This is a genomic window from Neptuniibacter sp. (assembly GCF_024231755.1).
GTDB lineage: Bacteria > Pseudomonadota > Gammaproteobacteria > Pseudomonadales > Balneatricaceae > Neptuniibacter.
Genome location: NZ_JAAEQH010000120.1, coordinates 1 through 40945, shown reverse-complemented (window position 1 = coordinate 40945; position 40945 = coordinate 1). Strand labels below are relative to the sequence as shown.

Below are 40945 nucleotides of genomic sequence, written 5' to 3'. Positions count from 1 at the left end.
GAGGTAAATGCTCGTACGATCGGCAGAAATGAACATGTTGCCAGTGATGGAGCTTCGTCAGTAAGAGTCCAGTAAATCGTTTGATTAGTTGTAGTCATTGTATTCCCCAAAAGTTTTATGGCAGTGCAGCCAAGGGTTTGCTTAAAGGTGACTTGTGGTCGCCTTTCTCCACTATGACAAACCCGGTGGTTGTAATTTCGCGACAGATTATACTGAATCCAGGGCTTTAATCCTACGTCTGACCTATGTACTTATGGCTAATGCTGTTGTGTTTTTACAACTGTTTTTATGATTTTTATTGCTGCATTGCAGCATTTTGATCATTAAAGTTACAAGTTTGTTGCTGTTTAGATATAAAACTACAAAAAAGGTGATTTTTGTTTGACTCATGGCATGTAGGTTGTCGAAGAAAGCAAAGTTAGAATAAGCTTATTAAGAGGTAAACTTATGACTGCTGCTAAAGAAAAACCTACTCCACCAGCTGACTTTGAATGTTGCGAGAACCAATGTTCACCTTGTGTCTGGGATACATATTTTGAGGAGCTTCGGATTTGGAAGGAAGCTCAGGAGAAACTAACAGCAGAGAAAGAGGGAAGTTCTGATGACGAATAAAGTCGTTGATATCGCCAGTAAACGTGATGAAGCCAACCATAAGCGTAAAGAGGAAAAGTTTGCCTCGTTACAGAAGCGGTTTGAAAAAGCGCTTCCTACAGAAGAAACGGATCCGAAAAAGAAACTCTTGAATATATTTAAAAAGAAAAACAAAAAAGGAAAGGATTAATGTAAGCACTGTAGTGATCTAAGTAAGCTTTTTCTCTGTCTAATACTCTGGCAGAGGCTTCGATTCTGGTGGCTATTGTGCTGCTAAGAACTTAACCGTCACTTCTGCTCAATTGTTTTCCACCTTATCAATTCAAAAGAATGTAGTTCTTTCTGGTAATTATTCCTTGCATCACCCGCTATCGAGTGAGCCTCATTAATAAACAGGCATTTCGGCCTGCTTCTTGCTCCATCTCCAGTTACAGAAATTTAACTTGTTCAACACTCTGAGTCGCGATGCTGCTGAAATGAACAGCGTGCAGTTGCTCGCCTGAGCCTGTCATCTGGGCTATCAGCCAGTAACCACCAGTGTTTGAGCTTTTTTCATAGGCAGGAGGTGCCATCATCAGAATGTTATTTATTAAGTAACACCCATCATTAAATTTTGAGTTAAGGAAAATTATTCTGACCTTTATCGGTTGGGATACAGACCTCTATTGCCGCTTAACTGCTTAATTAGGCAAGAGTTTTCCGCTCATACAGTAAGCCCTTCTTTGTTTTTGCTCACTCAGCAGAGGCAGGGGTTCTTTTGGCTTGTAGAAATTATTTGACTGTTTTCTCAGGAAAATGGTGCGGGTTTTTATGGCCTGAAAAAGGAGAAGAATATGATTGTTCAAAGTAGCAATATTTATATGAGCTCAGAGCATGAAAAGACTGAGTCTGTTCAAGTGACACGTTCCATGGATATGGAAAGCCTCAAGAGTTTCAGTATGCAATTTGAGGAAGTGAGGAGCCAGGCGTTACAGATCAGTAGTGCTATGTTTGCTGGCGCCAATGGCGGTATGTTTTCCACTTCTGAGGAGGGAGAGGTCACACCCTCTGTATTGGTGATGACCGATGAAGGTATGCAATTTCGTGCTGCAGAGGAAGCGGAGAAAAGCATAGCTGAACAACGTGAGATAACGCGTTCACGTTTGCTTCAGAGCCTGCTGGAAGCACTTCATCCATCAAATCGCAGTCATATGCGTAGTCCTGAGATTCAGTTCCCTCAAGAGACTGCGCAAACGGTTCCTGAGGATTATCAGCCAAATCAGCCGATTCAACTGAAACCACTCGCTTTGCAGGTGAACTTCAAAGTCACTGAGAGCATTGAGGAGTATGAGTGTACCAATTTCCATAGCTGCGGCCTGGTTAAAACGGCCGATCGTCGTGAGATTGAGTTTGATATGGCGCTGAAGATGGAGCGCAGCTACTCAGCTACTCGAGAATATGAGCTGACTGAGGAGGTGATCTTTACTGATCCATTGATTGTTAATTTCGAAGGCAATTCAGCCGATCTGAGTGATGAGAAGTTTGAGTTCGATCTGGATGCGGATGGTGACAATGAACTCATCAGTTATCTCTTGGGTGAAAGTGGTATGTTAGCACTGGACAGAAACGAGGATGGCTTGATTAATGATGGAACGGAACTATTCGGAGCCCTAAGCGGCAATGGCTTTGCTGACCTTGCTCAGTACGATGAGGACGGTAATAACTACATTGATGAAGCCGATTCTATCTTCACCGAGCTGGGTATCTGGAGCAAAACTCCTGATGCTGAGTCTTTGGTCTCTCTGGCGGATAAAGGGATCGGAGCTATCTACCTTGGCTCAACCGATTCGCCATTTGAGATAAAAGGGGAGAATAACCAGACTAATGGTCGGGTACGTTCAAGTGGGATCTATCTGACTGAAGCGGGAGGAGTGGGAACCGTTCAGCAGATTGACATGGCGGTCTGATTACTTCGCATGATCATACTGGGGTATCAGAGAGTTCTGGTACTCCAGTTACCCACTCGGTTAAAATCGGCACCAGTTTCTTATTCGAGAATATCTGTGTCTGATACTCCCACCGGTTTTAACCAACAGCAATCACTGATCCTCAGAGCGGGTTTGTTCCTTGCTGCTCTATTACTGATAGTCGGCCTTTTTAGCCCGATGATGACTATGAGTAAATTCTATTTCTTTGAGAGCTCTTTCTCTGTGTTGGGTGGGATCAATCAACTGTTTCTGGAAGGCCATGTTCTACTAGCAATATTAGTCGCTATATTCAGCGTCCTGATACCTATAGGAAAACTAATTTTTCTTTTTTTGCTAAGCGGTGTGCAAAAAGAAGAAATTCAATTTAGCTCACAACGCAAAAAATATTTGAAATTGATGCATGACTACGGGCGTTGGGCGATGTTGGATGTACTGGTTGTTGCTGTGCTAATCGTAACTGTAAAACTCGGGGCTGTAGCCAGTGTCGAAGTGCATTGGGGCTTATATGTTTTTGCTGCTGCGGTGTTTCTTATTATGTACCTGACCCACAGGATTTCGAAGCAGTTCCATGAATGATCTAGAGCCTTTCTTCGAGCGTCTACAGAAGCGTAAAAATACCCTGACGGTATTCAACCCATACCGTGAAGAGTTCAAGCTGGATAACCTTAAGCGTTATCTTGAGTTGGTATTTCAACAGCAGGGGCGCCGAGTATTACTGGTAGGTGAAGCCCCAGGTTTTAAAGGTTGTCGTCTGACGGGTATTCCATTCTCCAGCGGGCGTTTATTCGATGAAGTTGAACATCCCTTTCTGCTTCAATTGAAACCTGATCTTCATTTAGAACAACTTGAAGTAGAAAATACAGCCTCAATAGTCTGGCGTTACCTTTGTGATCAACCGGTTGTGCCGTTGTTCTGGAACTCTTTCCCGTTTCATCCTCACCCGTCTCGGGTTCAAAAGAAAAACAGAGCTCCGAAGAAAGCAGAAATTGATGAGGGAGTAGAGTATCTGCAGATGCTAGTGGATTACTATCAACCCGATGTCATCGCTGGGTTGGGCAGGAAAGGGGCTGAGTCAGTGCAGCGGGTATTCCCGGATAAAGAGGTAGCTTACATCCGTCATCCTTCCTACGGTGGTAAGAAAGATTTTGTAGCTGGTATGAACCAGATACTCAATGATTATTAAGGCTCTATTTAACTCGTATTGAGATAATACAGCGACTCATTAGATATTGCAGGACGCATCAATCAGGCATTGGAAGCCATTTAAGGAACTCCAATGCGATTCTCTACTGTTTTACTATTAAGTTTGCTCATTCCCGCGTATGCGTCCGCAGAACATCCTAAATCTTTCTCCAGTGCTAAGCGGATACTGAAAGATATATATACTGATAATCCCACTTCTTTCTATTGTGGTTGTGATTACACCGCTCAGGGTAAAAAACTGGTTCCTCAATTCGAGAACTGTGGTTTCCAACCACGAAAAAATGCAAAGCGTGCAAAACGTATTGAGTGGGAACATGTAATGCCCGCCTGGGCGTTTGGTCATCAGCTACAGTGCTGGCAAGAGGGAGGCCGTAAAGCTTGTAAAAAGAACCCAAACTTTAAACGAATGGAGTCTGATCTGCATAACCTTGTCCCTGCCATAGGAGAAGTGAATGGAGACAGATCTAATTTCAGCTTTGCTCAGATGGAAGGTGAACCTCGAGTTTATGGTTCCTGTGATATGGAAGTTAATTTTAAGGCTCGCAAAGTAGAGCCGGCTCCTCACGTGCGTGGTGATATCGCGCGTACTTATTTCTATATGCGTGACCAGTATGGCGTGAGAATCAGTAGGAAACAGGAACAACTATTTAATGCTTGGGCAAAACTAGATCCTGTTTCCAGTTGGGAACTGGAAAGGAATAGAGTGATAGAAAAAATTCAGGGTAACGCTAATCCCTATGTTTTTATTGAAACAGCCGTGACTGAAACAGCCGTGACTGAAACTGTTGCGACTAATGCGACTGTGATTGAAACGGCAGATCCTACAAGCAGTAAACTGGTAGTCGCAGAATCTCAATCCACAACTGCATCAGGTCTTATTGGCAAGATTAAGTCGGTGTTGAAGCTGGACTAAGGGGTAATAAGTAAGGGGTGAAATTGCGCTCCTAAGATTACGGTTTATTACCTACAAACATGGGTAACTCAGTGCTTTCAAAGTATTGATTGATCATTTCCAGCAATGTATCAGCCGCCGGGCTTAGTGCCCGGCCTTTTCGGCTGATAATACATATCTGTCGATGCAGTGCAGGCTTAGCCAACGGGACAAAGCGTAGTTGATCAAAGGCGATGGTACTGGCTGCTAGTGCGGGAAGAAGGGCTATACCTAATTCTGCTTTTACCATTTCTGCCAAACCCGCAGGGGTTGATATTTCAATCAACGCTCCTTGTAACTGTAGGTCCAGGTTGTTTTCTTTCTCTAGCTTAAGTAACTGTGAGCGTGTGCCGGTATCTTCAGTCAGGTGGACCTGGGGAAGTTTACTGATCTCCTGCCAACTGAGTTCTTCTTTATCGGCCAGTGGATGATCAATGGGCAGGACCACTCCATATCGGTCACTTAAAACAGGTTGATAGTTTAGCTCTGGTTGGTGTGAGTGGTTACCGCCTATGCCAAAATCCACCTCATTCTCAAGTACCCGTTGCTCTATGCCTCCAGCATTATCATCGCGTAGGTAGATTCCAATTTTTTGGAACTGCTGATGGTAGTTTTTAACAATCTCCGGCAGCACTCGGCCAATCATAGAGGGAGAGGCAGCGATACCGACCTGGCCCTGTTGTTGAGTTGCAGTTGCTTGCAGGTCATTAAATGCGGTATCGAAATCTGATATCAATTTTTCTGCAACGGGAAGAAAGCTTTCACCTTGGCTGGTGAGCAACACGCGTCGGGTTGTGCGGTCTAGAAGTTTAAGCCCAGCCTGCTCCTCTAACTGTTTAATAGTTGCTGTCAGAGTGGATTGAGTCAGATGCAGATTATCTGCTGCGCGGGTAAAACTACCGGTTCCAGCAATTTCAATAAATGCACGTAGATGGCGGATTGATATATTGTTCGTCATTATCAATTAATTCATTGAATTTTATCGTTTGATTGATAAATAACAATTCTGCATCATAGCAACCATTCCATCAAATAGATGATTAAAATTTATACGATTAGCTGTTGGCGGCTCTGAGCAGGCTGCTGAAACATTATTGGTAGACAGCTAATCAATAGAGGTGAGCCTTATGATTCCTCGTCTTTCACAAGTCGAAACGACCGAAGTTATCTATCTGCAGTTTATTGAAGCGCTGAAGCAGGGCGGTTTTTCTGGTGATTTGAACCCAGATTATGCCAACCGAATTGTCCTATCTACGGACAACAGTATCTACCAGATGCTACCGCAGGGCGTGTTATACCCAAGAAGCACCGAAGATTTGGTGCTGATCGCTAAACTGGCGGATGAAGAGCGTTTTGCAGATGTGAAAATGAGTGCCCGTGGCGGTGGTACCGGTACTAACGGTCAGTCATTGACTGATGGTTTGATTGTTGATGTGTCCAAACACATGAACCAGGTTCTGGAGATCAACGCTGAAGAGCGTTGGGTTCGTGTTCAAGCGGGTGTGGTTAAAGATCAGTTGAACCGTGCTCTGAAACCTTATGGCTTCTTCTTTGCTCCAGAACTATCTACCAGTAACCGCGCTACTGTAGGCGGTATGATCAATACCGATGCCAGCGGTCAGGGCTCTGTGATGTACGGCAAAACCCGTGATCATGTGTTGGAGCTGGATTCAGTACTGCTGGGTGGTCAACTGTGGAGCTCTAAACCGATCTCTGATGAAGAGCTTGCACAGATCAAAAAGCGTGATGACCGTGTTGGTGAAGTTCACCGCTTGGTAGATCAGGTTTTCAGTGAGAAGAAAGATCTCATTGATGCAAAGTTTCCAAAACTTAATCGCTGCCTGACAGGTTACGATCTGGCCCATATCCGCGATGAAGAGGGACGTTTTAACCTGAACTCAGTACTTTGTGGTGGTGAAGGTTCTCTTGGTTTTATTGCCGAAGCCAAATTAAACGTCCTGCCAATCCCTAAGTTTGCTGCTCTGGTAAACATTAAATACGACAGCTTCGAAGCTTCATTGCGTGATGCTACTGATCTAATGGAGTGGAACCCGACCTCCATCGAAACCATTGATTCAAAAGTGTTGAATTTGGCGATGGGTGACATTATCTGGGACACGGTAAGCCAGTACTTTCCGCAGGAAGAGAGTGAGCCTGAGATCAGTGGTATCAACCTGGTTGAATACACCTCTGATGATGAAGAAGCACTGCGTGCTGATGTAGCCAGACTGGAAGAACATCTTAAAACCGTAGCAGGGCAGCAGGACAAGAGCTTTGGTTACTCTGTGGTATATGGTGCCGCTGAGATTGGTAAAGTCTGGGCGATGCGTAAAAAGGCGGTTGGCTTGCTGGGTAATGCAAAAGGGCAGGAACGTCCGATCCCATTTGTAGAAGATACTGCCGTACCACCTGAGAATCTGGCTGACTTTATCATGGAGTTCCGTAAGGTTCTTGATGATCGTAATCTGGCTTATGGCATGTTTGGCCACGTTGATGCTGGTGTACTGCATGTTCGCCCAGCAATCGATATGAAAGATCAGGTGCAGGAATCCCTGATCCGTGAAGTGACTGATGCTGTGGTTGCCCTGACCGTTAAATACAAAGGTCTGCTCTGGGGTGAGCATGGCAAAGGTGTTCGTTCTGAATATGCACCTGAGTTCTTTGGTGAGCTCTATCCAGAGCTACAACGAATTAAGGCAGGTTTTGACCCACGTAATCAGATGAACCCGGGTAAGATCGCAACGCCAGCGATCGATTGTGCAGAGCTTCTGAAAATTGATGAAGTGCCTACAAGAGGTCAGTTTGATCGTCAGATCAGCGCACCTGTACGTGAAGAGTACGATGCTGCGATGTTCTGTAACGGTAATGGTGCATGTTTTAACTACGATCCGAATGATGCGATGTGCCCATCATGGAAAGGTACACGCCAGCGTATTAACTCGCCCAAAGGCCGCTCCTCTCTGATCCGTGAATGGCTTCGTCTGATGGAGAAAACCGGAACCGATCTGGTAGAGGAATCTAACAAAGCCAAACGAACTTCCTTCCTTGCCTCTCTGCCTAAGCGGATCAAAAACAGCATGGCGAAGAATAAAGAAGAGGAGTATGACTTCTCTCATGAAGTTCATGAATCAATGATGGCATGTCTGGCTTGTAAATCCTGTGTGGGTCAATGCCCGATTAAAGTGAATGTTCCGGATTTCCGTGCACGCTTCCTGGAAGTTTATTACGGGCGCTACCTGCGTCCTGCCAAAGATTACATGGTGGGTTCACTGGAATATATGATCCCGTGGCTGTCAAAATTCCCAGCTCCATACAACTGGGCTATGAAAAACCAAGCCCTTAAAGGGATTTTCCGCAAACATGCTGGAATGGTGGATAGCCCAACGATCTGTACTAACAGCCTGATCAAGGGCATGAAGGCACGTGGTATTGATTTCGCAACGCCTAAGCTGATCAAGAAAGGTTTGACGCAGGAAGAGCGCGAAAACGCAGTTATTATCGTTCAGGATGCTTTCACCAGTTACTTTGAGACTCAGCTGGTACTGGATCTGGTTGATCTGCTTACAGGGCTGGGTTTCTATGTGTTGATGGCGCCATTCAAACCAAACGGCAAACCGCTACATGTGCATGGTTTTATGAAGGCATTTGAGAAAGCGGCTGAGTCTAACTCCGCAATGCTGAAAGCGCTGGATGAAACAGGCGTGCCGCTGATCGGTATCGACCCATCAATGACGCTGACTTACCGTCAGGAGTACGGTTATGTGGTACCAGAAAAGGATCTGCCGAATGTTCAGCTGATTCAGGAGTGGTTATCTACCCAGACTGAAAAGCTGACTGTATTCCGCAAGGATGATCTACCTGCTGCTGAGTTTAAACTTCTGGCGCACTGTACTGAGAAAACTAACGCTGCGCCAAGCATCCGTATGTGGCAGCAGATCTATGAAGCGATGGGTCAGAAACTGGAGATTCAGCCGGTAGGGTGCTGTGGTATGTCTGGTACTTATGGCCATGAGACTCAGAATGTAGAAACGTCGCGTAATATCTACCAGTTGAGTTGGTCTGAGGTGGTCAATGCACCAGAAAACCAGGGTAAGCTGGTGGTTACCGGTTATTCTTGTCGTAGTCAGGTTAAGCGGATAGATGAGAAACAGATCCCACATCCTATACAGATGCTGCTGACATTGCTGAGGGAGTCTTAAGCAATTCAAAAGTGGGGGACAGGTTGAAACCTGTCCCCCTGTATTATCTATCTAACAACAGCTACCGACTTAATCTGTGCCCAGATCTCTTTCCCTGTTGTCAGATTAAGGTGATGGACTGATCTGCGGGTCAATCTAGCAATTAGATACTCCGAACCCGCCTGTAGCCTTACCAGAGACATGGCCTCATCCTGATCATCAACGATTTCAGTTACTGTAACCTTAATCCGGTTAAGGATACTGGACTGATCGCAGGGTTGTTCAGTCAGGCTCACATCTCGGGCGAGTACACGAATCCGAACTTCTTGGTCTAACTCATCACCACCATCACGGACCCAGAGTTCACCACCGTCAAAGGCAACCCGAGATAGATGCCATTGGCTATCCCTCTCTGCTACTTTCCCGACAATAACAACACCACTGTTTTGGTCGAATGGTAGAGATAGATCTACTCGTGAAAATACGTCAGTGACACTACCCTGAGCGATCACTTTGCCCTGATTCAGAACAACAGTGTGATCGGCTAGGCGTGCGACTTCATCCATGGAATGGCTGACGTAAAGCACAGGGGTATCGAATGTTGTGTGCAGCTTTTCAAGATAAGGAAGGATCTCCTGCTTGCGGGCACTGTCTAACGAAGCCAGTGGTTCATCCATCAGCAGAAGTTGAGGCTGGATCAATAGTGCTCTGGCGATAGAGACTCGTTGTCTTTCTCCGCCAGAGAGTTGTTCCGGGTAGTGATCCAGAATAGATTCTATCCCCATGACTTCTACCACTCGTTTGTATAAGCTTTCCTCAACAGGTGTTGCAGAACGTTTTATTGCGTACTTAAGATTACCTCTGGCACTTAAGTGAGAAAACAGACTGGATTCCTGAAATACATAACCGATCGGGCGCTTGTGCGTGGGGAGTGACAGTTTGCCATCATGCCAGCAATCACCGTTAACCATCAGTTTGCCCTGATCCGGTGACTCCAGACCGGCTATACAGCGAAGTAGTGTTGTTTTTCCTGATCCGGAATGACCGAAGATTGCGGTAATACCGTTACCTGGTAGTTTCAGGTCTACATTTAGCACAAAGGCCGCTTTGCCGTTTGCTGGTCGTGATAGCTCGAAGCGGGCGCAGATAGCATCATCATTACAGTTTTCAGTCACGCAGCTCATAATCTCCCCCCCAGTTTCATACCGAGCCCGCCTTTGCGTTGAAGGCTGTAGAGCAACAATAAGACAGCGAAAGAGAAAACTACCATGGCCCCTGCTAAGCCATGGGCTTGACCGTATTCAAGAGATTCAACATGGTCATAGATCTGCACTGATACCACGCGGGTTTCATCAGGGATATTACCACCGATCATCAGCACCACACCGAATTCGCCTACGGTATGGGCAAAGCCTAGAATAGCAGCAGTGATAAACCCAGGTTTTGCTAGTGGTAGTACTACAGTAAAGAAGCGATCTACAGGTCCTGCTCTTAGGGTTGATGCTACCTCAAGGGGACGATTTCCCAATGCCTCCATCGCATTCTGAATTGGTTGGACAACAAATGGCATTGAGTAGAAAACAGATGCAACAACCAAGCCCCAGAAGGTAAAGGGCAGTGTGCCCAGACCCAAGCTTTGAGTCATCTCACCAATAAACCCGTTTGGTCCCATCGCGAGCAACAGGTAAAAGCCCAGTACGGTTGGAGGGAGTACGAGTGGCATTGCAACTAATGCTGCGATAGGGCCTTTAAGCCAAGACTGAGTTCTTGCCAACCACCAAGCGATAGGAGTGCCAATCAGTAACAGTAGCAGTGTTACCGTTGAGGCTAGTTTTAGTGTCAGCCATATGGTGGCGATGTCTGCGTCGGAAAAGCTCATCAGTTTGCTGATTGTTCTTAGTGGTTGCTCTTTAGAAGGTTTTATAACCGTACGATTCTATGATTTTTTGCGCTGCTTGGCTGCGTATAAATTTAATAAAATCCTCAGCTGCAGCGTTTTTTTCGGCATTATTAAGAAGAATTAGATCCTGATGAATCGGTCTGTAAAGGTTCTCTGGAATAATCCACTCGTTATGGGTTTGTTCCCCGTCTCTCGCTTGCGATAAGGCTACAAACCCCATGTCGGCGTTACCTGTACGGACGAATTGATATGTTTGGGCGATATTTTCACCTAACACCCATTTCCTGTGTGTTTGTTCGGTTAGTCCCATTGAGTCCAGTACTTCCGCCGCAGCTCTTCCGTATGGGGCTAGTTTAGGATTGGCCAGGGCGAGTTTTCGGAATTCCCCCTGTTTTAACCGAGTAATAAGATCGCTGCTTGTTCCTGCATCTGAAGTTGACCAGAGTACCAACATGCCCGTTGCATAAGTAAAACGGCTTCCTTTAACAGCCATCCCGTTTTCCTCTAGTGCTAGAGGTTTATCCTGATCGGCAGATAAGAAAATGTGGAAGGGCGCGCCATGGTTTATTTGTGCGTAGATCTTTCCGGATGATGCAAACGAGAGATTAATCTTGTGATCAGAAGTGGTCTCGAAGGCCTGAACAATCTCTCTCATCGGTTTAATAAAGTTTGAAGCAACAGCGATATTGAGCTTGTCAGCCAGGACGCTGCTGGGCAGTAGAATGGTAGAGAGGAAGAGCAGGGCGGATCTAAATAACATCAGTGTATCTCAATTAAGGGCGGACAAGTTTAGCATGGATAGTAAAGATATTATGAAAGTCTAATATAGCTTGCTTTGTGAACCGTTATCTCTGCTTCAAGGGTAACTGGAGAGTAAAGCAGCATCCTTGATTTATGTTATTAGTAGCAAAGATTCTGCCGTGGTGAGCATGGAGTATTTCCCTACAGATTGCTAGGCCAAGTCCTGTGCCGCCGGCTTTGGTTTTCGTTTTACTGGATTGTACAAACTTATCGAAAACATGTTCTAGCTCCTCATCAGGAATGCCTGGGCCTGAGTCACGAACTTGAATTTCTATGCCCGGTTGTATGCCTGTATCTTCTTTACGTCTACCGAGGGGTAAATCTATGGCTGAATAATGGATGCTTATCTCAGAACCTTCCGGTGAAAACTTAATTGCATTCGAAATCAGGTTACGGAAAACTTGCTCCAGCTTTTGCGGATCATATTCGACTATGAGGTCAGTATCAGCAGCATGTTCAATTTTGAGTTGTTTTTTTGCAAGAAGAAGGGAAAGTTCTTCAATCACCAGATTACAGCTTTGGCGAAGATCTTTCTCTTTTAGCTCAAGTTCAATCAAACCTGATTCCAGTTTGGATAGATCTAACAAGTCATTAACAAGATGCAGAAGGCGCTCACCACTTTCATTAATTCGTGTGAAATATCGTTTAAGTCGGCTGGTGGGGGCTACTTCAACCTTGTCTTGACCCATTTCAGAGAAACTTAGAATGCCATGCAAGGGGGTTCTTAACTCGTGAGACATGTTCGCCAGGAACTCACTCTTAAGTTGGTTTGCTTCTTCTGCTTTTTCTTTAGCTTGACGAAGATCCTGAGTGCGAGAATCCACGAGCTGTTCCAGATTTTCGCTGTGAATACGAAGTTCTTTAGTTACTTCTGCAGCGAAATCTGTAGCCTGCTTTCTACTTCTCGCCATCACAATGACAAGGCCCATCAGGATCAAAGTGGAGAACAGAATTAGTCCCCAGATTAGCATTTTTGTTTGTTCAAGAGTGGAATATGCTTCTGCTGCATCCATCTCTGTTGCTAAATAAGCTTGGGACGTTTTGTCGTAACGCCATGCGCCAATAACCTTTACTCCTCGGTAATCCCTATAAGGCTTTAGGGTTTCACCTGAGAAAATATTCTCACTTACAGGAACAACTTTGGTAAACGGTTGCTTGTCTCTTGAGAGTGCAGACTTTTCTCCCAGAGTCAGGTTTACGCCGGGGTCTCTGATTTGGATATTGAGAACATCGGGTTCTCCAGGTTCTAAAAGCCCGATCTCTTCCAAGTGTTCCTGAAAGCGAGACTCACTGAGTAAGACCCCTTTGTCATTGTAAAAATAGGTTTCGCCCGATGAGCCTAAACGTTCTATTTTAGAAACGCTGGTGTAGCCATCAGAAATTGCGAGGCGGAAGGCGAGTACTGCCATTACCTTATTCGTCTCTGGATCATTGAGCGGCGTCAACACGAACATCGTTGGCATACCACGTCGCATGTTACCGTTTCGATCAGGTAATAAAATTTCAGCATGCAGGGGAGGGGTAATCAGGGTCTGGCCTAGAAAAGCCAGATCAAGAAATTTCTGCTCTTGGGTGATAATGCTTTTCTTGCCCAGAATGTTGTTTCGTAAGGCCACAATATTGGTCATATCAGGCGAGATAATGGTAAACCCGTGATAGCCGTAATCGATCAGCGTTGGCTTGATCCCTTTACGCAGCTCTCTGACGAGAGGATTTTGATTCAGAGTGGCCTTATCTACTTTGGAGTCGATAAGTTGTTTGGTTAACAAGGTCCAGTTTTCACGTTCTTCTGCGTGGGTTTTAATAACGCTTAAATGGGATTGATGCCAACTGTCTAATGCTATTTGGGTTGAATCCAAAACCGTTCTCAGCATATGGCGCAGCTCATCACGGGTACTTTTTTCAATCCGATCCAGTATGAGGAAGGTCACCACCAGAATTGTGCAAAGGGTGAAAAAGGAAACGACAGTGTTGGTCATACCAATACGACTTAGTCGGTTGATCAGCCTCTCATTTTCACGGTTGGTAAGCTCATATACAGCGCTTCTGGGAATTGAAGGATCAGGCCTCATGGCTTCTTCCTATAGTTCAGCAATAGCAATGACCTCATTGCCGCAACCCAGATATTCAATAGAAGCAAAACAAACCATATTTGCCATGGCGATACCGCGGCCATGGGAATCAAATGCTCGTTCAGGCGATAGTTCCAGATAGTCTTTCCAGTTGAAACCATTACCCTGATCTTTGATATGAAACTTTAGATTGGTATCCGTTCTTTCGATACACAGTTCTGCAAACAGGGATTTGTACTGTTCCTGTACGAGTCTGTTGTTGATCTCCTCCGCCCATTTACCTTCATTGTTGAGGCGGCTTTTGTCCTCATAGCTAATACCAAGATTGCCATGCTCAATCGCATTTATCATCAGTTCACTCAAACCCATACGCAGTTCAGGTTTCTCTGGATACGCTGTAACAATCTGTTCAATAAGCGTATTAACTTCTTCAAGGGTTTGGAAAGATAGCTTGCAGGGAAGGGTAAGTTCTGAAGATGGCTGTTCTGATTCAGAGGCATGCTTGGCGTTTAGAGTGGCGTAATCATCCAGAGCGGAGTTGAAAATAGAGAGAAGGGTGGCCTTATCATAAGGCTTGGTGAGGTAATAATAGGCACCTGCCTGTAAACCTTCATCAACCGAACCTTTGTCGGATAGGGCTGTTTGCATTATTACCGGGATATATTTCCATTGCTCTTCATTTTTAATTCGCTTTAGAAGTTCAAGGCCATCCATTCCCGGCATCATACGGTCTAGTAAAACGGCTGAAAAATTGTGCTCACCGCTTTGGAGTATATCCCAGGCCTCCTCTCCATCTTCTGCACAAATGGGTATGTGACCTTCATCCTCAATATATTCAGCAAGAATTTCCAAGTTTAGAGGTTCATCATCTACGACTAATATCTGTAAATGTGATTCCATGATCAGCGGCCTTCCTTATTATTGTTAGAACTTCGCATCATTCGTTGTAGTCTTTCTTTGGAGTATAAGCATAAATAACCCTTGGAACCCAGTCTTACCAGTTATAAGAATGGTTACAATCAGTTTTGAAACGCTTCTTCCACCTATGAAATTTACTATTACTCACTTTAAGGTAGGGCTTAATCTAACATAGGCGTCAGCAAACCCAATGCTCTTAAGCAATTCAGCATGTTTAGCTGCTTCAGTACGGTTGTTAAATATGCCAGACGCCAGACCGTATAACGTAGTTTTGACTGGAAACACTATTGCTGAGAATCCCTCACCAAGTTTTATTATTGCCTCTTTACGGCTCGATTCCTGTTGATACACCCCTAGCTGAACCGTGAAGGTTTTTGCTGGCGTTGTCATTTCATCTCTGAGCGATGAATGGGTAGGAAACTGTTTATGTGTGCGTTCAGTTTTTATTTGTTGGGCGTGTTTGTTGGGAACCGGAGTTAAAACACCTTTATTTCTGGTAGATAAAACATTTGAGGGTGTTATTTGGCTAGCGCCTAGGTCTCTCACGGTTGCAACTGTGTGCGGTGTTTGAGAGGTGGTGCTGGCCGATACGGGTACTTCCAGAAGTTCAGGCTTTGATGACGCTTTCTGAGTTAGTGGTGGTGAAGGAAGAAAGCATCGCGGTGAAGATTCTTCAGGGTGATGGCGGTGACACAGTGGATCAGGCTTAGTCGAGCAGCCGAACAAGATAACCGTGATGAGTATCGCGCATAGCTTTATAAACCTTCCGTTGCGTAGCATGACTCAATTTTCCTGCCTAAGTTGTAGTGCATTTGCACACTATATGGAGGAATATACAATCTTTGTTTTTTAATAGCAGCTGCTTGCTTGTGCTGTAAATCAATTAAGGAGTGTATAGTGGAAGATCTTCTGCCCGAACTGTGTGATCAGTTCCCAGACCTGGTGCAGGTTGTAGAACCAATGTTCGGTAACTTTGGCGGTCGTGAGCGTTTTGGTGGTGAAATTGTCACACTTAAAGCATTCGAAGATAACTCGCTTGTTCGTGAGCAGGTGGCTTTGCCAGGTGATGGTAAAGTACTGGTAGTAGACGGTGGTGGTTCTATGCGCCGTGCTATGCTGGGCGATATGCTGGCAGAGAAAGCTACTAAAAACGGTTGGGAAGGTATCATCATTTACGGCTGTATCCGTGATGTGAATGCTATTGGTGATTTGAATCTAGGTGTTCAGTCGCTGGGTACACACCCTATGAAAACTGAGAAGAAAGGTTTGGGTGAGTTGAATGTTGAAGTGACCTTTGGTGGTGTAACGTTCCGCCCAGGCGACTATGTATATGCGGATAATAACGGTGTCTTAGTTTCTCCTCAGAAATTAGAGGTTAAAGAAGATTAATTCTGTTTGAGTTCTTTTATAAGATTTTAAAGCCCGCAATTGCGGGCTTTTTTGTGTCAGTTACGCTCATATATCAGCGATCAATATAATCCCATCTGATAGCTGACGTATGTCTTTGCTAGAAGAGCAAATGTTGTCATTCCAGTAATACCCCACAAAAAAATAAAGCGTCCTTCTCTGGATGCTTTTGATTTATTGGATACATGCCACACGCTCCACAATTTGAACGCAACCATTCCTAAAACGGCAAAAAATACCGTTATTTCAGTGTTACTCCAGACAACCATTTTTACTCCGCCTATAAAATGTATTTGTAATATGTCTTTACATATATAAAATGGATTTTAAATACATTATTTGGTGGGCCATATGAAATCGATAAAAAAGCAGCATGATGACTGGATGGATGTAACAAAGTCAGCTGTTAACAAAATACACAAAACTGATGGCTATAAGGGAGATGGGCCTGGGCAAACAAAGAGAAATAAAATTGTGGGGAGCCGAAACCATGAGAAGAAGTGAAGCCTTAATTCCATTGAGTCATGATCATCATGCGTTAGTGACTGCCAAAAGGATCAATGAGTTATGTAAGCAAGCGGAAGCTGAAATTCAAGAATATTGGGCAGCTAAGCGGGAGGTTATTCTTGGGGATATGAAGCCCCATTTTGATATTGAAGAGGCGAGCCTGATTCCGTTGCTGAAAGATAATGGGCCTGATTTATATGCTCGCTTAGTAAGTTATCATGAACAGATGACAGAATTACTTGAGAACCCTAACTTCTCTTCGGCTATACAGTTCGCAGATCTCCTGAAGCAGCATGTTCGATTCGAGGAAAGAGAGCTATTCCCCTGGTTAGAGAGCCAATATTCTCAGCAGTTCTTAGCAAATATCATGAGAAACTCTTCATAAACACACAGAATTTTAGCTGTATAGATATTGTGCAGCTGCAAAAAAGCGTGTATTTATATTATTGTGCATGTGCGTAATGAAATGGTCATTACACAGTAATTTACTAGTAATGACCGGGTTGTACCCTAGTATGACAATCAACATGACTTAATGCGGCACTGCGCAAGGAGTATGGATTATGAAGGAATTAGATTGTTACTTTGTTGGCCACATCACCAGTGGTAGTGATGAGATTAAACTGGCTGAACCTGTTCGTCCCCATAATATGGCAGTGAGTTTCACTGAGTCACTTGGGGAGTTTTTCTTTAACTTTGCAGAAAAACATTTTCACTGTGAGAAGGGTGATGAGATCCTGCTGATGTCTGCGTCGGTAGATTGTAGTGACCTAGATGAATCTGAGTTTGTTGATGGTTTTAAGCAGAGGACTGAGGCCTGCCTTGAGCAGAAGTCAGGGGAGATAATCAAACGGCGTATCGCCATTGCAAGTGACTCTACAGAGCTATCTGCACGCGTGAGAATGGATCTGTATGAAAAGCACCGCTTGATCATGCAGCAGGCAGAGGTTGCCTAGTTTGCGAATTAGTTCTTGGGGACAGATTTAAATCTGCCCCAGGATACTTCCTAGTTAGATTGGATGAGACTCTCTCTCATAACTGGATTGCCGAGAAGGTCTTCCAGTGTATAGCCTTTAAGCACTGACATAAATGCCTGTTGTGCTTGCCCCAAAACCCCTTGAAGCGTGCAGAAGCCGGTAAGTCTGCAGCTCTGTTGAGCACAATTGATCAAGGGTTCATTTCCTTCTGCCTGAGCAATAAGGTCCCCTAGGTTAATCTCACCGGTCGCTTTTGCCAGTTTAATCCCACCATTTTTGCCTCGATAGGTATCCAAATAACCCGTTTTTGATAGGGCATGGACAACTTTCCTTAGGTGCTCAATGGAAATATCGTAATAGGATGCTATTTCAGAAAGTGTGACTAAACGGTCACTATTGGTGGCTGTATAAAATAGTACACGAAGAGTGTAATCGGTGAATCGGCTTAGTTGCATCGGATTGGGCTTATATAAAGATGTCTTTGAAATATACGTTAGCTGAAGCTGGCAACGCAAGTCGTAATAGAAAATTGATAGCAAGTTATCTTGAAGTTTCTGCTAACGCCTATATAAGTACTTCTATATTAAGTGTTTTCTTTTTCTTAGTCTTACTATGGGTATCTTGTGTACAAACTACTGATTTTTGACTGGGATGGTACGATTATCGATTCAGCTGCACGTATCGTCTCCAGTATGCAGGCGGCAGCCAAGGATTGTGATTATCCCGTACCATCAGAAGAGCAGGTCCAAAATATTATTGGATTAGGAATGCCGGAGGCTGTTCGGGCGCTGATTCAAGGTGTTGATGATGATGGTATTGAACAAATGCGTAACCGCTATGGTCATTACTATCTGAGTGAAGATTCAACTCCATCACCTCTATTTCCAGGCGCTCAACATACGCTGGAAAGCATGCGCAAGCGTGGTATGCGTATGGCAGTGGCGACAGGAAAGGGGCGTAATGGATTAGGCAGAGCTTTTGCTCAGACCGGGCTCGGTTATATTTTTGAAACCTCGCGCTGTGCAGATGAAACTACATCTAAACCACATCCTCATATGCTGGAGGAAATTTTAGAGGAAACGGGTGTTTCTTCTTCTGAAGCGGTTATGATTGGTGATACTGAGTATGACCTTGAGATGGGGAAGCGTGCAGGGATGGATGTGATCGCAGTGAGCTATGGTGCTCATCATATTGATCGTTTAAAAGGGTTTAATCCGGTTCTGGAAGTAGATAATTTCCCTGAACTTGAGGTTTGGTTGGAAAAACAGGGCTGTTTTGCCTAAGGAGTATTTTGTGTCGGACAATCCGTGGAATGAACCGGAAAAGCAGGAAGCTTTAGAAAAGGGTGCTCAACAAAAACAAGTTGAGGCTGAAGGTAATGATGAGGAAGTAAGCAAGGCTGAATCCAAACTGGATAAGGCTATTAAAAATGCTCAAGAGGGAGTCGCTTCCAAGAAAGAGTGGAAGCTAATAGAAAAACTTCTTAATGGTTTGTTTGTAGAGCAGCGCCGTGCCAGACGTTGGGGTATTTTCTTTAAGCTGCTTATGTTCGGGTATCTATTTCTGCTTTTGGGCTTATTCTTCGCTGGAAAAGATATCGCTACGGATGTAGCGCCCGAAGCACATACCGCTATCATCGAGATAAAGGGGCCAATCAGTGCTGACGATGAATCTAATGCTGATACAGTGATTTGGGCTCTACGCGATGCATTTAAAGAGGAAAATGCTAAAGCGGTTATTCTTCGAATCAATAGTCCGGGGGGTAGCCCGGTACAGGCGGGTTACATCTACGATGAGATAAAACGCCTGAGGGAATTGAACCCAGAAAAACCCGTCTACGCAGTCATTACAGATATAGGTGCATCAGGTGCTTACTATATAGCTGCTGCTGCCGATTCAATTTATGCTGATAAGGCTAGCCTGGTGGGCTCTATTGGAGTGGTTGCTGGTGGTTTTGGCTTTGTGGATCTGATGGAAAAGGTTGGTGTGGAACGTCGTTTGTACACAGCCGGGGAGCATAAAGCGTTTCTAGACCCATTCTCTCCGAGCAATAGTAGCGAAAAAGAGTTTTGGCAGAGTGTGCTGAATACCACGCACAAGCAGTTTATTGATCAGGTGAAGAAGGGGCGCGGTGATCGTCTTAAAGATGACCCTAAACTATTTAGTGGGCTAGTTTGGACAGGCGAGCAGGCGGTTGAGCTGGGCTTGGTTGATGGTCTGGGCAGTTCCAGTTATGTGGCTCGTGAGGTGATCAAAGTTGAAAAGCTGGTTGATTACACACCTAAGCCAGAACCTTGGAAGCAGATTGTAGATGAGCTTGGTGTAAGCTTTGCTAAAGCGATGAGTACGCAACTGGGGATGGGACAGAGTTCTCCTTTGCGTTGATTGCGGTTGTTTTCTTTGGGGACAGACTAAAGTCTGTCCCCAAAGCCTTAATGCTTTTTAAAGAACATTTAATCCTTCGTTCTCTAACATCCGGACCAGCCTAATTAGTGGCAGTCCAATCAATGTATTAGGGTCTTCACCTTCCAGTTTCTCAAAAAGCACAATGCCTAGCGCTTCTGATTTGAAGCTTCCTGCACAGTTATAAGGTGTTTCTGCTTTAAGGTAGTTCTCAATCATCTCTTCAGTAAGATTTCTGAACACGACTTTAAATGGCACAACTTCTGTTTGCGCCTGACCCGTCTCAGAATTAACCAGAGATAGCCCAGTCAAAAAAGTAACAGTATGTCCCGATAGCTTCTTGAGCTGAGCTACTGCATTCTCATGGGTATGAGGCTTACCTAGAATTTCATTGCCTAATACAGCAACCTGATCTGAACCGATAATTAAGCTAGATGGTTCTGACTGGGCAATTTTTTGTGCTTTTGCTTCTGCTAAGCGGGCAACCAATGCTTCGGGTGATTCATTATCTAGTGCGGACTCATCTATGTCCGGAGAAATACAGCTATATTCAATCTGTAATTTGTCCAGAATCTGGCGACGAAATGGGGAGCTGGATGCTAAAATCAGGTTTCTCATATGGATTTCTTGCTGTGAAATTGGCGAGGTCAGAATATTAACGATTTTATTACGTTTTTAAAGCCCAAATCCTTTGACAGATGGGGTTTCGGGCCCTAGAATTGCGCGCTTATGTCAAACGGTCCATTACCTATTAGAGTAGACCCGCGAAAACTTGCTGAGCGGGAAGTACGAATTGCAGGCGACGCTGCGTTAAACAGTATGCCAAATCTTTGTCAGGCGTTAGTCGATAAAGAGGGGGCTGTACGTGTTGAACTTCAGTTTGCAGTAGATGAGCAACGCATTCGTACCATAACAGGTCACGCAGAAGGTCATGTGAGAATGACTTGTCAGCGTTGCCTGGAACCAGTGAAGGTTGCCGTAGAGGCAGATTTTAATCTTGGCATTGCTGCCAGTGAGGAAGCTGCAAAGCAGTTACCTCGCAGTTATGACCCTCTGATTGTTGAGGGTGAAGAGATTGAGTTACTGCCTGTGATCGAAGAGGAGTTGATCCTGAGTCTTCCTCATGATGCTTATCATGATGATTGCTCTATCGAAACCTCTTTTGGCGATGCAGAGGCAGTGGCAGAAGACACCGATAAACCGAATCCATTTAGTGTGTTGGCTCAACTAAAAGCCAACAACAAATAGAAAGAACCAGGAGCTATTTAGTCATGGCAGTTCAGAAAAGTAAGAAGTCTCGTTCCCGTCGCGATATGCGTCGTTCCCACGATGCGCTGGGTAACCCGACTCTGTCTGTAGAAGAAACTACCGGTGAAACTCACCGTCGTCACCACGTATCTGCTGACGGTTTTTACCGTGGTAAGCAGGTAATCAACAAGCAGGATGACGAATAAGCTTGTCAGACTACTTAACCATTGCAGTTGATGTGATGGGCGGGGACTTCGGTCCCCGCGTTACTATTCCCGCAACACTCGACGCACTTAAGCGTTACCCTCATCTTTCGGCCAAGCTCGTTGGTCATCAAGAAGCGATCTCACCATACCTTAATCGACTAAATGCAGATATTGCCTGTCGCGTCGAAGTTGTACATGCGCCGGATACTATCTCAATGGCAGATAAGCCCTCGCAAGCTTTGCGAAATGGTAAACAGTCATCGATGTACAAAGCGCTAGAATTGGTTTCTGAGCATAAAGCACAGGCTTGTATCAGTGCCGGTAATACTGGTGCGCTTATGGTATTGGGGCGTTTTATTCTGCGTACTCTGCCAGGCATTGATCGTCCAGCTATTATCTCCTCTGTCCCTACAGTTAATAAGCATTGCTATATGCTTGATCTGGGAGCAAATGTGGATTGCAGTGCAGAACATCTTTTGCAGTTTGCGATTATGGGTTCGGTTATGGCGGCTGCGGTGGATGAGCTAGAGGAGCCTCGTGTTGGCTTGTTGAATATTGGTCAGGAAGAGGTTAAGGGTAACGAGCAGGTTAAGCTTGCATCACGCTTGATCGAAGAGCGTGGCGGTCTTAACTATATAGGCTACGTGGAAGGTGATGACCTTTATGCTGGAAGAGCTGATGTGGTTGTTTGTGATGGTTTTGTCGGCAATATTGCTCTAAAAAGCAGCGAGGGTCTGGCGCGCTTGATTAGTCGCAAATTCCAGGCAAGTTTCAAAAAAGGGATCTATCGTCGCTTATTGGCACTGATTGCCAGCCCTGTATTAAATGAGCTCAAACGGCAGATGGATCCGTCTCGTCGTAATGGCGCTAGCCTGCTGGGCCTACAGGGTATTGTTATAAAAAGTCACGGTTCTGCAAACAGAAAATGTTTCGGATACGCGCTTGATCAGGCTGTTGCAGAGATTGAACAAGATGTTCCTCGCAAAATTTGCCATGAAATCGAGCATAAGCTGTCCTGAAACGCCCGCCCGCAGTTTTAATTACCTGCGAATACTGTAAACTACGCCCAATTCGCCTGACAATTTCGGGCATAGTTCAAAATTGACGATTTGAGGAAGTCATGTCGCAAACTCTTGCTTTTGTCTTTCCAGGACAGGGTTCCCAGCAAGTGGGAATGCTCTCGGAACTGGCAGAATCTCACCCGGTTATTAAAAACACTTTCGCTGAAGCATCTGAAGTTCTTGGTTATGACCTTTGGGCGCTTGTTCAAAATGGTCCTGCAGAGGATCTAAATCAGACCGATAAAACTCAGCCTGCGCTGCTAACCTCTGGTGTAGCACTTTGGCGTCTGTGGCAGGAGCAAGGCGGATCTAAGCCTGCTTTGGTTTCTGGTCATAGCTTGGGTGAATATACAGCGTTGGTTTGTGCGGGTGCGATCAGTTTTGCTGACGGTGTTAATCTGGTGAAACTGCGTGGCGAGTTTATGCAGCAGGCTGTTCCTGCTGGTACAGGTGCTATGGCAGCTATTCTGGGCTTGGATGACGCTGGTATCGAGCAGGCATGTAAAGATGCAGAGCAGGGCGATGTGGTATCTCCAGTAAACTACAACTGCCCAGGTCAGATCGTTATCGCTGGTCAGAAAGAAGCGGTAGATCGTGCTATTGAAAACTGTAAGGCGGCTGGTGCAAAGAGGGCTATCCCTCTACCTGTGAGTGTTCCATCTCACTGTGCATTGATGAAGCCAGCAGCAGAAAAAATGGCTGAAGAGCTGGCTAAGATCGACATTTCGCTGCCGGAAATTCCAGTTGTTCAGAACGTTACAGCAGCGGTACCAACTTCGGTTGAAGAGCTTAAAGAAAACCTGCTGGCACAGTTATACAGCCCGGTTCTGTGGACTAAAAGTGTGCAGGACATGGTAGAGCAAGGCATTGAAAGCACCGTAGAGTGCGGCCCAGGCAAAGTACTGTCTGGATTGAATAAGAAAGTCCATAAACCTCTGAGCGTAGCAGCAATTGGTGATGCGGCGGGCCTTGAAAAGGCGCTGGGTCAGTAATTGCCAGGCAAGGGAAATCGGAATGAGTATTGAAGGTAAAGTCGCACTGGTCACTGGTGCAACCCGAGGCATTGGTAAAGCCATTGCTCAGGAGCTTGGTAAGCAGGGTGCTGTTGTTGTTGGCACAGCTACTAGCGAAAATGGTGCTGCATCAATCAGCGCCTATCTTGAAGAGTCAGGCATTAAAGGTACTGGTCTGGTACTGGATGTTTCTGATGCGGATTCTGTTGCGGATGTACTGAAAGCGGTTCAGTCTGATTTTGGTACAGTGGAAGTGTTGGTTAACAACGCTGGCATTACACGCGATAACATCCTGATGCGTATGAAGGATGATGAGTGGGATTCGGTAATCAACACTAACCTGAACTCTGTTTATCGTCTGGTTAAAGGTTGCCTGCGCGGCATGACTAAGGCTCGTTGGGGTCGTATCATCAGCGTGAGCTCCGTGGTTGCTTCTATGGGTAATGCGGGCCAAGCAAACTATGCTGCGGCTAAATCCGGTATGGAAGGCTTTACGCGTGCGTTAGCGCGAGAAGTAGGCTCCCGCAATATTACGGTTAACTGCGTAGCACCTGGTTTTATCGACACAGATATGACCAGTGGCCTTGCAGATGAGCACAAAGAAGCACTTAAATCACAGATCCCTATGAACCGTTTGGGTCAGCCGGAAGAGATCGCTGCAGTTGTTGGTTTCTTGGCCAGTCAAGGTGGTGGTTACGTGACGGGTGAGTCGATTCAGGTCAATGGTGGCATGTATATGGGGTAAACATGCCGACGGGAGTAAGTCGCTGATTTCTAAGCACTAATTTTTAGTGGGACTTCAGTGGGACTTCAGTGGGACAACCCATAGACAAAAAGAAGGCCAGCTTTGCTAATTTGAGAGGGTGAATTCACTCCCAAATCGGCAGGCTGGCCTTTTGTTTTTTGCTCTGTCAGGTGTATTGGTTGGTACAGATCAGCAGGCTAATTAAATGGCCTCCAGCGGGCTTTTGGTGCTTATGACTCCGCTGGTCATTACGTGCGTATAAATCTGAGTAGTACGGACATCCTCATGCCCAAGAAGCTCCTGCACAGTTCTGATATCTGTTCCGTTCTCAAGTAGGTGAGTGGCAAAACTATGCCGAAGGGCGTGGGATTTAAAATCTTTATTGATTCCTGCTTTTTTCTTGGCAGCTCTTAGCGCCTTAGCAACAGCTGAATCGTGAATATGGTGTCGACGGACAATACCGGTGTACGGCTCTGGTCCTGGCTTGCTGGCAGGGAATACAAATTGCCATGCAAGTTCTTTAGCTGCGTTAGGGAATTTTTTAGCTAGGGCGTTAGGCATATAAACTTCACCAACACCATTTTCTAAGTCTTCGTCGTGTAACCGATCAACCACATCGACTTGATGCTTTAAGGTGTTAAGCAGAGAAGGTGGCATCATTACTGTTCTGTCTTTGTTGCCTTTTCCCGACCTGATAGTGATAACCTGACGGTCAAAATCTAGGTCCTTAACTCTTATATTCAGCGCCTCGTTCAGCCTTAAGCCGCAGCCATACAATAGGCTGCAGATAGTGTGATGCATTCCGGTTATGTTATTCAGTAGGCGTTTTACTTCATCCTGAGATAGCACTACTGGTAGTTTCTTAGCTCTCGTGGATTTAGGAAAAGGCCCAAGCTCTCCCAGCTCCTGTTTTAATATTTCCTTGTATAGAAAAGAGATCGCATTAAGTGCTAGTTTTTGTGTGCTGTGGCTGTTGTTCAGGTCGCGAACCAGATGGGTTAGAAATCCTACGACCTTGTCTTGGCTAGTTCCTGCAGGGTTGCGCACGCAGAAGTCTATATAACGAACAATCCAGCCTCGATAAGAGCGCTCAGAACGATGAGAATAGCCTTTAAACCTCATCGTATTACTTAGTGCCTCAAGTACTGTTTGCTTATTCATCATCTCTATCCCTTGCGTGCATATAAGACCGTATGGCCTACTAACCCAGTGTTATGCCAGCAGGCTCAGATCGTACCCGGACTTTACAAAAGCCTTGAGCTTCTTATCGTTGCACCCGCAGCCAACGTATGTGTAAATCTTTCTCAGCTCATCAGGCGTAAAGCTAGTGCCTAAGAACTTGTTCATGGCGTTTCTAATCCTTACTTGCCACCAGTCACTAACCCCTTTATGAGATGGGCGAGATAGCCAAGATATGACCTTGCAGCGTAATTCAAACTCGCTTTCAATATCATCAATGCGGAAGTAGATATTGTTTTTTGGCTCAACAATTAGCTCGTCATTTTTGTATACAAAGGCTTTAGGAAATGATTCTTTCAGCTTCTCAATACAATCTTGAATTTCGTTTTTCATAATTCGCCTCGCAGGCATAACAAATATTTAAAAGTGGATGCTCCCTGCGGGTCGCACCCGTTAAAAAGTGGGTTAGTGGCAAGTTCCAAAGTGGAACGAACCACATGGCAGTCGGGTTAAATACCCTCATGCCTTTTGAGGTATTCTGTAACTTCACTTTCTCGAACATGGGCAGGCTGAACGTGAATGCTGAAGCAGCCAGCCAATTCCTGCCATTTTCCGGACTGTATAATCTGGGCTGCTTTCTGTTTTGCTGATATTAGGTCGGACTCTTCATAGAAACGGTACGTTTTCAGTCCGTCTGTAACTGCCCATAGCTTTACTTTTGATTCAGTCTCCAGCTGCTCCAGTTTTTCAGAAATAAGTTGCTGGGCGACCTGTAGCTGTGATTTATCCAGCTGCTCAATAATCTTTCTAACTTTCATTACTCATACTTCCTTAACTATTTTCAGCCAGGTCCACTTTTACCCAGTCATGCCCGCGTGCGTCTTTGTAGATTGCGGTGGTGCTTTCCTGTGAGTGGCCTAGCAGTTTCTGTATATCAATTCCTTGCTTATCGTACTCTCGGGCCGCTAAAGAGCGGATTTCGTGAAAAGTAGGAGGGTTATGCTCCCCCCAGTCAGGCTTCACCGCCTTGATAGCGTCTGCAAAGTTGTACGAGAACGTGTCAGGGTCGATTTCGCCGCCTGCTTTTGTCTTGCCTATGGATTTAGAGTGGTGGAAAAGGTGACGGCTTAAGGTGCGGTCACGGCATAGGTTGATTACATCTCTTACGCTGTAACCGATAGAGTCCAGGTGGAGGTCAAGCGGGATGGCTACCTTCTTTCCTGTTTTACCCTGGATAACGCCTATGTACTCATCATCATCGAATTTGCGTATGTCGTTAAATTGGCAGGCAGCGATATCAGATCGGCGCTGACCGGTCGCAATAGCGAATAGCATGGCTTTCCACATATAAGGTTGCTGATTCTGCTTTGACCACTCTAGAGCTTTGTTAAATACATCTAGGAGTAGGCGAGCGCGTTTCGTTTTTCGTGTTATAGGCTTGGTATGCTGGGCTGGGTTGCCTTTATCAGATGCCAGCACGCCTTCACTGATTGCCTCTGCGCAGATATCGATTAGGGTAGAGCGGATCATTACCGCCATGCCTGCCTTTTCATGAGCCAGAAAATCTTCTTTCAAGTACTGGGTGAAATCATAGGTTGTCAGCTGGTGGATCCGCTTACCTTTGAATTTCTTTTTAACTCGCTTAACTCTGTTAACTATCTGTTTATGGGTATAGGGCTTAATTAAACCGGCTTCTAAGCGCTGTTTCTGGATTAATAGATATTCGTCACACCATGCATCCCACGTCATTCCTGTGCCATTAGGAGCGCCCGACAGGATGAGCTCGGCTTCTTGATCGAGTATCTGTTGAGCAATTACGGCGTTAGCCTGGCGAGCAATTCTTTCGGCGTCAGCTTTGTTGCCTTTACCAACGGTTGTGGTCTTCCTTGTTAATACGTTCATATACCTGTAGCGAACCTTGCCATTGGGCATGGTCTCGGCTCTAAGGTTAGGCACGTCCGTTTGCTTATTAACGCGTGGTCTAGGCGACATGGCCAGTTATCTCCAATACAGCCGGGTCTAGGTCAGAAATATCTATGCCTGTAGAGCTGGACTTCATTGCTGCAGCTTTTTTAAGCATTTCCAGCCTGGACCGGCTTCGGGTTTCTTTGAGAGTCGCATTCTCATCTACCATGTAGCAGCCTGCCACTATTTCAGGCTCAGGACTAAACCGGCCCTCACGTGCGTATTTGCGCAGCGTGTTAGCGGTTACTGGTTTTGAGTAATGGCGTTCCCACCATTCCATTAATGGTATTTTCATAATAGAAACCTAATTCTTTAATGCTCTATCAGTTGCGTGCATATAAGACCGTATGGCCTACTAACCCAGTGTTATTTGGTCGCTACTCTGGGCAAGCAGCCCACCATGATGTAGTTTTGAATTGCCCTGGCGGGTTCTTCATATCAAAAAACTCCTGATCCCCTTTGGCGTTTGATTCCTTAGTCATTCCAGAAGGGGCATCTTTGATATAAACCTCTTTTTTCTTAAAGCCCATCTCAATCAATTCAGCTTCTGATTTCTCGCTCCAACAAAACGCAATTTGGTATCCCATATCACTATCTCCTGCGCTAAAAGATGCGCCACTTCTCATCTGGATAATCATCGTTACACTCATGATTAGCCGGCTTGTCGAACTCTCTGCAGCAGCCCATGCAGAACCAGTTTTGATCATCTGGGAATCGCTGCTCTATTGTTTCCGCTGTCTCAAGATCCATATCAGGAATTGAGGCTAGTTGTACGTCTGGCATTCCCATCTCCCACGCCAAATAACAAGGCGCTTAATCATGGACGCTGAAAGCGCCCGTTAGCTTTGGGTTATTCGTCAGTTGCAGTCACATTCCGTGATAGGCATGTCACAGTCGCCGCAGCACCGCTCACGATTTTGGTAATCTGTCTTCCTGTAGTCTGGGAATAGATGATTGTTGTGGTGCAGATATTCAGGAATGGTGAAAAGCTTATTTGTGAAGCTTTTACCTATGTGCTCATCATCAATATCACCACCCTCTAGCATTAGGTGCTTGGCTGCTAAAACATCGCCCAGTTCTTTTTCCAGCCAATTCCTGTTGCTTGGGCCTCCGTTAGGGTGGCGGCTATCAAAGCCGTGACGTTGAATCTTTCCAATCGCCTGAATTACTTCTGCGCACTCTTCAGCAAGTATGCTAAGGCGCTCTGCTTCGGCTGGTGTTAGCTTGTTAAAATGTCCCATTCATCACCTCCAACGAATAACAAATATTTAAAAGTGGATGCCTTCGGCACCCGTTAAAAACTGGGTTAAATCTTTCTGCAGCCCATATGTTTACCCTCAGCGTTAAGCCTCCACTTTCTACGCTTAGGTAATAACACCCTGTGGCTGAATCAAAGTGCGGCTTCATTCCGCTACGCGTCGCTCCATCGGTGTCGTCTCTTGGAGCAAATTCGCCTATTGCCGCTATCAGGAAATACCCAATCACAAGCCACACGAGAAGGCGCTTCATTGCATTCATGATGCCTTTCTCTATCGCTTTGGCGGCATTCGCTATTTGTTGCTGCTGGTGGTTCATAGCATCTCAACCGTTACAGCAGGGTAGAGCGTAGAGCCCTGTGCTAACGCCGCAGCTTTTGCCTTATCAGCACCCCGGTTGGTTGTTACATACAGCAGGCCCTTATACTTGCGGCGGCTAAACACTTTGAACTGATAACGGTTCATGCTGTTCCCTCTAAGCTGCTGTGCTTTTGAGCTTTGCTAATTCCATCGAGTAGTCAGCAAATTTGATTTCGTTGAATACGTTCCGCATCTTGTCGATCGCATCCAGAAAAGCCTAGTCGGGCAGTTCTATTAAGCGGGCTAGCTGGACACAGTAATAGACGTCCTTATGTGAAGATTTCAGCGATAGGTCGCTTTTAAGAACCCGTCGAACAACCTTTGTTTTGAAAGCGCGTTGTTTTGCTTTCTTCTCTTCTAGATCCGCTTTACGGGTGACGTATCGCATAAGTTCGGGCTCTTCTGTCATTTCAAGCCCTGCTATAACAACCGCATCGCTGATGGTTCTTACGAAGCGGTGTGCCGTGTCTACGCCTATCTCTGCCATAACCTGTTACACCTGGAGCAATTTCTTTAGTAAAGCTGGGTCGCTCTCTCTGAGCTTGTCAGCGTTGTGAATGAGTAGGGTGGTTACTTCTTGCCACTCTTCGCATTCATTGAATTCAGTAAGGCGCTCTAGAGCTTCTTCAGTCCCCCGGTACATGGTGAACTTGTAATCTTTAGCGCCTACGGCCTTGCGGTGCTCACGTTCGCGTTCACGCTTAGCCTGCTGGCGTTCGCGTGCTTTGCGGCGTTTACGCTCCTCTGGGGTTTCGGTTGTCGCGTCGGCCATCCCTACACCCTCGCTGGCATGATGTAGGCTTTGGCGGTGTGAAACGGACTTATAATGTCTGCTTCAATGACGCTGTGTTGGTCCCGGAAACTGAATTTAACAACCGGGGAGCGGCAGCCCATCGCTTTGGCTATGTTGCCAACCAGGCCCATATACTCAGCGTTAACCCCTATGTCAGAGATCGGTTGCGGGTCTGTTTTGGGTATAACTCGGTCTAGTTCTGGATACTTACCTTCGAGGACATCAAAGAATCTTCGAACAGGTCGCCTTTTGGCCTTAGATATCTCCAGCTCATGACCCGAGCTGTCTTCAAACGAGAGGTAGCCAGATTCTTTATCTACGAAGTGAAGAACTGCTGTTTCAGCTCTGGCAGGTATTTTCCCGTCGATGGCGATGGTTATATCGCTACTCAGGCCTTTCATGGTTTCGTCTTTGCCTCGATAAAGGCAGTGGCCGTTTGTAGCATTGATATAGCCGTCTTTGGTTAACTGGATCCCATTGAGGTAGTAGCGAACATCGTTAATGCCTTGCATAAACATCGCCGCTCTAAGAAAAGCTGCTTTTACTTTTACTGTTTTCACGTCAAATATCCCCTAGTCCATTATCAGGCTGCGGTAGCTTGAGCGCGTTTCAACATGGCTATCTCAGCTTCTTGGCGCTGGAGCTGGGCGTTACGTTCCCAGACCCGGTCCACATCGTATCGGCGACCCTTAGTTTTAAGCTGGTGGATGGTTTGCTCTATACGAACTGAACACCCTTTGCCTGAATTAAGATGCGCTTCCAGCAGGGCTATATCAGCTGCTATGGCGTTTTGAATTGCGTTATCTAGGTTGACTGGTGCTGCTCTTCCAGCGGCACAGGCTCTAGCGATCGCTTCTTCAGATAGCTCTTTAAACTGCACGTTGTCTTCTGCTCTTGCGTGTTGCACTTTGGTTCTCCTGTTAATCGAGGCGTAGATTCCCTTTCATTCCCGAATAGGGGTCAGTCTCGCCATCTTTAATTCGTTTTTTCAGGTTCATAATTGAGAAGTCCTTCTTTCGGCCTTCATCGAGTAGAACCTGGCAGGCTTCGTATTTACTTAGTGGTTCTCCTGTTTCTGCAGAAAGCCTTCCTGTACCTTCGCAAACTAAGCAATCAAGCCAACGGAATATGTGTTCTGTTCTTCCTAATCCTTTGCAGGCTTCGCATTCAACGGCTGCCGGTGGTGTATATTTCGGCATTAGCACTCCGCTATAGGTTGTAAATTTGTCCGATCATCTTCTGATGCGGAGCTATAGGCTGCAGCTGCTGCATTGTGTTGCTGCGCCTTCTGAATGCTGAGTGAGGTGTTGGTGCCTCGGCGTATGTAACGGATGCCTTTTCCGCCATTCATGGATACAAGCTCTGCCACATCTTCTGTAAATAGATCGCCGAACAGGGCAGGAGAGTTGCTCTGGCGGTTGCTTATCAGCTTTGATGCGATCGTCGCTAATGTGCTTTGAGTACTCATGGTTAAATCACCTCTATCCAAGGGCTTATGGCTTCAGCCACGTTGTCATTCTTTAGCCAGGCCAGCGTTGCTACGGTGGCGGTGCATGCAAGCCAAGCAAGCAGAAGGGCGGCACCGATAAGCAGGCAAGCAACAATCCCTATAAACAGGCTGGTAAGCAGGCTAGGCATACAAAACACCTTTCTCACCGGCTAGTGCGTGGGTGCTGCAGGCTATGGCGTTCTCTTCGCAGGTCTGGTGGCCGAGCGCCGTGATGGTCTCGGAGATGTCTGACCAGCAGTGGAGTTCAACTTCTTCCATAGCGTCTGGCGATAAATCGACAACAGGGCAGGTGTAGAGAACCAGAAGGTCAGCAGGATCCTCGCGGTATTCGTAGATAACTCGTAGTTCGATATCTACTCCGTGCTGCCTCAGTGTGTAATCCGTTTTACAAAACATACTCAGTCCCTCTACCTAGGCTGTTAATCCGGATGCTCGCGCTTGTTCTTGTTCGTACCCTGAACATCTCGCTTGCTTGCCTATCTGTTAGCCCGCCTGTAATGCAGATAATCAGGCAAAGGCTTACAAAGCCTTCTCTAATGGCATGTACTGCTACTTCTGTTTTGTTATCTGCCTGAAGCTTGTATCTAACGCGCTTTGCCATGGAACGAACGCTGTGCGGCGTTATGCCCATCTCTCTGGCGATTTCCTTGTCAGATTCACCCTTAACAACGTGCTGGACGTATTCCTGTTCCCTGGGGGCTAAGTGAATATTCATAAAATGGAACCCAATGTTCTAATTTAGATTAATAATAGAACCATAAATTCCATATGTAAATAGAAAACAGAACAAATAGTTCCATTTGAGAGAAATTCTTAATTTTCATAAAGGGTATTTAAGAGCAGGCGGAGGGCTGGTAAGCTTCATGGAATAAAGGATTGAGCGGGGAAGCAAAGCAATCAGACTGCTTAATACGTAATCATGGATAAACAGGGATTATTTGATGTCAAAGAAACTAGTTATCGAAACAGTTAAGGACCAAGGACAGGCTGCCGAACTGGGCTTTAAAAAAGGTGATATTCTAAAGTCGTACAACGGAATGCCAGTAGAGACCAATAGAGATCTGTCGGTCAGTGTAGGGAAAGCAAAATCCCAGGGAAAAGAGAAGGTCACAGCTACAATCGTTCGCGGTGATGAGATACTGGATTTTGAGATAACAACATCCTCACCACTAGATTTGACCTGCAATGAAGAGGTCGCCAACTCCGCTAAAGCCAAAGTCATTATTCCTCAAGAGGTGGTTGTTACCGACATCTCAATGAGTTTTATGTCTATGGTTTTCTTTATGGTCAAATGGTCGCTGGCCTCTATACCGGCTGTAGCTATCCTGATGTTTATTTACGCGGTTTTGATAAAGTTTATATTTTAATATCAGATCCCTACTGTATAGGAATACATAATACTTAGGTCTTATATTGAGGCCTTGTACTTACAAGCAAGGCTTTAATTTCCTAAACTGTCGGCTAGATACCTTCTTGAGGTATTTTTATTGCAATGGGTTTATTAGGTAAATACAAATGACGATAGCGGCTGTGCAGAGCCTGGAAGCCTCTAGTAGTGCTTCAAAAGGTGCAATCAGTTACATAGAGCTTGCTCAGTTATCTGCTGCGACTGTCTTTTACCGTGGTCTGGCACTGGTTATGTGCAAGGTTGCGTCTCGTGTTGCTACTAAAACCCTTAAAGCAATTAAGACAGTTCCGCATGACGAGATCATTGATCCATCAGGCGAACTTATTGAGGCGCTGCAGAGCATAGAAAGAAATACTTATCGCCTCTATACCTCAAGAAAAGAAAACAATAGAAAAGGCTTCTTAGGCTCATGTCTAGATAAGGAGCTCGTAGCGCTGAACCATCTTCAGAGCGAAACTATTGTTTGGATTAATGAGCATAATGCAGATGCTACCGGGCTATCAGAAGACGGTCCGCATGAAAGCGTGGATGATTTTATAAAGTCATTAGCATGACTGTCGTAGGAAGCGGCGGAGTAGCGATTAAGAAGATCCATAGAACCAAGAAGTTCGAAAAGGATTTTAAGAAACTCTCCTCACATTATAAAGAGCTTTTTGCCAACAAGCTCAGAGACCTTCTAAAGAACCCGAGACCACCCGGACTTAAGTTTGAGAAGCTTAAAGGATATCGTCGGCCAGACATATTCACGATTCACCTAGATGGGAATTATAAGGCTTCCTTTGAAATAGAAGGGGATATGGTTATTTTCCGCACCGTAGGGCCTCACGATAAAATCGATCGATCGCCTTAAGCTGGTGGTTAGCTATGTGCCATTTGTAGCGCTTGCTTAGTGAGCGGCAGCGCGAGCAAGGATATCAAAGTATTCTTTGGACTCGGTTGCACTTTCCAGATTAAAAAGCAGCTCGGTATGATCTTCCAGGATGCTCAGAGCCTGCTTTACGGGTTCTGAGTTTCTTTTTGCGGAATAGAGCACGTATTTGGCTGTATTATCTCCAAAACTCCGTGTTGCCATGTCAAGCTTGACTGCATCTAGCGCTGCCTCTTGCAGCTTGCTGGTCTGAGCCTTTACGTTGAAGTCTATCGTTTGCGTAATATGCATAACTGAGTTTTTAAGCGCAAAATCTGCTTTGAGCCCTGTTTTGTCATCAATAGGGTACTGAGCTACTACCAGATGCTCGTTAATATCTCCAGACTCAGCCAGTAACCCTCGCTCCATGAATTCATTCTTCACAGTTGTTGTGATGCGTCGAATTTTCGCCTTTTCGCGCAGTGTGACCGGGGTTACAAGTAGCTTTAGTAGCTCACCTACTTTAGCGTGATACAGATCGGGATCATCGAGCCTGAACTCAGCAAACTCTGAGCATCGAATATTATCCTGGCTGGCAAACAGAATGGCGGATTCTCTTTCTTGAATAGAGGTTGAGCACTCTGCGAATGATATTAGTCCTTCAACAGCCTCGTTGATAAAATCAGCGCTATAGCGGCTATCTAATGCAGCGGCTTTGCGCATTTTATCGGGCATATGGATATTAATGCGTCCATCAGGGCATACAACACAAATGCCAACATTGACGATTTCGCCCCTGATTTTATCGGGGCAGACCCGAAGCACTGTGTAACGATACCAAGTTGCCATTTGTAAACCCTAGCTTAATTGCATCTATCCTTTCTTTGAAGGAAGTGGATCCCCACCATTCTATAATGCGAAGCTTGCGGTCTTCACTACACCATTCGTCGGGAGACTTGCGAAGTATATACCGAAGCTTGTTTGGGGTTAAGTTATCAAGCTTTTCTAGTGTATCAAAAAGAGTCTTTCCGCTTAATCCGCCCAAGCAATTTGGAGACCAAATAAAATGCGCCGCTTTCCATGTGTTTGATGGATCGTTGTTAGTTGGATGCGGTGGTGATAGGTAATAAAAGGGTAGTCGGGTAGGCGAGAAATCGCCAGTTCGGTCAATAGGGCAGTTCAGGCTGGTCCAGCTGCGACCAAAGTCCATCGCCATTAATGCTTTTTGACCGCCAACATCTTTAACCAGGTAATTATCTTTGTGGCGATCTTCATTGTGGACAAATAGGTCCAGCACATAAATTGTTGTTAGCTTCTGGATATAGACATCTATGGCTTCTGGGGCAATCTGTTGTTTAATTATTTCAGTTAAAATAGCAATAATGCCGTTATCAACCACGCCGCCCTCAAAGGCAGACCCAAAAGCATATTGGCCGTTTTTGTCGAGCAAAAGATTATATTGGGGCACTGCCACACCGCAGTGTCGCGCAAGTTCATAGCAGAACAGTTCATCAAAAGGTGCAAAAGGGTAGTCTGGGTTATCGGAGGTTGTTTTTACAGCATATTTATTTGAGTCGGTGCCTATGCAGTAAGCCTTGCAATCTGCTGATTTGTCAAGTTTTGGTACTGTATAAGCTATTTCAATTGGCAGCAGTTCCATTGTGCCTTCCATCAGCACTACTCCTTACTTCTGAAATCTATCCGCAATACTTTTAAGCAGGGTAAGATCATCTTCTGTTAAGCGCCCTTGGTTAGCCGCTTCTGCAATTTGTTCGATAATCGACTGTGAGCGAGGGGTTGCCATATCCATAAGGGCCTGAAGCTCTGGCGATGTGTTATCTAATACAGAGGAGCTCTCAACGCCGCCCATGAGGAAGTCGCGATCTGTTTCTAATAATTCACATAGCGCAGGTATTCTCTTGGTCTCACAGAAGCTTTCTCCTCGGCACCATTTTTCAACCGATTTATAAGAGAGCTTCTCGTTAGTATGCTTGACGTAAGCTTTGGCGAATGCGCTGCAATTAGGCACAGTGGTGCCAGAAAGGTCGCCACGCCCGCTTCTCTTGTAGCCCGCCTGCATGATTAATCCAGATATGCGATCACCAAACAGTTGCTTTTCTTCTTCTGACCTTTCCATGAATTATTCCGCAGAACTTAGAGTTCCATAGTTGCATACAAAAATAGAACTATCAGCTCTTTACATATAGAATATGTGGTTCTATTATGTGTGAAAATCATTGTTGGATAAGCCGATGAGTACTAAATCTGAGCTAATTAAGAAAGCGATCAATGCTGCTGGTGGAGTTGAGGCTGTATCTAAGCATTTTGATCTAGGTGAACGAGCTGTAAGGAAGTGGTGGCAGGTTGAAAAAGTGCCAGATTCGCATACTGCTGAACTTTGTAAGCTTGGAAATTTTGAAGTCGCGCCCCATCAGTTGAATCCACAGTCGTTTCCTGAATATTTAACAGCATAGCTCTCGCAGCTATTTTTTTTAGCCCATTGAGGTGCCTGTTGATTCATACAGGTAAAAACTGAATCACAACATTGCTCTTGTCATCCTGTCTGTTAACGCAGATTTACCCCGGTTGCTCGGGGGCTTTTTTAAGGGCTTTCAATGAAAGCCTTTAAAGAAGCAAGGCCAGAAGTAGAGTAGTACAGCGCTATCTGTTCGCCATGCTTGTTTTGTTAGCGGTGCGCTTTAGCCGGGGTTTCAATTCCCATGGTTAAGGTTCTCCAAGCACCCGTTAAGCCCACTTCCTACGGCAATGCCGGGGGCACGTAAAAGCGCAGGCAAGTGAATAAGCAGTAGCCCAAGGTAAGGTGATGACCTTGAACGCCAGAATACCTCCCGCTGGTGGGCGAAATGGGAGGCAAACTTGAGCCCCTTAATTGGGGTTTTGGCGGTAAACAACAAAGGTAATTGATAGTTATGGCAAGCGACAAGATTAAAGACCTGACACAGCAACAGATGACGATCCTAGAGCGAGTGGTTCAGGGTAAAACGAATTACGTGATCGCTTGTGACCTTGGGATTTCTGAAAGAACGGTTAAGTGCCACGTAAACAAGATACACGAGCATCTTGGTGTACATAACCGGACAGCGGCTGCCGTTGCTTATTTGAAATATCTAAACCCTGGGATGAAGACTAACGCGCTCGGAATGTAAGCCTTGAGTGACACGTCACAAATCTGAGTAATTAGGGAAGCGTGACAGGTCACAGAGAAGAAAGAGGGCCCCCGGAATCTTGCTGGATGTACAGGGGCTATCAAAACAAAACCCGCCTCAAACGCTGTTGACGCAGCATCGGCGGGTAATGAAACGATGAGGTAATTATGAACGACATGGTTAAGCAATTCAATAATCATCCACTCACAATGAGCAGTCGAGAGATTGCGGAAGTTGTTGATTCAAGGCATCCAGATGTATGTCGAACAATTGAGCGACTGATTGATAAAGGCGCTATAGCCAGGTACACGCCAACGGCGTACACCCACCCCCAGAATAAGCAAACATATCAGCAGTTCCATATTAACAAGCGTGACAGTTATGTGGTTGTTGCTCAGCTATCACCTGAATTCACAGCAAGACTAGTGGATCGCTGGCAAGAGCTTGAAGGTAGGAATGCCGTATCGATACCTCAGACTTTGCCAGAGGCACTGCGACTAGCAGCAGACCTAGCGGACCAGGTTGAAGAGCAGCAAAAGCTAATCAAAGAGCAGAAGCCTGCAGTTGAGTTTGTCGAGCGGTACGTTGAAACCCGTTCTACTAAGAGTATGCGTGAAGTAGCTAAGGTTCTTGGTGTCAAAGAACGTGATTTTATTACCCAGATGGAGATTGAAAAGATCCTATTTAGACAGTCAGGAAACCTTTTGCCTTTCGCGAGCTACCAGCACAAGGGGTACTTCACTGTTAAAACAGGTGAGTCCAATGGCTATGCGTACCAGCAAACTCGTTTCACCCCTGAAGGCATTGCCTGGATAAGTAAACGCATGGGCTTAATTAAGGATGTAGCTTAACAATGAGCGTAGATGCAACCTCTTGGGCCTGGCAGCAGACAACAGGTAAGTCTACAGCCAAAGCTGTTTTGCTTGCTCTGGCCGATCGTGCTGGTGCTGATAATACTGCTTGGCCTTCAATGGCTACCATTGCAAAAGATACTGAGCAGAACCGTAAAACTGTTAATGCAAGTCTTCGCCTGCTAATCGCTGGTGGCTTTATTGAAGACACTGGGATGCGCAAAGGCTCGACAGGGAAGGTGGTTGTTTACCGGCTAATTGGAGTGAATAACCGGCATGAAGACCAGCCGAATAAACAGTACCGAAAACGGAACAGTACCGAAAACGGAACAGTATGTGATGACGGTAATAATAAGCCCGAAAACGCCACTACTAAACAGGCCCAAAAACGGAATAGTACCGAAAACGGAACAGTACCGAATTTACCGGCCAATAGTACCGAAAACGGTACGTTGAATAGTACCGAAAACGGTACGCAGAACCTACCAGTAGAACCTATCAGTGAACCGTTGATGGTGGAGCAGGGTGTTAATTATCCGAGTGAGGTCGAAAACCCGCCCACCAGCAACAGCAACCTCGATCGGTTATTCCAAACTGACGCAACCCTGCAAACCGCTGCGCACCTGAAAAACCAAAAGCGTTTCCCGATGCACTTCGAGTGGATGCCCCGTACCAGCTTCCCTGAACGCTGCAAAGCCTCTGGCGTACTGATCGACCAGTTAACTCTGGAACAGCAGGAAAACATACTCGGCGAGTTCCGCAGCTACTGGGAAGGCCGGGGCGACGTACTGACCCAAGGCGGCTGGGAGCACAAACTCCTAAGCCAGATCAAATACGCGATCGCTGACAAGCAAACCGGCAAGAAGTGCAGCCACGTCAGTGATTTTGACCACAACGATAATTCTTGGGTTGAGCTACTCAACGATCCGGAGGCCCTGTGATGGAAGTTAGCGTATTAGACCAGGCTGTTCATGCGATGAGCCAGCCGAGACCTGAACCGAACCGTCAGCTGAATCAACAAGCCATGGATCTTGTTAACAAGCTTTTTGAAACCCTGATGGAGATCAAGCCCGCTTGGCGCACGATGATCCCAAAACCGGAAGACCTGAACGCGCAAAAAGCCCAGTTCGTCAGAGCGTTTGTAGAGAACGGTATTCGCAGCCATGAGCAGGTAGCTATGGGGGTTCGCCAAGCACGTAAGGATCCAAGCGATTTCTTCCCATCGGTTGGTAAGTTCGTTTCTTGGTGTACACCGGATCCAACTGAAATCGGCCTGCCAAACGTTGAGGCGGCATACCAGGAAGCAGCGGACAAATACCGCTCCCCATCGAAAAAGCCTTGGAGCCACCCAGCGGTATACCACGCAGGCAAAACAACAGGCTGGACCATGGTGGGTACCGCTCCTCGTATCGAAGCATTTCCAATTTTTAAGAAGGCTTACGAGGAAATCTGCAAACAGGCTATGGCAGGCGTTACGTTCACCATCCCTAAGCCAGAAGCGAACAAGCTTGAGCAGCACGACAACGGCAAGAAAGTAAACACAGAACAAAACAAGCGTGCAGGCAACGCAACGCTGGCAATGCTGAAGGCGGGGTTTTGATTATGAACACATCCAAAGCACAAGAAGCGTTATTCGATAAGCACCGCGAAGCCCTAAACGCTATGGCTGAGGTGATTAAAGCAGCACCTGCAAGCGAGACTCTGGTAGCGAGGTCAATCTACAAGGCGCACAACTCCTCAGCGCTTGGGTTTAAGCGTGCACAGTACATGGTCGACTATGGCGTCCCTGCAGAGACAGCGATCGCAGAAGTTCGGAAAAGCGGGCCAACCCAAGAAGCGATAGAGCGCTCGAAAGCCGCGAAGAAAAAAGAATACCACGATCGTTTGTACGGGCTGGTGGAGTATCTCAAGGGCTTACCTGCCGATCGCGCCTTATGGCCTACACCAACAAAGATCATCGAGGAAAACGGCGTTGGTCGCCTCAGTTACCAGCGGGCTGTCTACATGCTGGATAACAACGCTACAGCCGAGGAAGCGATCAAAAAGATTCTGCACAAGGACTCAGCTAAGCGATCGACTGAAAGCTGGTCTAGTGAGGCGCTATTCGGTGGCTTCTCTCTGTACTGGTTAACTCAGAGCTGGGGTGCTGTGTAATGCAAACCAAAAAGTGCAATAAGTGCGAGGCGGTTAAGCCTATCAGTGAGTTTTACCCGTACCAGGCTAATGCCGATGGGTACGAACACATCTGTAAAGCCTGTCGCAATAAAGCTGCCTCCAAGCGAGCAGCTGACCGACGTGCCAAAGCGAAACGTGAAGCAGGGTCTGCGGACGCTGTCTTGAAGGCGAGAGCATATTTATTACTCGGAAAGACCAAAGAGGCATTCAGCGTTTTAGATCATAAAGCTCAGGAGTTACAAGGAGGCGCTAATGGCTGAGACGATCGGTTTCTATTTGGTAGTCGGGTTCCTGCTATTGATGGCTGCTGTATTCGGTTTCGCTCTGAATGCCTGGCTAAAGGGTTGGAAGGCTTATCGCAAATGGCGCGGCGGCTGCTGGGTTTTCACTGGGGTAGTAGGTTGGCACAAGGTGTCGCCAGAAAAGTATGCCCAGATTGATCTTGAACGTATAGGGCGACCAGCTTGGGCGTTGGAGTCTTACTTAAATGATGATGAGGATGCTAGTTAATGGCTCGCGGAGTAAACAAAGTAATTCTAGTTGGTAACTTGGGCGGCGACCCAGAAGTGCGTTACATGCCAAATGGTAACGCCGTTACAAATATTACAGTAGCTACTTCCGAAAGCTGGAAGGACAAAGAGACAGACGAAATACAGGAGCGAACCGAGTGGCATAAGGTTGTTTTCTTTGGGCGCTTAGCCGAAGTAGCAGGAGAGTATTTGCGTAAAGGCTCACAGGTTTACTTAGAAGGCGCTCTCCGCACCCGTAAATGGGAAGACAACAACGGTAATGATCGTTACACCACCGAAATTGTCGTGGATATGAATGGCCAGATGCAGATGTTGGGCAGCTCTAACGGATCAGGACAACAGCGTGCTGATAGCCAAGGCGCTTATCCAGAAGCCAAGAGAGCCGCACCTGCCCCTCAACAGGCTCCCGCGAACCCTCAAATCCCTAACGGTTATGTTCTGACGCCTAAAGCTAATGGTGCGGACTACGCTGCGTTTATGGAGCAAGGCTGGGATAACCAGAGCATGATTAAAGAGGGATACATGGTAAAAAAGCAGGGTAAGGCTCCAGCGCAGCCACCAGCAGCGCAAAGACCGGCTCCGGCACCACAGCAAACCCCTGCGCCATCGCCAAACAGTCCTGCCAATTTTGAGGACGATGATATCCCTTTCCAAAATCCCTATAAGGGCATGGAGCTGGTGGTATGAGCGGTCATCCGGATTGCTTGGTATGCAAGGGGAAGGGGTTTATCTCCTCCCCGGTTCCAGGGGAAGTTGGAACTTGGCCCTGTGACTGT

General features: G+C 46.0%; 62 protein-coding genes. 30 read left to right on the top strand and 32 right to left on the bottom strand.

Going from position 1 to position 40945, the window contains the following annotated elements:
• Positions 1-98 (bottom strand): NADP-dependent isocitrate dehydrogenase (locus GY843_RS21010; RefSeq protein ID WP_367183811.1); only part of this gene is annotated, 98 nt, incomplete at its 3' end.
• 349 nt (positions 99-447) lie between these two features.
• On the opposite strand from GY843_RS21010, the gene GY843_RS07075 reads away from it, so the two are divergent.
• The 6 genes from GY843_RS07075 (at position 448) to GY843_RS07050 (ending at position 4674) form a co-directional block, all read left to right on the top strand.
• A complete protein-coding gene (locus tag GY843_RS07075) occupies positions 448-612 on the top strand; it encodes an oxidoreductase-like domain-containing protein (protein WP_297307961.1) in 165 nt (54 codons plus the stop codon).
• Entirely contained in the window at positions 602-781 is a 180-nt protein-coding gene (locus GY843_RS07070; RefSeq protein ID WP_297307959.1) for a hypothetical protein, read from the top strand. The genes GY843_RS07075 and GY843_RS07070 overlap by 11 nt, the downstream gene beginning before the upstream one ends.
• A 643-nt stretch (positions 782-1424) precedes the next feature.
• Positions 1425-2537: a hypothetical protein gene (locus GY843_RS07065; RefSeq protein ID WP_297307957.1), complete on the top strand. Its 1113-nt coding sequence runs from the start codon at positions 1425-1427 to the stop codon at positions 2535-2537.
• A gap of 96 nt (positions 2538-2633) precedes the next feature.
• Positions 2634-3134 carry a paraquat-inducible protein A gene (locus tag GY843_RS07060; RefSeq protein WP_297307954.1) on the top strand — a complete coding sequence of 167 codons (501 nt, stop codon included), beginning with the start codon at positions 2634-2636 and terminating at the stop codon, positions 3132-3134.
• On the top strand, positions 3127-3741 hold the full coding sequence (locus tag GY843_RS07055; RefSeq protein WP_297307952.1) for a uracil-DNA glycosylase: 615 nt from the start codon (positions 3127-3129) through the stop codon (positions 3739-3741). The genes GY843_RS07060 and GY843_RS07055 overlap by 8 nt, the downstream gene beginning before the upstream one ends.
• 93 nt (positions 3742-3834) lie before the next feature.
• Positions 3835-4674, top strand: a complete 840-nt coding sequence (locus tag GY843_RS07050) for an endonuclease (RefSeq protein ID WP_297307950.1) — start codon at positions 3835-3837, stop codon at positions 4672-4674.
• 37 nt (positions 4675-4711) lie between these two features.
• Here the strand turns inward: GY843_RS07050 and GY843_RS07045 are convergent, their stop codons facing one another.
• Positions 4712-5650 carry a LysR family transcriptional regulator gene (locus GY843_RS07045; RefSeq protein ID WP_297307947.1) on the bottom strand — a complete coding sequence of 313 codons (939 nt, stop codon included), beginning with the start codon at positions 5648-5650 and terminating at the stop codon, positions 4712-4714.
• Between the two features lie 169 nt (positions 5651-5819).
• Between GY843_RS07045 and GY843_RS07040 the strand changes: the two genes are divergently transcribed.
• The gene (locus tag GY843_RS07040; protein WP_297307945.1) at positions 5820-8891 is read left to right on the top strand and encodes an FAD-binding and (Fe-S)-binding domain-containing protein; all 3072 of its coding nucleotides are present in this window, start codon (positions 5820-5822) and stop codon (positions 8889-8891) included.
• 47 nt (positions 8892-8938) lie between these two features.
• On the opposite strand, the gene modC is transcribed toward GY843_RS07040, so the two are convergent.
• The 6 genes from modC to GY843_RS07010 all read right to left on the bottom strand — a co-directional run bounded on the left by modC (position 8939) and on the right by GY843_RS07010 (position 15107).
• The gene (gene modC, locus GY843_RS07035; protein WP_297307943.1) at positions 8939-10054 is read right to left on the bottom strand and encodes a molybdenum ABC transporter ATP-binding protein; all 1116 of its coding nucleotides are present in this window, start codon (positions 10052-10054) and stop codon (positions 8939-8941) included.
• The gene (modB, locus tag GY843_RS07030; protein ID WP_297307940.1) at positions 10051-10749 is read right to left on the bottom strand and encodes a molybdate ABC transporter permease subunit; all 699 of its coding nucleotides are present in this window, start codon (positions 10747-10749) and stop codon (positions 10051-10053) included. Before modB ends, modC begins: the two co-directional genes overlap by 4 nt.
• A 31-nt stretch (positions 10750-10780) precedes the next feature.
• Complete coding sequence (modA, locus tag GY843_RS07025) at positions 10781-11530, bottom strand: molybdate ABC transporter substrate-binding protein (RefSeq protein ID WP_297307938.1); 750 nt, start codon at positions 11528-11530, stop codon at positions 10781-10783.
• Between the two features lie 85 nt (positions 11531-11615).
• Positions 11616-13643, bottom strand: coding sequence for an ATP-binding protein (locus GY843_RS07020; RefSeq protein WP_297307936.1), 2028 nt, complete (start codon positions 13641-13643; stop codon positions 11616-11618).
• Between the two features lie 9 nt (positions 13644-13652).
• A complete protein-coding gene (locus GY843_RS07015; RefSeq protein ID WP_297307934.1) occupies positions 13653-14543 on the bottom strand; it encodes a response regulator in 891 nt (296 codons plus the stop codon).
• Positions 14544-14705: 162 nt separating this feature from the next.
• The gene (locus tag GY843_RS07010; RefSeq protein WP_297307932.1) at positions 14706-15107 is read right to left on the bottom strand and encodes an SPOR domain-containing protein; all 402 of its coding nucleotides are present in this window, start codon (positions 15105-15107) and stop codon (positions 14706-14708) included.
• Positions 15108-15109: 2 nt separating this feature from the next.
• Here GY843_RS07010 and GY843_RS07005 point away from each other — a divergent pair, with 2 nt between their 5' ends.
• The 4 genes from GY843_RS07005 to GY843_RS06990 all read left to right on the top strand — a co-directional run bounded on the left by GY843_RS07005 (position 15110) and on the right by GY843_RS06990 (position 17431).
• Positions 15110-15271, top strand: a complete 162-nt coding sequence (locus tag GY843_RS07005) for a hypothetical protein (protein ID WP_297307929.1) — start codon at positions 15110-15112, stop codon at positions 15269-15271.
• Between the two features lie 187 nt (positions 15272-15458).
• Positions 15459-15950: a ribonuclease E activity regulator RraA gene (rraA, locus tag GY843_RS07000; RefSeq protein WP_297307927.1), complete on the top strand. Its 492-nt coding sequence runs from the start codon at positions 15459-15461 to the stop codon at positions 15948-15950.
• Positions 15951-16410: 460 nt separating this feature from the next.
• Positions 16411-16860 carry a hemerythrin domain-containing protein gene (locus GY843_RS06995; RefSeq protein WP_297307925.1) on the top strand — a complete coding sequence of 150 codons (450 nt, stop codon included), beginning with the start codon at positions 16411-16413 and terminating at the stop codon, positions 16858-16860.
• Between the two features lie 178 nt (positions 16861-17038).
• Complete coding sequence (locus GY843_RS06990) at positions 17039-17431, top strand: hypothetical protein (RefSeq protein WP_297307923.1); 393 nt, start codon at positions 17039-17041, stop codon at positions 17429-17431.
• A gap of 50 nt (positions 17432-17481) precedes the next feature.
• Here GY843_RS06990 and GY843_RS06985 read toward each other — a convergent pair whose 3' ends face one another.
• Complete coding sequence (locus GY843_RS06985) at positions 17482-17907, bottom strand: Rrf2 family transcriptional regulator (RefSeq protein ID WP_297307921.1); 426 nt, start codon at positions 17905-17907, stop codon at positions 17482-17484.
• Positions 17908-18075: 168 nt separating this feature from the next.
• Between GY843_RS06985 and GY843_RS06980 the strand changes: the two genes are divergently transcribed.
• Positions 18076-18735: an HAD family hydrolase gene (locus tag GY843_RS06980; RefSeq protein WP_297307919.1), complete on the top strand. Its 660-nt coding sequence runs from the start codon at positions 18076-18078 to the stop codon at positions 18733-18735.
• Positions 18736-18862: 127 nt separating this feature from the next.
• Positions 18863-19837: a signal peptide peptidase SppA gene (gene sppA / locus GY843_RS06975; RefSeq protein ID WP_297307965.1), complete on the top strand. Its 975-nt coding sequence runs from the start codon at positions 18863-18865 to the stop codon at positions 19835-19837.
• Positions 19838-19894: 57 nt separating this feature from the next.
• On the opposite strand, the gene GY843_RS06970 is transcribed toward sppA, so the two are convergent.
• Positions 19895-20473 (bottom strand): nucleoside triphosphate pyrophosphatase, encoded by a 579-nt coding sequence (locus GY843_RS06970; protein WP_297307917.1) that lies wholly within the window; start codon positions 20471-20473, stop codon positions 19895-19897.
• Between the two features lie 111 nt (positions 20474-20584).
• Here GY843_RS06970 and GY843_RS06965 point away from each other — a divergent pair, with 111 nt between their 5' ends.
• From GY843_RS06965 to fabG, 5 genes are all read left to right on the top strand, one after another.
• A complete protein-coding gene (locus GY843_RS06965) occupies positions 20585-21103 on the top strand; it encodes a YceD family protein (protein ID WP_297307915.1) in 519 nt (172 codons plus the stop codon).
• Between the two features lie 23 nt (positions 21104-21126).
• Positions 21127-21309 carry a 50S ribosomal protein L32 gene (gene rpmF / locus GY843_RS06960; protein WP_007019603.1) on the top strand — a complete coding sequence of 61 codons (183 nt, stop codon included), beginning with the start codon at positions 21127-21129 and terminating at the stop codon, positions 21307-21309.
• Between the two features lie 2 nt (positions 21310-21311).
• Positions 21312-22328, top strand: coding sequence for a phosphate acyltransferase PlsX (gene plsX, locus GY843_RS06955; RefSeq protein ID WP_297307910.1), 1017 nt, complete (start codon positions 21312-21314; stop codon positions 22326-22328).
• Positions 22329-22429: 101 nt separating this feature from the next.
• On the top strand, positions 22430-23362 hold the full coding sequence (gene fabD / locus GY843_RS06950; protein WP_297307908.1) for an ACP S-malonyltransferase: 933 nt from the start codon (positions 22430-22432) through the stop codon (positions 23360-23362).
• Positions 23363-23384: 22 nt separating this feature from the next.
• Positions 23385-24128: a 3-oxoacyl-ACP reductase FabG gene (gene fabG, locus GY843_RS06945; protein WP_297307905.1), complete on the top strand. Its 744-nt coding sequence runs from the start codon at positions 23385-23387 to the stop codon at positions 24126-24128.
• A 201-nt stretch (positions 24129-24329) separates the two neighbouring features.
• Here fabG and GY843_RS06940 read toward each other — a convergent pair whose 3' ends face one another.
• The 19 genes from GY843_RS06940 to GY843_RS06850 form a co-directional block, all read right to left on the bottom strand.
• The gene (locus tag GY843_RS06940) at positions 24330-25292 is read right to left on the bottom strand and encodes an integron integrase (protein ID WP_297307903.1); all 963 of its coding nucleotides are present in this window, start codon (positions 25290-25292) and stop codon (positions 24330-24332) included.
• Positions 25293-25340: 48 nt separating this feature from the next.
• Positions 25341-25700 carry a hypothetical protein gene (locus tag GY843_RS06935; RefSeq protein ID WP_297307901.1) on the bottom strand — a complete coding sequence of 120 codons (360 nt, stop codon included), beginning with the start codon at positions 25698-25700 and terminating at the stop codon, positions 25341-25343.
• Positions 25701-25816: 116 nt separating this feature from the next.
• The gene (locus GY843_RS06930) at positions 25817-26125 is read right to left on the bottom strand and encodes a hypothetical protein (RefSeq protein ID WP_297307899.1); all 309 of its coding nucleotides are present in this window, start codon (positions 26123-26125) and stop codon (positions 25817-25819) included.
• A gap of 13 nt (positions 26126-26138) precedes the next feature.
• Positions 26139-27239, bottom strand: coding sequence for a tyrosine-type recombinase/integrase (locus GY843_RS06925; protein WP_297307963.1), 1101 nt, complete (start codon positions 27237-27239; stop codon positions 26139-26141).
• 49 nt (positions 27240-27288) lie between these two features.
• Positions 27289-27567: an excisionase gene (locus tag GY843_RS06920; RefSeq protein WP_297307897.1), complete on the bottom strand. Its 279-nt coding sequence runs from the start codon at positions 27565-27567 to the stop codon at positions 27289-27291.
• A gap of 82 nt (positions 27568-27649) precedes the next feature.
• Positions 27650-27910, bottom strand: a complete 261-nt coding sequence (locus tag GY843_RS06915) for a hypothetical protein (RefSeq protein ID WP_297307895.1) — start codon at positions 27908-27910, stop codon at positions 27650-27652.
• Positions 27876-28055, bottom strand: coding sequence for a hypothetical protein (locus GY843_RS06910; RefSeq protein ID WP_297307893.1), 180 nt, complete (start codon positions 28053-28055; stop codon positions 27876-27878). The genes GY843_RS06915 and GY843_RS06910 overlap by 35 nt, the downstream gene beginning before the upstream one ends.
• 74 nt (positions 28056-28129) lie before the next feature.
• A complete protein-coding gene (locus GY843_RS06905; RefSeq protein WP_297307891.1) occupies positions 28130-28513 on the bottom strand; it encodes a MazG nucleotide pyrophosphohydrolase domain-containing protein in 384 nt (127 codons plus the stop codon).
• Positions 28500-28847 (bottom strand): hypothetical protein, encoded by a 348-nt coding sequence (locus GY843_RS06900; protein WP_297307889.1) that lies wholly within the window; start codon positions 28845-28847, stop codon positions 28500-28502. Before GY843_RS06900 ends, GY843_RS06905 begins: the two co-directional genes overlap by 14 nt.
• Positions 28844-28993 (bottom strand): hypothetical protein, encoded by a 150-nt coding sequence (locus GY843_RS06895; protein ID WP_297307887.1) that lies wholly within the window; start codon positions 28991-28993, stop codon positions 28844-28846. Before GY843_RS06895 ends, GY843_RS06900 begins: the two co-directional genes overlap by 4 nt.
• A 112-nt stretch (positions 28994-29105) precedes the next feature.
• A complete protein-coding gene (locus GY843_RS06890; RefSeq protein ID WP_297307885.1) occupies positions 29106-29375 on the bottom strand; it encodes a hypothetical protein in 270 nt (89 codons plus the stop codon).
• Positions 29376-29381: 6 nt separating this feature from the next.
• Entirely contained in the window at positions 29382-29660 is a 279-nt protein-coding gene (locus GY843_RS06885) for a hypothetical protein (RefSeq protein ID WP_297307883.1), read from the bottom strand.
• Positions 29661-29662: 2 nt separating this feature from the next.
• Positions 29663-30241, bottom strand: coding sequence for a hypothetical protein (locus GY843_RS06880; RefSeq protein WP_297307881.1), 579 nt, complete (start codon positions 30239-30241; stop codon positions 29663-29665).
• 23 nt (positions 30242-30264) lie between these two features.
• Positions 30265-30588 (bottom strand): hypothetical protein, encoded by a 324-nt coding sequence (locus GY843_RS06875; protein WP_297307877.1) that lies wholly within the window; start codon positions 30586-30588, stop codon positions 30265-30267.
• Positions 30589-30601: 13 nt separating this feature from the next.
• Positions 30602-30880: a hypothetical protein gene (locus tag GY843_RS06870; protein ID WP_297307875.1), complete on the bottom strand. Its 279-nt coding sequence runs from the start codon at positions 30878-30880 to the stop codon at positions 30602-30604.
• A complete protein-coding gene (locus GY843_RS06865; RefSeq protein ID WP_297307873.1) occupies positions 30880-31149 on the bottom strand; it encodes a hypothetical protein in 270 nt (89 codons plus the stop codon). Before GY843_RS06865 ends, GY843_RS06870 begins: the two co-directional genes overlap by 1 nt.
• Positions 31150-31151: 2 nt before the next feature.
• Positions 31152-31319: a hypothetical protein gene (locus tag GY843_RS06860; RefSeq protein WP_297307871.1), complete on the bottom strand. Its 168-nt coding sequence runs from the start codon at positions 31317-31319 to the stop codon at positions 31152-31154.
• Complete coding sequence (locus GY843_RS06855) at positions 31312-31587, bottom strand: hypothetical protein (protein WP_297307869.1); 276 nt, start codon at positions 31585-31587, stop codon at positions 31312-31314. Before GY843_RS06855 ends, GY843_RS06860 begins: the two co-directional genes overlap by 8 nt.
• On the bottom strand, positions 31577-31906 hold the full coding sequence (locus GY843_RS06850) for a LuxR C-terminal-related transcriptional regulator (RefSeq protein WP_297307867.1): 330 nt from the start codon (positions 31904-31906) through the stop codon (positions 31577-31579). The genes GY843_RS06855 and GY843_RS06850 overlap by 11 nt, the downstream gene beginning before the upstream one ends.
• A 226-nt stretch (positions 31907-32132) precedes the next feature.
• Between GY843_RS06850 and GY843_RS06845 the strand changes: the two genes are divergently transcribed.
• The 3 genes from GY843_RS06845 (at position 32133) to GY843_RS06835 (ending at position 33449) form a co-directional block, all read left to right on the top strand.
• Complete coding sequence (locus GY843_RS06845) at positions 32133-32558, top strand: PDZ domain-containing protein (RefSeq protein WP_297307864.1); 426 nt, start codon at positions 32133-32135, stop codon at positions 32556-32558.
• Between the two features lie 148 nt (positions 32559-32706).
• A complete protein-coding gene (locus tag GY843_RS06840) occupies positions 32707-33153 on the top strand; it encodes a hypothetical protein (RefSeq protein WP_297307862.1) in 447 nt (148 codons plus the stop codon).
• Positions 33150-33449 (top strand): type II toxin-antitoxin system RelE/ParE family toxin, encoded by a 300-nt coding sequence (locus tag GY843_RS06835; RefSeq protein ID WP_297307860.1) that lies wholly within the window; start codon positions 33150-33152, stop codon positions 33447-33449. The genes GY843_RS06840 and GY843_RS06835 overlap by 4 nt, the downstream gene beginning before the upstream one ends.
• A gap of 36 nt (positions 33450-33485) precedes the next feature.
• Here GY843_RS06835 and GY843_RS06830 read toward each other — a convergent pair whose 3' ends face one another.
• From GY843_RS06830 to GY843_RS06820, 3 genes are read right to left on the bottom strand one after another with little or no spacing between them, the layout of a single operon-like run.
• Positions 33486-34295 (bottom strand): DUF3037 domain-containing protein, encoded by an 810-nt coding sequence (locus GY843_RS06830; protein WP_297307858.1) that lies wholly within the window; start codon positions 34293-34295, stop codon positions 33486-33488.
• On the bottom strand, positions 34249-35118 hold the full coding sequence (locus tag GY843_RS06825; protein ID WP_297307856.1) for a hypothetical protein: 870 nt from the start codon (positions 35116-35118) through the stop codon (positions 34249-34251). Before GY843_RS06825 ends, GY843_RS06830 begins: the two co-directional genes overlap by 47 nt.
• Before the next feature lie 12 nt (positions 35119-35130).
• Positions 35131-35583 (bottom strand): hypothetical protein, encoded by a 453-nt coding sequence (locus GY843_RS06820; RefSeq protein WP_297307854.1) that lies wholly within the window; start codon positions 35581-35583, stop codon positions 35131-35133.
• Between the two features lie 115 nt (positions 35584-35698).
• Here GY843_RS06820 and GY843_RS06815 point away from each other — a divergent pair, with 115 nt between their 5' ends.
• From GY843_RS06815 to ssb, 9 genes are all read left to right on the top strand, one after another.
• Positions 35699-35920, top strand: coding sequence for a YdaS family helix-turn-helix protein (locus tag GY843_RS06815; protein WP_297307852.1), 222 nt, complete (start codon positions 35699-35701; stop codon positions 35918-35920).
• A 456-nt stretch (positions 35921-36376) separates the two neighbouring features.
• On the top strand, positions 36377-36613 hold the full coding sequence (locus GY843_RS06810; RefSeq protein ID WP_297307850.1) for a LuxR C-terminal-related transcriptional regulator: 237 nt from the start codon (positions 36377-36379) through the stop codon (positions 36611-36613).
• Between the two features lie 167 nt (positions 36614-36780).
• On the top strand, positions 36781-37464 hold the full coding sequence (locus GY843_RS06805; protein ID WP_297307848.1) for a phage antirepressor KilAC domain-containing protein: 684 nt from the start codon (positions 36781-36783) through the stop codon (positions 37462-37464).
• Between the two features lie 2 nt (positions 37465-37466).
• Entirely contained in the window at positions 37467-38405 is a 939-nt protein-coding gene (locus tag GY843_RS06800) for a helix-turn-helix domain-containing protein (RefSeq protein ID WP_297307845.1), read from the top strand.
• Positions 38405-39064, top strand: coding sequence for a replication protein P (locus tag GY843_RS06795; protein WP_297307843.1), 660 nt, complete (start codon positions 38405-38407; stop codon positions 39062-39064). Before GY843_RS06800 ends, GY843_RS06795 begins: the two co-directional genes overlap by 1 nt.
• 2 nt (positions 39065-39066) lie before the next feature.
• Positions 39067-39618: a hypothetical protein gene (locus GY843_RS06790; protein ID WP_297307841.1), complete on the top strand. Its 552-nt coding sequence runs from the start codon at positions 39067-39069 to the stop codon at positions 39616-39618.
• Positions 39618-39899: a hypothetical protein gene (locus tag GY843_RS06785; protein WP_297307839.1), complete on the top strand. Its 282-nt coding sequence runs from the start codon at positions 39618-39620 to the stop codon at positions 39897-39899. The genes GY843_RS06790 and GY843_RS06785 overlap by 1 nt, the downstream gene beginning before the upstream one ends.
• On the top strand, positions 39892-40149 hold the full coding sequence (locus GY843_RS06780) for a hypothetical protein (protein ID WP_297307837.1): 258 nt from the start codon (positions 39892-39894) through the stop codon (positions 40147-40149). The genes GY843_RS06785 and GY843_RS06780 overlap by 8 nt, the downstream gene beginning before the upstream one ends.
• Positions 40149-40856: a single-stranded DNA-binding protein gene (gene ssb, locus GY843_RS06775; RefSeq protein WP_297307835.1), complete on the top strand. Its 708-nt coding sequence runs from the start codon at positions 40149-40151 to the stop codon at positions 40854-40856. Before GY843_RS06780 ends, ssb begins: the two co-directional genes overlap by 1 nt.
• The last annotated feature ends 89 nt before the right edge of the window (positions 40857-40945 follow it).

Excerpts from the sequence above, each read along its gene's own strand:
- GY843_RS06910 (WP_297307893.1), bottom strand. The coding sequence starts at position 28,055 with ATGCCAGACGTACAACTAGCCTCAATTCCTGATATGGATCTTGAGACA.
- GY843_RS06935 (WP_297307901.1), bottom strand. The coding sequence starts at position 25,700 with ATGAAAAACGAAATTCAAGATTGTATTGAGAAGCTGAAAGAATCATTT.
- ssb (WP_297307835.1), top strand. The coding sequence starts at position 40,149 with ATGGCTCGCGGAGTAAACAAAGTAATTCTAGTTGGTAACTTGGGCGGC.
- GY843_RS06895 (WP_297307887.1), bottom strand. The coding sequence starts at position 28,993 with ATGAACCGTTATCAGTTCAAAGTGTTTAGCCGCCGCAAGTATAAGGGC.
- GY843_RS06905 (WP_297307891.1), bottom strand. The coding sequence starts at position 28,513 with ATGGGACATTTTAACAAGCTAACACCAGCCGAAGCAGAGCGCCTTAGC.
- GY843_RS06970 (WP_297307917.1), bottom strand. The coding sequence starts at position 20,473 with ATGAGAAACCTGATTTTAGCATCCAGCTCCCCATTTCGTCGCCAGATT.
- GY843_RS06925 (WP_297307963.1), bottom strand. The coding sequence starts at position 27,239 with ATGCCCAATGGCAAGGTTCGCTACAGGTATATGAACGTATTAACAAGG.
- modC (WP_297307943.1), bottom strand. The coding sequence starts at position 10,054 with ATGAGCTGCGTGACTGAAAACTGTAATGATGATGCTATCTGCGCCCGC.
- GY843_RS06995 (WP_297307925.1), top strand. The coding sequence starts at position 16,411 with ATGGGCCTGGGCAAACAAAGAGAAATAAAATTGTGGGGAGCCGAAACC.
- GY843_RS07020 (WP_297307936.1), bottom strand. The coding sequence starts at position 13,643 with ATGAGGCCTGATCCTTCAATTCCCAGAAGCGCTGTATATGAGCTTACC.
- GY843_RS06810 (WP_297307850.1), top strand. The coding sequence starts at position 36,377 with ATGGCAAGCGACAAGATTAAAGACCTGACACAGCAACAGATGACGATC.
- GY843_RS06805 (WP_297307848.1), top strand. The coding sequence starts at position 36,781 with ATGAACGACATGGTTAAGCAATTCAATAATCATCCACTCACAATGAGC.
- GY843_RS07065 (WP_297307957.1), top strand. The coding sequence starts at position 1,425 with ATGATTGTTCAAAGTAGCAATATTTATATGAGCTCAGAGCATGAAAAG.
- GY843_RS06990 (WP_297307923.1), top strand. The coding sequence starts at position 17,039 with ATGAAGGAATTAGATTGTTACTTTGTTGGCCACATCACCAGTGGTAGT.
- GY843_RS06830 (WP_297307858.1), bottom strand. The coding sequence starts at position 34,295 with ATGGCAACTTGGTATCGTTACACAGTGCTTCGGGTCTGCCCCGATAAA.
- GY843_RS06965 (WP_297307915.1), top strand. The coding sequence starts at position 20,585 with ATGTCAAACGGTCCATTACCTATTAGAGTAGACCCGCGAAAACTTGCT.
- GY843_RS06930 (WP_297307899.1), bottom strand. The coding sequence starts at position 26,125 with ATGAAAGTTAGAAAGATTATTGAGCAGCTGGATAAATCACAGCTACAG.
- GY843_RS07045 (WP_297307947.1), bottom strand. The coding sequence starts at position 5,650 with ATGACGAACAATATATCAATCCGCCATCTACGTGCATTTATTGAAATT.
- GY843_RS06800 (WP_297307845.1), top strand. The coding sequence starts at position 37,467 with ATGAGCGTAGATGCAACCTCTTGGGCCTGGCAGCAGACAACAGGTAAG.
- GY843_RS06845 (WP_297307864.1), top strand. The coding sequence starts at position 32,133 with ATGTCAAAGAAACTAGTTATCGAAACAGTTAAGGACCAAGGACAGGCT.
- GY843_RS07015 (WP_297307934.1), bottom strand. The coding sequence starts at position 14,543 with ATGGAATCACATTTACAGATATTAGTCGTAGATGATGAACCTCTAAAC.
- GY843_RS06785 (WP_297307839.1), top strand. The coding sequence starts at position 39,618 with ATGCAAACCAAAAAGTGCAATAAGTGCGAGGCGGTTAAGCCTATCAGT.
- GY843_RS06920 (WP_297307897.1), bottom strand. The coding sequence starts at position 27,567 with ATGAAAATACCATTAATGGAATGGTGGGAACGCCATTACTCAAAACCA.
- GY843_RS06795 (WP_297307843.1), top strand. The coding sequence starts at position 38,405 with ATGGAAGTTAGCGTATTAGACCAGGCTGTTCATGCGATGAGCCAGCCG.
- GY843_RS06855 (WP_297307869.1), bottom strand. The coding sequence starts at position 31,587 with ATGTTTTGTAAAACGGATTACACACTGAGGCAGCACGGAGTAGATATC.
- GY843_RS06985 (WP_297307921.1), bottom strand. The coding sequence starts at position 17,907 with ATGCAACTAAGCCGATTCACCGATTACACTCTTCGTGTACTATTTTAT.
- GY843_RS06780 (WP_297307837.1), top strand. The coding sequence starts at position 39,892 with ATGGCTGAGACGATCGGTTTCTATTTGGTAGTCGGGTTCCTGCTATTG.
- GY843_RS06790 (WP_297307841.1), top strand. The coding sequence starts at position 39,067 with ATGAACACATCCAAAGCACAAGAAGCGTTATTCGATAAGCACCGCGAA.
- GY843_RS06860 (WP_297307871.1), bottom strand. The coding sequence starts at position 31,319 with ATGCCTAGCCTGCTTACCAGCCTGTTTATAGGGATTGTTGCTTGCCTG.
- GY843_RS06915 (WP_297307895.1), bottom strand. The coding sequence starts at position 27,910 with ATGATTATCCAGATGAGAAGTGGCGCATCTTTTAGCGCAGGAGATAGT.
- GY843_RS06820 (WP_297307854.1), bottom strand. The coding sequence starts at position 35,583 with ATGGAAAGGTCAGAAGAAGAAAAGCAACTGTTTGGTGATCGCATATCT.
- fabD (WP_297307908.1), top strand. The coding sequence starts at position 22,430 with ATGTCGCAAACTCTTGCTTTTGTCTTTCCAGGACAGGGTTCCCAGCAA.
- GY843_RS06825 (WP_297307856.1), bottom strand. The coding sequence starts at position 35,118 with ATGGAAGGCACAATGGAACTGCTGCCAATTGAAATAGCTTATACAGTA.
- GY843_RS06850 (WP_297307867.1), bottom strand. The coding sequence starts at position 31,906 with ATGAATATTCACTTAGCCCCCAGGGAACAGGAATACGTCCAGCACGTT.
- GY843_RS06835 (WP_297307860.1), top strand. The coding sequence starts at position 33,150 with ATGACTGTCGTAGGAAGCGGCGGAGTAGCGATTAAGAAGATCCATAGA.
- GY843_RS06890 (WP_297307885.1), bottom strand. The coding sequence starts at position 29,375 with ATGGCAGAGATAGGCGTAGACACGGCACACCGCTTCGTAAGAACCATC.
- GY843_RS06940 (WP_297307903.1), bottom strand. The coding sequence starts at position 25,292 with ATGATGAATAAGCAAACAGTACTTGAGGCACTAAGTAATACGATGAGG.
- GY843_RS06840 (WP_297307862.1), top strand. The coding sequence starts at position 32,707 with ATGACGATAGCGGCTGTGCAGAGCCTGGAAGCCTCTAGTAGTGCTTCA.
- GY843_RS06870 (WP_297307875.1), bottom strand. The coding sequence starts at position 30,880 with ATGCCGAAATATACACCACCGGCAGCCGTTGAATGCGAAGCCTGCAAA.
- GY843_RS06900 (WP_297307889.1), bottom strand. The coding sequence starts at position 28,847 with ATGAACCACCAGCAGCAACAAATAGCGAATGCCGCCAAAGCGATAGAG.
- GY843_RS07055 (WP_297307952.1), top strand. The coding sequence starts at position 3,127 with ATGAATGATCTAGAGCCTTTCTTCGAGCGTCTACAGAAGCGTAAAAAT.
- GY843_RS07070 (WP_297307959.1), top strand. The coding sequence starts at position 602 with ATGACGAATAAAGTCGTTGATATCGCCAGTAAACGTGATGAAGCCAAC.
- modA (WP_297307938.1), bottom strand. The coding sequence starts at position 11,530 with ATGTTATTTAGATCCGCCCTGCTCTTCCTCTCTACCATTCTACTGCCC.
- modB (WP_297307940.1), bottom strand. The coding sequence starts at position 10,749 with ATGAGCTTTTCCGACGCAGACATCGCCACCATATGGCTGACACTAAAA.
- GY843_RS07040 (WP_297307945.1), top strand. The coding sequence starts at position 5,820 with ATGATTCCTCGTCTTTCACAAGTCGAAACGACCGAAGTTATCTATCTG.
- fabG (WP_297307905.1), top strand. The coding sequence starts at position 23,385 with ATGAGTATTGAAGGTAAAGTCGCACTGGTCACTGGTGCAACCCGAGGC.
- GY843_RS06865 (WP_297307873.1), bottom strand. The coding sequence starts at position 31,149 with ATGAGTACTCAAAGCACATTAGCGACGATCGCATCAAAGCTGATAAGC.
- rpmF (WP_007019603.1), top strand. The coding sequence starts at position 21,127 with ATGGCAGTTCAGAAAAGTAAGAAGTCTCGTTCCCGTCGCGATATGCGT.
- GY843_RS07050 (WP_297307950.1), top strand. The coding sequence starts at position 3,835 with ATGCGATTCTCTACTGTTTTACTATTAAGTTTGCTCATTCCCGCGTAT.
- GY843_RS06815 (WP_297307852.1), top strand. The coding sequence starts at position 35,699 with ATGAGTACTAAATCTGAGCTAATTAAGAAAGCGATCAATGCTGCTGGT.
- GY843_RS07075 (WP_297307961.1), top strand. The coding sequence starts at position 448 with ATGACTGCTGCTAAAGAAAAACCTACTCCACCAGCTGACTTTGAATGT.
- GY843_RS06885 (WP_297307883.1), bottom strand. The coding sequence starts at position 29,660 with ATGGCCGACGCGACAACCGAAACCCCAGAGGAGCGTAAACGCCGCAAA.